Here is a 57,671-nt window from a genome sequence, read left to right on the forward strand (position 1 = left end):
ATTTATTTTAGTGAGTTCACCGTATTTAGATTCTTTTCCGTTGATAAAAATTAAGGGCTTCGGTTCGTTGTCATTAGATGATCCAATTTGGATATCCTTTTTGTCTATTCTAATGTCAAAACCAGTTTCTTTTTTTGTTTTCTTTTTTGTTGTAATATGAATGACACCATCTTCTCCTTTTTTTCCATATTTCATTACATTTTCTTTTCCTTTGGATACATTTATACTCTGTATCTCATCAGATTTTAGCTTTTTTACTTCTTTTTTACTGGCTTCTTTTCCATCGATAATGTATAAAGGGTCTTTATCAGAATCACTATCAAAATCAAAAAGCGTTTTGCTGCCGTCGGAGTGAAAAGATAAATGACTTTGATTATCATCAGTTTCTATAAAAATTGTATTTTTTCCATCTTTTTTTCGTGATACTTTTCTTTTTTTCTTTTTATCACCTTCTACAATAAAAATACTTTCTTTATCATCATCAGAATTAATTTCTATAATTTGTGTATCACTATGTTTACTTCCTTTACTCTTGCTAATCCAAATGTTATTGTTAGATTGTCCGATGTTTATTTTGTCTTCTTTACTATCATAGGATAAAACGAATGGTGTAATTGGAGAATCATTTGATAATGAAAAATTGGTATTACTTTTTTTAGAGGATACATCAACGCTGATGCTATTGATGTCATTGTTGTTGTCACGTTTGACTTCACTAAAAATTACTGTTACATCATATTCATTTTTTAAAATCCGCTTTATTTTTTCTAGGTCTTTTTTTGTGGATTTCTTATTGATTACAAACTCAATCGTATTTTTCTTACTTTTTACAAGGACTTCTTTTTTTACATCTGTTTCGTTTTCTTCAGTTTTTTCTTGTTTAGGAAACTTAGTTGATAGGATTGCTTTTTCTTTATTAGGTGTATTGTTGTTCGGGTATTCTTTTTTAGAATCCTCTTTCTTTTCTATAGGGAATTTCTCCTTTTTAATAATATTATCAGTCTCATTAGGTACTATATCTTCTATAGTAGTTGTAGCTTGATCAGAAGTGTTGTTTTGGATATATTGTATTTCTGTTTTAGTATTAAAGCTCCATAAAAATAAACTTAGAAGTGGTAAGATGATTGTTGCTTTCCATAGATTTTGATTTTTTGATTCTTTTTTGTTTAACATAACGATTCGTTTTTTGATTAATGATTGATAAAAATTATTAGTGATTGATGAATAATTATTTGATGATACTTTGACCAGTGTTAACTGATATTCTTTTTTTGAAGGGATATCTCGAACAGCCTCTTGATCTGCGATAAATTCTAAATTTTGTTGTAAACTTTTTTTGTATATCCAGGAAAAAGGATTGATCCACTGAAATATCACAAAAATATTAGCGATCAGTATATCCAGTGTGTGATATTGTTTAGCATGAATTTTTTCATGTTTTATGATCATTTCTAATTCTTTAGACTCGTGTAAAGTGGGATTAAATATGATGTATTTAAAGAAAGAAAATGGAGCAATATCTTCTTCGGTTTTTAAGAAAGAAAACCCATTATTTCGTTTATTAGGACTTTTTTTAAATATCCTTTGTAAGGATACAAGTTGAAAAATAAATCGTATCAATAAAATGGAGGTAATAGTGATATATATGCTAAAGACTATAACCCACCAGTCTATCGGCGTTGTCTGATTTTCGGGAGTAGAAGTAGTTGAAGAGTTAACTTCTATTATTTGAAAATTAGGTTGTTCTATAAATTCTATTGCTGTGAATTCTAAGAGTGGCAGTAATAGAGCGCTTACAATTCCTGTAAGTAAGAAGTGTCTATTAACTGTAAAGAAAGTGTCCTTTCTTAAAAGAAAAAAATAAACAAGGTAAAATAAGGATAATACAATACTGGACTTAACTAAATAGATTAAAAAAGCTTCCATAAGTTTATTTTTTTTGTTCGATTACATCTAAAATCTCTCTTAACTCTTCTGCGGTGATTTTTTCTTCTTTAGCGAAAAAAGAAACCATGTTCTTGTAAGAGTCATTAAAGTATTGGCTCATCGCTTTACTAACAAAGTTGTTTCTGTACATTTCTTTTGTGATAATAGGGAAGTATTGGTGTGTTTTCCCATATGCTTTATGATCAATGTATCCTTTTTCCTCTAGATTTCTTATGATAGTTGATACCGTATTATAATGAACAGTGTTGTTTAATTCAGCTTGAACCTCTTTAGCAAAAGCTTTTTCTAATTTCCATAGCGCTTGCATAATCTCCTCTTCCTTATTAGTAAGTTTTTCCATTTTATTTTTTTAGATGAGTTCAAATATATAACTACATAATTAGTTTCACAACTATTTTTATAGTTATTTAACTATTTTAATAGTTTTCGTTTGCTTTTTAAGCAGAATTGCTACTAAAAAATGATTGTTATATTCATTAGATATGGTATACTTATTTTATATTCGCAAACAAATTAACAGCATATGATTCAGAGTATACTTTTTGTAATTATAGGATTTGTACTTCTTGTAGTTGGAGGAGAGTATTTAGTGCGTTCTTCGGTAGCATTGTCGTTTAGATTAAAGCTTTCAAAAATGGTGATAGGCCTTACAGTAGTATCTTTTGCTACTTCTGCGCCAGAGTTGTTAGTTAGTTTACAGGCTGCTTTAGGAGGCTCTGCTGATCTTTCTTTGAGTAATGTGATTGGATCAAATGTTGCTAATATAGGGTTGGTTTTAGGTATAACTGCATTGATTGGTCCATTGGCTATAGATAAAGATTTTTATAAGTTTAATTGGCCAGTGATGATGCTTTTGTCTTTAGTGCTTTATTTTTTCTTAGATAATGATGGTGTTCTTACCAGAGTTGAAGGAGGAGTGTTACTAGGATCACTTTTTGTGTATATGTTTTTGTTGATAAGAAGAGCAAGAAAGCACGCCGATAAAACGGCAGAAGATGTTGATGATTCGTTAGAAAAGATATCTAATTTTAAAATGATTCTCTGGTTGCTCATTGGTGGTGTAGCTTTGTATTTTGGTTCGGAGTTGTTAGTAGAAGGAGCCAAGGATATAGCAACTAGAATGGGAGTTAGTGAAGCTGTGATTGGTCTTACGATGGTTGCAATTGGGACTAGTGTTCCTGAATTGGCGGCTTCAGTAATTGCAGCGTTGAAACAAGAAAAAGCAATTTCTCTAGGCAATCTTATAGGCTCTAATATTTTTAATATAGCTTCAGTTTTAGGTGTTACTTCTTTAATTCAACCTATCGCTGTAACAGATACTCGTTTAATGAATATAGATATATTTTGGATGTTAGGATTTGCAATGATTCTATTGCCTTTGGCATTTATTCCTAAAAAAATGGTTTTAGGTAGACCAAAAGGTTTTTTGATCTTTTCTTGTTATTGCGTTTTTATTGCCTTAGTTTTTTTGAAGTAGGTAATTCTTTTATGTTAGCTTAATGGTGTCTGTCAGTTTGTTTTAGGATAATTTATTTGCTGTCGATTGATTTTTGCTTGTAATAGAAATTTACATACATATATAGATGAGGGATGTGTTTTATTGTTTCTTATATAATCTTTTGTTTTAATGATTAATTAGGATAACAGTATTGTAAATCTGTATTTTGTTCAGAAATAAGAGAATAAAAAAGCCTTCAAAGTACTTTGAAGGCTTTTTTGCGTTTAACAAATTTAGTTAGTTACTTGCTTAAAATCATTAGGCAGTGATTGCTGAAACATCAGCGGTTTTTACAGTCTTAACAATTCTAGCAGCGATTTTATAAGGATCACCATTAGATGCAGGACGACGATCTTCTAACCATCCTTTCCATCCATTCTCTACAGTGATAATAGGAATTCTTATTGAAGCTCCTCTATCTGATACTCCGTAAGAGAATTCATTAATAGATTGAGTTTCGTGTTCTCCTGTTAATCTTTGGTCATTAAATTCACCATAAACAGCAATGTGCTCTTTAGTTACTGGTCTAAATGCTTCACATATAGTTTCATAAACTTCTTTAGAACCACAAGTTCTTAATACTTCGTTAGAGAAGTTAGCGTGCATACCAGAACCATTCCAGTCACCTTTTACTGGTTTTGGGTGATATTCAATATAGTATCCATATTTTTCTGTAAGTCTATCTAGTAAGTATCTAGCTACCCATATTTCATCTCCAGCTTTCTTTGCTCCTTTAGAAAATAATTGAAATTCCCATTGTCCACTTGCAACTTCTTGGTTGATACCTTCGAAGTTAAGACCAGCATCAATACATAAATCAGCGTGTTCTTCTACAAAATCTCTACCATGAGTATTTCTACCTCCAACAGAACAATAATACATACCTTGTGGTCCAGGATATCCTCCAACAGGGAAACCTAAAGGTAATTGAGTGTTTTTGTCCATAATAAAGTATTCCTGTTCGAAACCAAACCAGAAATCACCATCATCATCAATTGTAGCTCTTGCGTTAGATTCGTGTGGAGTTCCATCAGCATTAAGAACCTCAGTCATTACTAGGTATCCATTTCTTCTTGTTGGATCTGGATAAATAGCAACTGGTTTTAATAAACAGTCAGAAGATCCTCCTTCTGCTTGTTTTGTAGAACTACCATCAAAAGACCATACAGGACAATCTTCAAGCTTTCCACTAAAATCATCTTCAACTTTTGTTTTACTTCTTAGATTAGCAGTTGGCTTATAACCATCTAACCAAATGTATTCTAATTTAGCTTTACTCATAATTAACACTTTATAAATTGAACTCTTAAAGGTTTCAAAATTAGTTTTATTTTGTGATAACGGAAAAAAAATAGGGGGTCAATTGTAGTTTTTTTATTAATTTTTATCAACACCCTACTTTTTTGTAGGGTATTTTGGTTTTATTTTAATTTTTAAAGAACATTTTTTTAATATTAACAATAAAAACTTCTTTTATATTTGTAAAAAAACTTATTCAATTATGTCAACACTTAGATTCCAAGCATTAAAAGAAGCATTAAATCGTAGTTCTGTGGTAATTACAGAAACAGAACGTAGATCTGTCTTGTTTGGTGAGAATGTATTTAATCAATCAACGATGCTCCAATATTTGACCAAGGACGCTTATAGCAGCGTTATGGATGCGATTGATCATGGAACTAAGATTGATAGAAGAATTGCCGATCAGATTGCATCTGCAATGAAGGATTGGTCGTTGTCAAAAGGAGTAACTCATTATACACATTGGTTTCAACCTCTTACAGGAGCGACTGCAGAAAAACATGATGCGTTTTTCGAAACTATAGGTAATGGCTTAGGTATAGAAAAATTTGGTGGAGGTCAGTTGGTACAACAGGAGCCCGATGCTTCTTCTTTTCCTCATGGAGGTATTCGTAATACATTCGAGGCTAGGGGTTATACTGCTTGGGATCCTACATCTCCAGCATTTATTTATGGAACTACTTTGTGTATACCAACTGTATTTGTCGCTTATACAGGAGAAGCTCTAGATTATAAAACACCATTGTTAAGAGCTTTACAAGCAGTTGATACAGCAGCTACAGCAATTGCAAAGTATTTTGATAAAAATGTAAAAAAAGTAAATGCTTCCTTAGGATGGGAGCAGGAATATTTTTTAATAGATCGAGCTTTAGTAGAATCCCGTCCAGATCTTTTAATGACTGGTAGAACTCTTTTAGGACATTCCTCTGCCAAAGGGCAGCAGTTGGACGATCATTATTTTGGAAGTATTCCTAATAGAGCTTTGGCTTTTATGAGAGATTTAGAAGTGGAATGTATGTTATTGGGGATTCCAGTAAAAACTAGACATAATGAAGTGGCTCCTAATCAATTTGAACTTGCTCCTATTTATGAGGAAACGAATCTAGCAGTTGATCATAATTCTTTATTAATGGATATTATGGAAAAAGTTGCTTCTAGACATAATCTAAAGGTTCTGCTACACGAAAAACCTTTTGCAGGAGTAAATGGGTCTGGTAAACATAATAATTGGTCATTAAGTACAAATACAGGTGTAAATTTATTAGGGCCTGGTAAAACACCAATGAGTAATCTTCAGTTTTTAACATTTTTTATAAATACAATTAAGGCTATTAATGAGCACGAAGAGTTGATGAGAGCAGGAATAGCTTCGGCTAGTAATGATCATCGATTAGGAGCTAATGAAGCCCCACCTGCTATTATGTCTGTTTTTATAGGGGAGCAGCTTACTTCTGTACTAAAAGAATTAGAAGGTGTTACTGACGGTAAGTTATCTCCAAAAGAAAAAACGGATTTAAAGCTTAATGTAGTTGGTAAAATTCCTGAAATCTTGCTAGATAATACGGATCGCAATAGAACATCTCCTTTTGCGTTTACTGGAAACAAGTTTGAATTCAGGGCGGTTGGGTCAAAAGCGAATTGTGCTAATCCGATGACTATATTAAATACTATTGTGGCAAAACAACTTGTGGAATTCAAGAAGGAGGTTGATGTACTAATCGATAAGAAAAGTCTAAAAAAGGATGAGGCGATCTTTAATGTATTAAGAGAGTATATTAAGCAATCTAAAAGTATTCTTTTTGAAGGAAATGGATATGGTGAGGCTTGGGAAAAAGAAGCTAAAAAGCGAGGTCTTAGTAATAATAAAACAACTCCAGAAGCATTAAAAGCTAAGGTTTCTAAAAAAACAATAGACCTTTTCGAAGAAATGGGTGTAATGAATAAAATAGAAGCAGAGGCACGTTATGAAATCGAAATTGAAGAATATGTAATGCGTATTCAGATTGAAGGTCGGGTATTGGGTGATGTAGCAAGGAATCATATTATTCCTACGGCGATTAAATATCAAAACATGTTAATTAGTAATGTTTCTGGATTAAAAAATCTCTATGATAAAGATTTTAAGAAATATGCAAAAGAACAGATGGAGATTATAGAAGAAATTTCTAAACATATTGGTGAGATAAATACTAAAGTTAATGAAATGACCGAAGAACGAAGAAAAGCTAACAAATTATCTAATATAGAAAAGAAGGCCTTAGATTATTGTAAGAAAGTAAAACCTCTCTTTGATCAGATTCGATATAGTTGTGATGAATTAGAGTTGTTGGTAGATGATGAGTTGTGGCCTTTAACTAAGTACAGAGAGCTTCTTTTTACTAGATAGGTAAGAATTTACTGACCATTTATTTTTTTTGTTTTATTCTTAACAAAAAATTAATATCTGTTAAACCCTTGACAAAATCATATAAAACTCTGGTTTTTATGGCTTTTCCGTAATGCATTTTGTCGAATTCTTACAGAATATGTAAAAATACCCTTAAGGTTTTCATAAATTTGCTTTGTTCGGCAATAGCGCATAAATATTATTTGCAGAACGACTCCCCCAGATTTTTTATAAGGAAAGAGCGTTAGGTATTGATAAATATCTATCACTTAATCGTACACCCCAAAATGTTTATTAAGAATTGAATTATTAATCAAATTTAATATTTTACGTATGAAAAAAGTAATTTTTAGTCTAGCAACTTTATTAAGTGTGTCAGTGATGGTTGCACAATCAAACACAAGTAATGTTACCCAAACTGGAGAGGATAACAGTACAGATGTTACTCAGATCGGAAATTCTAATGCTTCGGTTACAATTCAAGAAGGTTCTGCTAATACTGCGACTGCCATTCAAGGAAGTGATTTTTTTAACTCTAGAAATGGAATTGTTGAGCAAACTCAGATTGGTGGTAAGAATACTGCTTTCGCACAGCATGAAGAAGATAATAATGAAGTCTATCAAGATCAGATAGGTGACGGGAATTCTGCTAGCGCAACTCAGAACCTGTTATTTTTTGGAGGTTTTAATTTCACAAGCCAATCTCAAGAAGGTAATGGGAATGAAGGGACAGTTTCTCAAGAAGGAGATGCGAATACAGCTTTCCAAATTCAAACAGGAGATGCCAATTCGGCGACTACTTCTCAAGAAGGAGGTTTTAATTTTAGTGGTATTCTACAAGAAGGAGCTTTTAATAGTGCTGCGATGGCTCAGGTTGGTGATTTTAATACGGCAGAACAGTTTCAGATAGGAGAAGCAAATACAGCTGCAGGTGAACAATGGGGTGAAGGAAACTCTGTGATTCAAAATCAGCAAGGTGGAGGTAATTCAGCAACTTCTTTACAAGGTAGTAGCCTTTTTAATTCAAGAGGAGGTGATGTGCAACAAATCCAGATAGGTGATGAGAATACGGCGTTTGCTAACCACGAAGAAGATAATAATGTTATCCTTCAAGGACAAGTAGGAGATGGTAACATCGTTTCTGCTGATCAAAATTTAGGATCATTTGGAGGAGAAAACTTCGTTATTCAAACTCAGTTTGGAAATGGTAATATTGCTGCGGCTTCTCAGAATGGGAGTAATAATGTTGGTGATCAGGATCAGGTTGGTGATGAAAACCTAGCAACTATTTCTCAGGATGGAACTGATAATGAAACTATCCAATCTCAGAATGGTAATGGTAACTCTGCTGAGTCTATCCAAGGAAGTTTCATTTTTGCATCTAGAGGAGGAATTGTTGAGCAAACTCAATCTGGAGATGGAAATGTTGCTTTTGCACAGCATGAAGAAGATAATAATGTGGTATCACAAACTCAAATCGGGAATGGGAATGATGCTTCTGTAACACAGAATTTACTAGCTTTTGGAGGGAGTAACTTAACTTTGCAATTCCAATTTGGAGAGGAAAATATTGCTGTTTCTTCTCAGGAAGGAGTTGAAAATATTAGTGATATCTTCCAATTTGGTGACTCAAACTTTGCACAAGATACTCAGTTTGGAACTGGTAACACTACTTTTGTAACTCAAATAGGAGAATCTCATAGTAGCATTATTTCGCAAAGTGGGACAGGAAATGCTGCAGTGGTTACACAGAGTGGTTCTGGAGGAGAGCTTTAAGAAATATTTTTAATATATTTGAAAGAGTTACGCTGACCTTTAGTTAGTGTAACTCTTTTACTACTTTTAAAACCCTTTTACTAATGAAAAAATACTTCACATTTTATATCATAGCGTTAGGCTTATTTCTTTGTGGAAATTCCTACGCTCAGAATAGCGAAAGTCAGGATGAATCGTTGGTAGAAAGTCAAGAGCGATTCATTAGACTAGATCAATTGCAAAACAATACTACTTTGCTAGTTGCTCGAGAAAATATGGCGAATAATAGCGCCGTGTTTATCCAACAAATAGGTAATGGTAATCAGGTGTTTACAAATGTTACAGCGCAAGCATTAGATGTTCGTTTAAGTCAGAACGGAGAACAAAACCTGATCGAAATAGATGAAGCCTCTAGGGAGATTGAAAAACTTATTACTCAAAATGGTAATAATAATAGGGTGATTGATTTTTCTTTTAATTCCAATATATCAACTAGTCTAGAACTTATTCAAGAAGGAGATAATCTTTCTTTTGAACGATTTGGAAGTAATGAGTTATCTAATAACTTAAAGTTTAGGATGACTGGAAACGCCCGTACAATTATTGTTAGAAGTTTTTAAGCGATATTTTATTGCTTCTTATGAACTTTAAACTGGTCATATTGTTTTTTTTGGTATTTCAATTTTCGAATGGTCAGCATACCAATATAGAAGTAGTTGCTAAGATTAAAACAGAAAGAATAGATGATATTATTTCTGTTAGTGCAGAAGCGACAAATGCTACAGAGGTTTATAAAAGTTTAAAATATACATTTTCGATTTTTAGAACAGATAGCAAAAATAATGTTACTAAAAACAATCAAGAAGAAAGATTTACATTAGAGGCTAATGAACAAAAGAGTCTTGCTAATACATCAATAGGTGTTGATGAGCAGGATAAAATTGTGATACTTTTGTTAATTTATGAAGAAGAAGCAATAGTTGGTAAAGACCGAATCGCCTTTAATGAAGAAACGAAAAAAAAAGAAAAAGAAGAAGAGTATGCAGAAGATGACGGTATCGAATTGAAAGGTATCGTTATTGAAGAAACAAAAACAAAACCTGGTAAGGATTTTTATGATTTTTTCTACACTTCTTACACATTAAATAGAATAAATGGTTCTAAAATAGTTGGAGTTTATGAAAAACTTAGTTTTGGTAGAAGTACAATTATCCAGGTAAAAATAGAAGATAGAGTCATTCATGAATTCCTTGGAAAACCTGATATAGAATATTTAGAGCAAATGTCTAAAATTTCAATACGTCGGGTTTACAAATATTTTAAAGATCTTAAAAAACAAAAAAGAGATATTTTTCAGTATTAATTACTTATTAAAACACATGAAGTCAATCATAGTAACTACTTTGCTTGTTTTCTCAGCTTTTCAACTTAGCTATGGACAAGACTTGGTATATCGGCCAAAAAATCCTGCTTTTGGAGGTGATACTTTTAATTATCAATGGCTATTAAGTTCGGCGGAAGCTCAGAATACATTTACAGATGAAAATGATCCAAACGCTGATAATAGATCAGATTTGGAAAGATTTACAGAAAGTCTAAATAGCCAATTATTAGGTCAGATATCTAGAACTTTATTTACCGAGCAATTTGGAGACGAAGGACTAACTGAAGGTACTTTTAGTTTTGGAACATTGTTTATCGAGATTTTTCCCTCTGGAGAAGGATTGGTGATAAACATTTTAGATACTGGCACCGGAGATCAATCTCAAGTAATAATTCCTAATTAATTTTTAATGCGTCATAAGTTTTATCAAGTAATTCTAGTAATTTCTTGTACAATATTGCTGTCTGGATGTGGAACCTATTTTAATCAACCTATTACAATAGAACAAGCAAGAATTGGAGAGGATACACAGTTTACTCAGACTTTAAGAGATTTCCCCAGGCCTACGGAACCTGTAGTGGTAGGAGTGTATAAGTTTAGAGATCAAACGGGTCAATATAAACCTACTGAAGCAGGAAGTACATTTAGTACTGCTGTTACTCAAGGGGCAACTACCATTTTGGTAAAAGCCTTAGAAGATTCTAAGTGGTTCGTGCCTATCGAAAGAGAAAATCTTAGTAATTTATTGAATGAACGAAATATTATTCGTTCCACTAGAAAAGAATATAGAAAAAATAAAAATTCTAAAGAACCTCAATTACCACCATTATTATATGCAGGAATTATTTTAGAAGGTGGTATCGTGTCCTATGACTCTAATATCATTACGGGAGGATTGGGAGCAAGATATTTTGGAATAGGTGGTTCTACTCAATATAGACAAGATAGAATTACAGTATATCTAAGAGCTGTTTCTACATCTAGTGGTAAAATTTTAAAAACTGTTTATGTTTCTAAAACAATATTATCACAAGCATTGGATGCTAGTTTTTTTAGATATGTTAAGTTCAGTCGATTGTTAGAAGCTGAAACTGGTTTTACCAAAAATGAGCCTGGACAAATAGCAGTTTCTGAGGCAATAGAAAAGGCTGTCGAAGCGCTAATAATAGAAGGGATAGAAGATAAGCTTTGGAGTTCTAAAGCAGAACCAGAAAAAGTAAATGCATTAGTGGCTGACTATAATGAAGAGAAGAATGAAGCACATAATAAAGGGCTCTACGAACGATATTTTAAAGAAAGAAGAGGAGAAAAATCATTATTCGCTAATGGAGGAATGGCTCTTATTAGCGGAGATTATAATAACGCCGATTTATCATATTCTATAGGAGTAGGAGGTAAGTGGTATTTTAATCCGTACTTAAATGCTAATGCAAGTATTAATAAATTTGAATTGCGAAATGAAGGAGCATTCTCTGAAGGGTTTAATGCAATTGATATAAATGCAGAGCTGACCTTATTGCCTTTTGAAAAACTCACTCCTTATTTCTTCGGAGGAATGGGAACTGTAAATAGTGATGATTTTGATAGAACCTTTTTTAAGTTTCAATATGGAGGAGGTATCGAATATTTAGTTTCTGACCATATAGGAGTGTCATTAGGTGCGACCCATAATCTGGTATTAGGCGATAAACTAGATAATGTTACACAAGGTAAAAGAGATGATCAATATTTTAATTTTTCTTTAGGTTTAAATTGGTATTTCAAAACTCCTTTGAAAATGGATAAAGAACTTCGTAAACAAAAACGAACAGAAGATAAAGAGCTTAGAAAACTAAAAAAAAGAAATCGACAAGTAATTGAAAATGGTGAAGTTCCTAAAGGATAAAACCCTGATGAAAATGAAAAAACATATAATAAGAATAATAACCGTATTTATGGTTTTTGCTATCACTTCATGTAGCGAAGATACAATAGATTTAGAAGGTTTGGGTGCTGTTAGAGGAAGAGTGGTGGCTGTGGGAACCAATGAGCCTCTAGAGAATGTGAAAATATCTACAAACCCTTCTTCAAGTACAGTTTTTACAGATGCTGATGGAGAATATGTTATTGAGAATATTCCTTCTGGAGATTACTCTCTTTCTGCTCAAAGAGATGGGTTATTAGCTCAGTTTGAAGCAATATCGATTCTTGCTGATCGAGAGTTAGAGATCGTTTTTGAGATGGATGTAGAGACTGCGGGAAATAGAGCACCTGATGCTGCAATCTTAGATTCGCCAGAAGATAATTCAGTAGATCAACCATTGGAAGTTACATTAGTTTGGACAGGTTCTGATCCTGATGATGATACTCTTACTTATACCATTACTTTGCGTAATGATGAAAACTCCGAAGTAGAAGTATTTGAAAATATTACTGATACAACCTATACGCTTACAAATCTTTCTTATAAGGTTAAATATTTTTGGCAAGTAAGCAGTAACGATGGGATAAATGATGCTGTAAATAGTAGTAGTTTTGCTTTTGAAACTATGAGTCCTCCAAATAATCGAATTGTGTATACAAGATCAATCGGTGATAACGGAGTGATTTATTCTGCAGATGAACAAGGAAGTACAGAAATCCAACTGACTTCAGAGACTAAAAATAGTTTTAGACCTAGACGTCATGTGGGTACAGGTAAGATTGCTTTTCTGCAGTCTGTTGGTTCGCAGACGCACTTGTTTACAATGAATGAGGATGGTTCTCAGGTTATGCAAGTTACTTCTCAGGTTTCTGTTGCTGGATTTAATTTAGGAGAAATTGATTTTTCTTGGACTGAAAATGGGGCTAAATTATTATTTCCTAATCAAGATAAATTATATAGTATTAATGCCGATGGAAGTGGTCTAGTTTTAGTTTATCAAACGACTAACGGAGATCTTATTTCAGAAGTAGATACGAATGATAATAATAATGTAATTGTACTTAAGACTAATAATTTAGATGGTTACGAGGTAGAGATTTTTACAATCAATACATCAGGAACTGTTCTTGATACTATATTGTCAGGAGTTTCCGGAGCAGCAGGAAGTATAAATCTTTCTGTTGATGGGACTAAACTTTTATATAGTCGTGATATTTCTGGTTTTGAAAGCAGTGAATATAGACAATTAGATTCTCACATATTCATATATGACTTTGGTGATAGTTCTAATTTAGATATCTCTATTGAAAAACCAGCCGGTACTAATGATTTAGATGGAAGGTTTTCTCCAAATGAAGCTTCAGTTATTTTTGTGAACACTTCTAATGACGGGATATCACAAAAAAATATACAAACAATGTCAATTTTAGAAATAGCTAATAGAGCTGATTTAATTACGAATGCTTCTATGGCGGATTGGGAATAATATCTTTCTAGAGATACGTAGTTTGTGTCCCAAATTCAAGAATATTAATACTTGAATTTGGGATTTTTTATATTCAATTTAGTGATTGAGGTAAATTCAATTATCTTTGCGGTTTACTATCCGTATAATACTGTAATAATGAGTCAAGAAGTAAGTAAACGCTACGCTCAGCGTGGAGTTTCGGCATCTAAAGAAGATGTTCATAGTGCTATTAAGAACATAGATAAGGGTCTTTTTCCAAAAGCATTTTGTAAAATAGTTCCGGATTACCTTACTGGTGACGAGGATTATTGTTTGATAATGCATGCGGATGGAGCAGGTACCAAATCTTCTTTGGCTTATATGTATTGGAAGGAAACAGGAGATGTTTCTGTATGGAAAGGTATAGCTCAAGATGCATTAATAATGAATATAGATGATTTATTATGTGTTGGAGCAACTGATAATATTATGCTTTCATCCACTATAGGAAGAAATAAAAATCTGATTCCTGGAGAAGTAATTTCTGCAATTATTAATGGGACTGAGGAGTTATTAGAGGAATTAAAAAGTTTTGGAGTTACCATTCATTCTACTGGTGGAGAAACGGCTGATGTAGGGGACTTAGTACGAACAATTATAGTAGACTCTACGGTAACAGCTCGTGTAAAGCGTAAAGATGTTATTGATAATGCTAATATAAAAGAAGGAGATGTAATAGTTGGTTTGGCTTCTTTTGGTCAAGCTACTTACGAAAAAGAATATAATGGCGGAATGGGGAGTAATGGCCTGACATCTGCTCGTCATGATGTTTTTCATAAGGTTTTGGCAGAGAAATATCCTGAAAGTTTTGATGCTGCGGTACCTTCTGAATTGGTGTATTCAGGAAAAACAAACCTTACGGATGAGGTAAAAAATGCACCAATTGATGCTGGTAAATTAGTATTGTCTCCCACAAGAACTTATGCACCTATAATAAAAAGTATTTTATCTAAGTTTGATAGTTCAGACGTTCATGGAATGGTTCACTGCAGTGGAGGAGCTCAAACTAAAATTTTACATTTTATAGATAATTTACATATTGTTAAAGATAATTTATTCGATGTACCTCCTTTATTTCAATTAATCCAGGAAAATTCTGGTACGGATTGGAAAGAAATGTATCAAGTTTTTAATATGGGGCATCGAATGGAGTTATATGTTTCTCCAGAAATTGCAGATGAAATTATTTCAATTTCAAAAAGCTTTAATGTAGATGCTAAAATTGTTGGACGTGTTGAGGGGTCTGAAGAAAAGAAGCTAACGATAAACAGCGAATTCGGTACATATACCTATAACTAAATTGTGCTATAGGATTGTCAAACATGCATTAAACAAGTGTACATGTAACTTGTGAATACTAATTTTTCAAAACCTTTATTGATTATCTACTTAAAGATTCATTTTATCCAAATACTTATTTCTAAGAAACTCTAGTTTGGGTTCTATATATCGTGTGCAAAACGGTTTTTTTGGGTTGTTTTTGTAGTAGTTGATTAATTCTATTCTCGAAGGTTTAAAGGAATTGAATTTTAAAACCTTTGTTATTAATCGATTTTGAAAATTTTCATTTAGTTGAGTAATGATTGTTTCAATAATTGACTTTTGTTCAATTTCGAAATAATAAATTGCACTTCGGTATTTTTCCATAAAGCTATGATTAGAGGTGCTTTTATGTGTAAGTAAATGAATCTCAATTAAGTCCTTTAGACTTATTACTTCGGTTGAGAATACTACGATCACAGCTTCCGAAAAAGAGTTGTTTTTTCCAGTACTTTTTATATAGCCTTGTTCAACAGAGGTTACACCTTTTAAGGATTGAAAAACGGCTTCTGTACACCAGTGACATCCTCCACCTAGTCCTATTTTTAAATTACTCATTGGATTCAAAATTCGTAATTTAATTTCTAATTATTATATTGAATTTTATAAAGTTATATTATGAGTAATCCAGTTATTAAAGTTGAAAAGGAGTTGATTGATATTTTGTTAGAAATGATAATGTTTATTGGTTTGATTGCTTTAATTTTAATTCCTGTGTTTTATTATAAGGACCTTCCAGAAATGATTCCAACTCATTTTAATGCAAAAGGAGCCCCAGATGATTATAATTCTAAATCCATGATTTGGTTCCTTCCTATTATTGGTTTGTTTCTAGCCGCAGGTCTTTTTGTTTTAAATAAATCACCTCATGTTTTTAATTATCCTAAAGCACTTACTATCGATAATGCATCTAAATATTATAAGAATAGTACTAGACTTATTAGAGTACTAAACCTTATTATTACGTGGGCTTTCGTTTTTGTTTTATATAAATCTGTTCAAGTGGCGTTAGGTGATTCTGAAAATTTAGGGATATGGTTTTTACCAGTTTTTCTAATTATTATTTTTAGTGCAATTATTTACTTCGCTATAAAGACAAGAAAAATATCATAGGTTTTCAAGAGTCTAGAAGTTTGTGTCTAGACTCTTGAATATAGAATTTAGCTGTTTTTCCAAGCTTATTATGATCCCAGTTCGTCATTGAATCGAACTGTTTTAGTTTCTGTTTCCTCTTCTTTTGTCTCTACAAGTTCAATTGTATTTTCATCGTTAAACTTTCCCTCTTTTTTTTGAAAAAAGATAGGTACAGGAATCATAGCTACCATTATAATGAATAGTAGTAAGACGATACGCCTTAGTATTTTTTTAAATCTTTTCATTTTAAGAATAATGTAATGTACTACACCACCAGTTGTTGGTAATGGTACGTTAATAGTTGTTGTTTTTTTGGCTAAAAGCCTTTAAAGAAAGGGGTTACCCTATATGAAAAGAATTTTCTTCAGAAATGTAATTAGTGTTCTTAGGAAAGAATATTTTATGTTTTAAAGTCAAAGAAATAGTATTGTCAAATTCTTTTCCCTTAACAATGTGGATGGTATTATGTAATCTTACTAGAAATAGTAAATCAGAATCATAATATCTGAATTTTTGATCACTCTTTTTGACGTTGTTGTAAGAAGTAGTTTTAAGATCATTTTCCTTAGGAGAAATTACTAATTCGATAGTATTTTCGTAAGAAATAGGTTGGGTGTAATTCGTATAGCCACCAATACCTAAGAAAAGTAAAAGAGTAATAAACCAACTAAAAAGCAGTTTGTGATTATATGTGTACGAGCGATTTAGCATTTGGAGGATAAAAATACAACTTTTTTATATTAATAATTCTACTTCAGAATATTAAAAGTCAATATGACCTTTGGACAAAAAAACGTACTTTTGTGAATTCCACTGACAAGGATAGATAGAACTATGATTGATAAATTAAATATTGTAAAGCAACGATTTGATGAGGTAACTGATCTTATTATCCAACCAGATATTATTTCTGATCGTAAGAGATATGTTCAACTTAATAAAGAATATAAGGATCTAAAAGCATTGATGGATCAGAGAGATCATTATATAGAGTTGACTAATAATAGAAAGGAAGCGGAAGAGATCATTGCAGATGGTAGCGATGCAGAAATGGTTGAGATGGCAAAAATGCAATTAGAAGAAGCTAAAGAAGAGTTGCCAGCTTTAGAGGAGAAAATAAGATATATGTTAGTGCCTAAGGATCCAGAAGATGCTAAAAACTGCGTAGTGGAGATTCGTGCTGGAACAGGTGGTGATGAAGCAAGTATTTTTGCTGGAGACTTATTCAGAATGTATACTAAATATTGTGAAGGTAAGGGATGGAGTACTAGTGTGGTAGATCTAAGTGAAGGAACTAGTGGAGGATATAAAGAGATTATTTTTGAAGTAAATGGAGAGGATGCATACGGAACAATGAAGTTCGAGGCAGGAGTACATCGTGTACAACGTGTTCCTCAGACAGAGACTCAAGGACGTGTGCATACTAGTGCTGCAACTGTGATGGTTTTGCCAGAGGCAGAAGAGTTTGATGTAGAGCTTGATATGACAGAGGTGAGGATAGAGCGAACTACTTCTACAGGTCCTGGTGGGCAATCTGTAAATACTACTTATTCTGCGATTAAGTTACATCATGAGCCGACGGGTATGATTGTTAGTTGTCAGGATCAGAAATCATCGCATAAAAACTTAGAGAAGGCATTAAAAGTACTGCGTTCTCGTTTATATGATATTGAATTAGAAAAGAAACAAGCTGCTGATTCAGAAAAGCGTAAGAGTATGGTTTCTTCTGGTGATAGATCTGCAAAAATTAGAACATATAATTATCCACAGGGTAGGGTGACTGATCATCGTATAGGATTAACCTTATATGATCTTGGTAATATTATTAATGGAGATATCCAGAAAATAATAGATGAGTTACAACTGGTAGAAAATACAGAGAAACTAAAAGAGTCTAACGAGGTATTCTAATCGAATAGAGTTAGGTGATATTTATGGGATTAAAAAAAAGGTTGTGTAAAAATGTTTGCACAACCTTTTTTCTGAGTAATTTTAGTTAAAAAATTAGATCAATTAACCGATACGAATTTAATTATTATGTTCTGTTGGTTGCAAATGAAATTGTTTCCACTCTTTGCCGCGTATTATTCGAACCTCCATCAGGCATATAAGCTCCATGTTTCCAATAAAAATTACCATCTAATCTACTCCAGTCAGAATCAAAACTAAAAGTGTTTCTGGCTCTTTCTCCAGTGTCTAGGTTGTCAATTCTTACATCTAGATTTCGTGAACCATTAGGAGTTTCCATTCTAATCCTGTACCGATCATTTTGTCTGAATGGGATAGTTTCTGCAGCGGTTGTAGTACTAGACCCCGTAGGAGCATTAGTTCTTTTTAAGCGAACTATTCCATTTTCTGCCACTACAGTTGCATATGGTCTACGAGCGTCTCTATGATCATTATGTAGTTGTGCTAAAATAAGTTCGTGTCTGTTGTCATAACCTCTAACATCAAAGGTGAGATCTAATCGATTCCTACGATCCATATCAATATTGGTTTGATCTCTATATTCGGCTCTTCTTCTTTCATTACCATTAGGACACTGTAAGATTAATCGACTACCGTCAACATAAATGTAATCAGTGATATCAAAACCATTGTCGTTAGGATCATCCTGATATTCGCGTTCATTCCAATTATGAGCTCCTCCACCATCATTGTCAACTTGAAAATCATCATTACTGGAGTAGGAACTATCAAAATCCCAAGGAGTATCAGAAGATGCTTTAGAGAGGTCATTAAGATCGTTGTCTTCTACAATATTGGTTATATCTGTATCCGAGATAGCTTCTTCTTCACATGAGATAACAGTCAATATAAGAACAATGAGTACTGTTGGTTTAAATAATAAATTGATAATATTTATTATTTTGTAAATTAAAATTGTCATAATCGTAAAGTTAATAGTTAAAATTTGCGTTAAATGAATTTGGTTGACCAAAATAAATATTGGTCAACCAAAAACCATATAAAAAATGTTAATTTCACGTTTTCAATGCATTTATTAACAATAATTAACTAATAAAATAACAAAACACATGGTTTGTGTAGGTTTTTTTTGAGAATATAAAATATTTGAGTGTTCGTTTGTGAAAAAAGTAACTCTTTTGAATATGTTTTTGTGTGTATATAATTTTATACAAGGTTTCTTCAGAAGGTCGATCTACAAAAATTAGAACATATAATTATCCGTAAGGCAGGATGATTGATCATTATGTAGGATTAACTTTATATGATCTTGGTAACATTATTAATGGTGATATTCAAAAAAAATATTGACGAATGAATTACAATTGATAGAAAATGCGAAGAAGTTAAAAGAATTAAACGAGATTTTTTGAATACAATCTATATATAGAAAAAAGTGATCAGTAGCACACTAACTACCGATCACTTTTTATTATTATTTAATAAATTTTATAGAATGGAAAGTTTTTTCGTTTTTATAAATATTTAAAAAATATATTCCTTTTGATAACTGTTGAGTGTTAATTTCAACGATGTTATCAATTATTACATAGTCATCTAAAGGAAGTAATTTTCCATTGATATCAGTAATTTTGATTTTCTCGAACTCTAATATTGATGTTAAACCCTCAATTCTAAGATAATTTTCTGTAGGAATTGGATATGCAATAAAATCGTTTTTAGATGATGATGGAATAGACAATGTGTTGTCTGTAGAACAAGTGTTTATAAATGCTGAGCTTAATTCGTCGCTACTATCTAAAAAAGCGTCGTTAGCTTTACAGATGCATCTCCCATCACTTTCTTTGAATGTTATATAGGAAGCATCAGTCTCATAAGCTTTTATGGAGCATTGTTCAAAACTTAAAGGTCCCGTAACTGTTTGGGTATTATGATTCCAGTTAGAGAATAATGTTGTTCCTCCATTCCAGAAATTAAATCCTGGTTCTTCAGATAGTTTGCAGGGTTTTAAAAACATAATGTATAAGGCTCCAGTTCCTCCGGCACCACCTCCAATATTTACAGCAAGACTTCCATCTCCTTTAAGATCTCCAATAAAGGAAATTGATCTAGAAAAACGTTCTTCAGGTTCTAAAGAAAGATCAAAACCTCCTTCAGTGTTATTTATTTTCGTATACGTTTTTACAGTTTTATCCTCATTAAGATATAAGATATAGGCATGACCTTCATCTTGCTGATTAGCACCTGTTATTAACTCAGGAATACCATCTGCGTTAAGATCTCCGGGGCTTGTCATAGCATGTCCAAATTGTGCTCCAATTGTTCCATTAGGATTCGTTTCTGTATCCAAGTTGTCTGTAAAACCTCCTATTCCTTCCGTGATTTTTTGTTTGGAGATAACATTGTAGTTATCATTGCTTAAAGATAGAATCCAGATAGCTCCTTTACCACCTTCGGATTGAAATGCTCCAACGGCAAGTTCTTTGTTACCATCGTTGTCGATATCTCCTAACATAGAGACCTCACGACCTCCGAAAGAATCCCCGTTTTCTAATCCAGATCCAAATCCCCCGTTTGTAGAACTTATCGTTACTGTTTCTGAAATCTCAACTTCTGATTGTTCGTTTAAAAATAAAATATCAATAGCTCCTCTATCTGTTCCTCCATCATCAGAACCTGGATTGCAGGCTACGAGATCAATCCTTCCGTCATCATTTAGATCTCCAATTGCAGAAAGTCCCTGAGCGATAATGTTAGCGTTTTTTACAAAACTCTTGACAGTACCATCACGATTTAAGTGAATGATGTATAAAGCTCTGTTGGATTGAGTCGGAGCAGAAACAGCGATGTCGGGAATAGAATCGTTGTTGTAATCTCCAATCCCTGCGACCCCATATCCAAAGAAATTTCCTTCGGTTAATGTCTCGCTAAAATTTCCTTCTAACATAGATATTTTTTGATGGGTAGATACGGTTCCGTCAGGATTCATAAATAAAATGTAAACTGCACCTGCATCTGTGGCACCATCATCATCAGATCTTGCACCAATGACTAGGTCAAGTACTCCATCATTATTGATATCACCGGCTACATCGTGATCTCTACTAAAACGATCTCCTCCTTCAAGATTGCCATCAAAACCTCCTTCTCCTTCGGAAATGCGTGTAAAATTTTCAGGTGCATACGAGTTGGTGTTTTGACAGAATAGTTTGGGATTATTTAGGAAAAAAGATATTCCTAAAAGTAAAATTACTGTTACTCTCATGATTTGTGTTTTTTAAGTTGTAGTACTTTGACTTTTGAAAAGTAAAAAGGTTTAAGTTCTAAAATGGAAATTCTTTTTTTGTAGAGAGTAATTAGTTATTTGGTAAATAGTGATTTAGGGTTCTTCTGTGTTTTGTTTTGTTGGGTGATTAAATAGGAGTTATTGAGTTTTTTTTTTTTTGATAATAGTAACCTAAGCGAAAAATAAAAAGAGGATAATTTCTAAAAATTATCCTCTTTTTATAAATGGTGTGTTTTTTTTATTTTAAGGTATATGATTTTGGGTCTTCTTTTATTTTCTTTGCTGTTACTACAAAATAGAGTCCAACTAATATAAAAGGAATGCTTAGCCACTGACCAGTAGAAAGTATTCCGTTAGGTCCATCTCCAAATCCATCCTGACTTGTTTTTACATATTCTACAATGAAACGAACAATGAATATAAGCATCATATACATTCCAAATAAAAATCCTCTATTATTTCGTTTGTTCGTTTTCCAATAAAATAACCAAAGTATTAAGGATACAAATATATATCCAAATGCTTCGTATAGTTGAGCAGGGTGGCGATATGGAATTGCTTCTAATAGATTAGCAAATTTAGGGTTGTTTACAATAGCGGAGTACGCTTCATTAATATTTTTAATTCCTGTTTCTCTTACAACTTCTCCTTTGCTTAATCCATCTCTTATAAATTTTACTCCAAAGGCAGAATCTCCGGAAGGTTCTCCGATAATTTCTGAATTAAAAAAGTTTCCTAATCGAACAAAAATCCCTCCGAAAGCAGCTGGGATAGTTACTCTGTCCATTATCCATAAAGGATGTTTTTTTAAAACATTTTTAGAGTAATAATACATAGCTGTAATAAATGCTATAGCAGCTCCGTGACTTGCAAGTCCTCTAAATCCTATAAATTCAAATGTTGGATTGAATTTAAAAGGTAAAATAATTTCTAGTAAATTATTTCTGTAATAATCCCAATCATAAAAGAACACATGGCCTAATCGCGCTCCTAGTAAAGTACCTATTACTGCGTAGATAAATACAGAGTCTAATTTTTCCATTGAGATTTTTTCACGGATATATATTTTCTTCATTAGATACCATCCTAATGAAAAAGCAACTACGAACATCAGGCTGTAAAAACGAATAACAAAAAAACCAAGATCAAATCCTTCTATAGGATTCCATACTATTTTAGAGAATATCATGTGGGAAACTATTTTTCTAGGGTAAATATAGGTATTTAATTGAACTCAAAATTATAAATAAAACATTAATGAGGTAAACAAGTATGGGGTTTAGTTTAACTTTTCTTTTTTTTTGTTGGTATTGACATCTGGAACTGGATCATATCCACTACCTCCCCAAGGATGACAGCTAAAAATACGTTTTACAGCAAGTTTTCCGCCTTTGAACAATCCATGCTTTTCTAATGCCTCTACAGTGTAATGAGAGCACGTTGGTTGATAACGACAGGTAGCAGGAGTTAAAGGTGAAATTACATGTTGGTATAATTTCACAAGTCCAACAAATGGTAGTATTAAAACCTTTTTTAAGGTTAAATTTGAACCCAAAATAAAATATTAAATTAATTTAGAGTAAAAGTAGTCCCTTCACGACCATCCTTTAGCTGAATTCCCATAGCTAATAATTCGTCTCTGATTTTATCACTAGTAGCAAAATCTTTATTAGCTCTTGCCTCAGCTCTTAAATGAATTAATAATTCAACAGTGCTAGAAAGTTTATCGCTAATATCAGAAGAAGCTTCGTTAACATTAACCAATCCTAAAACGTCAAAGACTAATTCGCTTATTTTAGTTTTTAGAGTTTCATGATCTTCTTTTGATATGGAAGCTTTTTCTTCTTTTATAGAATTAATGAATTTTACCGCTTCAAAAAGTTTAGCAATTAGAATAGGACTATTAAAGTCATCGTTCATAGCAGCATAACATTCTGTTACCCAATTCTGAACATGAAATCCTTCTGTAGTGTCACCGATTTTTACATTTCCTAAAGTTTCAATAGCCTCCATGAGTCGATAAAAACCTTTTTCTGAAGCTTCCAAAGCGTCGTTAGAAAAATCTAAGATACTTCGATAGTGAGCTTGTAGCATAAAAAATCTAGCAACCGTTGGGGCAAAGGCTTTATTTAATTTGTCACTTTCTCCATTAAAAATTTCTGCGGGTGATAATATATTACCTGTGGATTTAGACATTTTTTTTCCGTCTAGGGTAAGCATATTGGCGTGCATCCAATAATTTACAGGGCTAACACCACAAGCTGCTTCTCCTTGGGCGATTTCACATTCATGATGTGGAAACTTTAGATCCATTCCACCTCCATGAATATCAAATTTTTCACCTAGATATTTCGTGCTCATTACTGTACATTCTAAATGCCACCCAGGAAAACCATCACTCCAAGGAGATGGCCATCGCATAATATGCTCTGGTTCTGCTTTTTTCCATAAAGCAAAATCCTGAGGGTTTTTTTTATCACTTTGTGCAGCTAATTCTCTGGTATTAGCAATCATATCTTCAAGATTACGACCACTTAACTTACCGTAATCATTAGTTTCATTGAATTTCTTAACGTCAAAGTATACAGAACCATTCGTTACATATGCAAAACCATTATCGATTATGGATTTAATCATTTCAATTTGTTCAACAATATGACCTGTAGCAGTTGGTTCTATGCTAGGAGGGATATTATTGAATTTTGCTAAAATATTATGGAAATCTAAAGTATATCGCTGCACTATTTCCATAGGCTCTAATTGTTCTAATCTTGCTTTTTTAGAAACTTTGTCTTCTCCTTCGTCTGCATCATTCTCTAAATGCCCTGCGTCTGTTATGTTTCGAACATAACGCACCTTAAAGCCTAAGTGTTTAAGGTATCTATAAACTAAATCAAAAGAAATAAAAGTTCGACAATTTCCTAAATGTACATTACTATAAACGGTTGGACCACAAACATACATACCAATATTACCTTCTGTAATTGGAATGAATTCTTCTTTTTGACCCGAAATTGAGTTGTAAATTTTTAGTTTTTGGGTTTTGTACAATGGAGCTATTGCCATGATTTTAATGAGTTCTTGTGATTATTGATTGAATAAATATAAAATTAAAAGGTGGTGTCTAATTTAATGTAGTCTAGAAATTCTCTGCGTACAGCTTGATCTTTAAATTTCCCTCCAAATTCGCTAGTTACTGTGCTGCTTTCGATATCTCTTATTCCTCTGGAATTTACGCATAGATGTTTTGCGTCTATTACACATGCAACATCTTTGGTGTTTAGAACTATCTGAAGATCCTGAACAATTTGCATAGTTAAACGCTCTTGTACTTGAGGGCGTTTTGCATAATAATCGACTATTCGATTCATTTTAGATAATCCTACAACTGTACCGTTAGAAATATATGCTACATGAGCTCTTCCTATAATTGGAAGTAAATGATGTTCGCAAGTAGAATATACTGTAATATTCTTTTCTACTAACATCTCTCCATATTTGTAGTTGTTGTCAAAGGTAGAAGCCTCTGGTTTTCTTTGTGGATGCAAACCAGAAAAAATTTCATTCACAAACATTTTTGCAACTCGTTGGGGGGTTCCTTTAAGACTATCGTCATCAAGGTCTAATCCCAAAGTTTCCATAATATGCTTTACATCTTCTCTGATTAAAGCGATTTTTTCTTTATCACTTAATTTAAATGCATCTTCTCTAAGAGGAGTTGTTGCGCTAGTAGCTACATGATTATCACCTAGCGCTTCAATAGCTTCAAGGGCCTTGTCTATCTTCACAAGTTCAAAATTTTATTATTATCAAATAAAAAGAATTATGAGTAGAAACATCAATAAATTAAATTACTACTTTTTAATCAGTATTATCTATTCAAAATTGAAAGTAAAATTATTTACAATCCCAACGTATTCTTTTTCTAAATTTCTTACAGTTTTCATATTGATTTTCATCAATATATTTAAGTGATTTTTCGAAATCAAATAAAATCAACTATAAACAGGCTGCAAAGATACGATTTTGTCTTTTTACTTAGTGAAAGCTATGTTAACAATTATAAATAATATGATACTTTTATGTGCACTATATATTAAAATTAGTAAATTTAATTCCTACACAAGAAAATAGACGAACCTACGTTATATAAAACATGACAAAATTACTACCTCAAATCTTATTATTGTCTGTACTGTTTTTTTTTAATAGTGCACTAGTAAACGCACAGGACTTTGATGTTGCCTGTAGAAATGCTCAACCATTCTGTTCAGATGCTTCTTTAGAACTAACATTCCCCAATACAATTGGTGATATTGATGGTTTAGGAGAAGTTGGATGTTTAAACACCACCCCAAATCCTTCATGGTACTTTTTGCTTATTGATGAATCCGGAGAACTGGTTTTTGATATAAGACAATGGATGGATACTGATGGAGATAATCGTTTGGATCGTGATGAAAGACAGCTTGATGTTGATTTTATAGCATGGGGGCCTTTTCAAACTTCTTTCATTATTAATTGCGATGATGAGTTGTCAAGAGGGTGTGATCTTAATGGAGATGGAGATAATATTCGGCCAGCGGAATGTGTAAATAATGCTGATGAACCTGATTTTTATATCGATGATGAAGATAATACAAACATTGTAGATTGTAGTTATGCGAGAACATCAGATGATAATTTTATAGAAACATTTACAATACCAAATGCTCAGACAGGAGAGTTTTATATAGTACTAATTACTAATTTTTCTGATGAAGCTGGAGTTATACAGTTAGAGCAGACAAATCTTGGAGAAGATGGAGCAGGAACTACAGATTGTAGTGTTTTAGAACCAGGTATACCTCAGGATAGGATTGCTACATGTGGAGAATTTCCTTTAACAATAGAAGGTAGGTTTCCTGCCAGTACAGGTCCTCCAGCTGTTCCAGCAGCCGAAACTTTTCAATGGTCTAGAGCAGATTTGGGAGATACAAATTTTGTAGATATTCCTGGTGCTACTTTTCCTTTTTATGATAATGTTACTTCTAACGGAATTTATAGATTAAGAGGTTTTGATGCTAGCGGTATAGAAGTGCCAGATTCTCCAGATCAAGTTTCTGTATTAGATGTTTCTCAAATTACATTTCAGGTTGGGTATACTATTACAGAAGAATCGTTTGCTGGTAGTTATATTATTACTGCAGAAATATCTACGGACCCAATCGTTGAGGCTGAAGGATTTACTGATTTTGAATATCGATTAGATAGAGATGTAAATATGGATGGTAATTTTGTAGAATCCAGGCCTTACCAATCTTCGCCAATATTTGAAGGAGTTCCTCCTGGGGATTATCGTATCGTCGCTAGATATGTTAATTGTCCGGATAATGAAAGAACATCGGTAGATATCATGATCTTAGGGTACCCTAAATATTTTACGCCTAATGGAGACGGTTTTCATGAAACTTGGAATTTAATCAATCCAGAAGATCAACCTACTCCCGCATTGGTTTATATATTTGATAGACATGGAAAATTGTTGAAACAATTAAATCCAACTGGAGCTGGATGGGATGGTACTTATAATGGAAATTTAATGCCTTCTTCACAGTATTGGTTTAGGGTAGAGTTTAATGAACAGTCCGATCGTGATCCGAATAGAGGAAGAAGGGTGTTTGCAGGTAGTTTTTCTTTAATTAGATAATTTATGAATAGACTTATTTTTGTAAACTTTTGGATTAAAAAAAGGTTTTTTAAATGTAGTTTATTGAGGTAATAATTTTGATTACTACACTATTCCGGTTTTGTTATATTATTTGTTAGGGTTTCTTGCGGTATGATTGTTTTTATATAAGAAAGCTTTGGATTTAAGAAATAAAGCTATTTTATCATTTATTTTAAAGACTGGTAATGAGTAAAAGAATACCTGTATCGATATTATTTTTATCATTTTTCATTTATACGAATTTTAGTATAGCACAAGGTTCTGTTTGTGCTGATTCCTTAGGAGATGATGGTGCCGATCCCTTTTGTAGTACTACTGGTATTGTTTTTCCGAATTGTAATAGCTCTAATAGTAGCTGTGTAAATAGCTCAGAAATTGGCCCTAATTATGGGTGTTTAACTACGCAACCTTTCCCTGCTTGGTATTATTTACAGATAGATGATACAGGAGCATTGACTTTTCGCATTTCGCAATCTACTAATGAAGATGGGACTGGTACCCAATTGGATGTGGATTTTATATGTTATGGACCTTTTGCCGACCCTGTTTCTCCTTGTACTGCTGAGTTAACAGCGGGTAATACGGTTGATTGTAGTTATTCGCCAGATGCAGTAGAAGCGATGAATATTCCAGCTGCAACTGCTGGAGAGTTTTATCTTGTATTGATTACTAATTTTTCAGAGCAACCAGGTTTTATAAATTTTCAGCAAACTGGTGGTACAGGTTCTACAGACTGTTCTATACTAGAAGCTGCACTAGGGCCTAATCAAGATATTTGTGGTTCAGATCCTGTTGTGTTGGATGGTACATCGGATGGAGCTATCAGATACGAATGGTCTGTTTATAATGAGACTACCATGGTATTTGATATTATTTCGGATGAAATTAGTCCGACATATACAGTTACGACATCAGGAAGATATCAGTTGCTTATTGAAGATGTTGATGGTAATACAGAGGTTGATGAGGTTGTGATTACATTTTATACTCCTCCTATTATTGCAAATACCGCGCAGGATTTATCGGCTTGTGATGATGATGGAAATGGAATTGAAACTTTTGATCTTACTCAGAATACATCTATTATTTTAGGTGCTCAAGATCCAACTGAATTTACGGTGACGTATCACTTTACCCAGGAAGATGCAGAAAATTATACGGGAGCAGCTGGTGATAACATCATTACCGATCCGGATAATTTTGTGAATACTGTAGCAGACCAAGTGATATGGGCTAGGATAGGTGGAACGAATCAAATATGTTTCGAAATAACTTCTTTTATATTGAGGGTGTATGAGAATCCTGTAGCGAATGTTCCTATAGATATAGAATTATGTGATAATGCGCTGGATGGTAATGATACCAACGGTATTGTAGAATTTGATCTTTCTAATATTGCATCGGAAGTTTTGGGAACTCAGAATTCTGCGGATTTCATAGTTTCTTTATATGAATCTCAAGTAGATGCGGATGCTGGTGTTTCCGGGACAGAATTACCTAATAATTATACTAATATAGCTAATCCTCAAACTATATATGTGCGAATTGAAAATGTTTCTGAACAAAGTTGTTATGAGACTACAAGCTTTCAGTTGATAGTTAATCCTCTTCCAGTTGTAGTGCCAGTAGTGTCTTTGCTACAATGCGATGATGACACAGATGGGATTTCGTTATTTAATCTTTCAGAAGCTAATACGCTAATTTCTTCAAATGCTGCTAATGAGTTCTTTTCATACTACCTTACCGAGACTGCAGCAATAAATGCTGATCCTGCAGATCAAATTACTAACTTTACTGCATATCCTAATCCTATTCCGATAAGTAGTACAGTATTTTCAAGGATAGAAACTGATAATGGGTGTTTTAGAACAGCTCAGGTAGATTTAGTAGTATCTGCAACACAGATTCCTGTAGGTTTTGGATTGTCTTATAGAACTTGTGATAATACTGATATAGATAATGATGACGCTAATGGGATTGCTACTTTTGATTTTAGTGATGCTACAAGTCAAGTTACTGCCCTATATCCTCCAGGACAAAATTTAATCATTACGTATTATGAGAATTTAGCGGATGCTTTAGCAGAGGAGAATGCAATAGTAGATCCGGCGAATCATAGAAATGATGCATCGCCTTTTATTCAAAATTTATATGTACGAGTTGATGATGGGACCAATAACGGGTGTCTAGGTTTAGGGCAACATATTCAGTTAGAGGTAGCAGGGTTGCCAGAAAATAATTCAGTAACTGATTTTGTTTTATGTAGTGATGATCCTAATCAAGCAACTTTTGATTTGACAGAAAAAGATGTCGAAGTGATAGGTTTTCAAGCTGGAGCATTGTTAATTAGTTATCATAGGACGCAGAATGAAGCTATAAATAATACAGGACAAATTACAGGTGCGTTTATCAATGAGTCTAACCCGCAAACAATATGGGTGAGAGTGCAATCAGATGATAATAATAATGGAACTGCGGATATTGATGAGTGTTTTAGATCTACAATTTCATTCGATTTAGAAGTACTGCATAATCCAGAATTAATTAATCCTGACCCTATTAATTTATGTAGTGATCAGGTTGATACTTTTTATAACCTAACGCTTAGAGAAGACCAGATTACAGGAGGTGCTACAAATATTGTTTTATCATATTATGAGTCTCAAAACGATGTAGATAACGACAATGTTATTCCTAATCCAGCTTCTTATCTGAACACTACATTAACTAGAGATTTAATAGTTGTGGGTAGAGATACAGATAATAGTTGTTTTTCTAGTATAACATTGCAATTACGGACTATATTGTATGATGATTTTAATTTGTCTCCAACTGCATTGGAAACTTGTGAATCAGATCAAGAAGGTGTGGGGATTTTTGATCTTACTTTGGCGGTACAAGACATTCTTAATTTAAATGATGCAGACATATCTAATGATTTGAGTATTTCTGATTATAATATTGATTATTATGAGTCGATGCAGGATGCTGAATTAGGTAATACTAATATAATTTCGTCTCCTTCAGCATATCAGAACGTGCAAATATTTAATCAAGTGGTTTATGTGCGTGTTGATCCATTAGCGATGGATAATAATTGTTTTAGGGTGATTCCAGTTCAGTTGATTGTAAATGCACTTCCAGACTTTACGTTAGAAGAGGAGTATGTACTTTGTTTAGAAAATGATGGTGTGATTATCAACTTGATTCCAACAGATGTGATCGATACAAGCTTAGATGATACTGTTTATGATTTTCAGTGGTATGTTGGAGCTACAGCAACAACAGGAAATGAGATTCCAGGAGAGATTGGAGCTATTTATAGTCCCACGACTGCGGGTCAGTATGCTGTGTTAGTCACAAATAATAGTACAATGTGTGTTTCGGTAGTAGTAACAACGGTTGTAGAGTCATATCCGCCTCAAATAGAAGATTTTACTGTAGAGTTGCTTTCCGGTGCTTTTTCTGATAATGCTACTATTGAGGTAATGGTGGATTCTGATGCAATAGGGGATTATGAATATAGATTAGATACTGGAGATTGGCAATCTTCTCCGGTGTTTACTAGAGTGACTAGAGGAGAACATTTTGTGTATGTAAGAGATGTTTTTATGTGTGGCGAAATTGAACTTCCAGTAGAATTTGTGGTTGATTACCCAAGGTACTTTACGCCTAACGGAGATGGTTTTCACGAGAGTTGGGGGATTGTAGGGAATGATAATGTTCAGATTAATGGAATTCTAATTTTTAATAGATCAGGAAAACTTTTAAAGGATCTGGGTTCTTTAGGCACATGGGATGGAACTTATAACGGAAATCTGTTACCATCAAGTGAGTATTGGTTTAAAGTGAGATATACAGAAAATGGCATTATGAAAGAATTTAACGCTAGTTTTTCTTTAATAAGATAGAGTATAATATACAGGAAAAACAAAAAAGGAGTTGATGAACATCAACTCCTTTTTTGTTTTTAAAGCGACTTATAATTTTTTTTATAAATTTAAACTTAAGGTGAAAGTTAGGTTGTCTCTGTAGCTTTCTACTGTTGCAAAATTTGTGAAAGATGTATTTGGATAAAATTGTTCAATACGCTCCTGTTCTGAATAGTCATATGCTACATCAAATTTTACTTTCCCGAAGTTATAACCAATACCCATAGAGAGTCCAGTTCTATCTCCCAAAATGAATTCATTTTCATATGGACTTTCTTCATAGCTATAACCACCTCTAAAGCTCCAGTTACCATTTCTTAATTCTCCTCCTATTCTAAGAGTAGAAGCTCCTTGTAAACTATTTTCAATCTGTCTATTTATATCAGAAAAATTCACACCTTCATCAGAGTCAAATTCGGTAGATGAATAATCTTTATATGAATAATCTAAGCTAATTAATCCACGTTTTCCAAAAAGAACCGCAATACTTCCAGTTGCTTTTGCTGGAGTACGTAATTGATATTCTGGAAATATGTTTATTACGTTAGGATCTAAATTAATTCTTCCATTTACTCCATCAGTAATTACTCTTTGTGTTGTTTCTTCTTCGATATAATACCAAGTCGGAGATTCTAATGAAGCGCCTAGTCGAAGCATGTGTGAAACCTTTAGTATTCCTCCTACTTGCGCAGAGAAACCTGCTCCAATAGTTGATAGTCTATTTGTAAAAACAATTTCGTTAACCACACTTCCTGCATTATTATTAAGTTCATCAAACCTTGTAACTTTATCATAATTGATAAAATGAGAGTTAAGATTAACACCAATATAAAATCTATCGTTTATTTGAGCACCTCCATTAATGGTGAATTTTCCATTTAGACCTGTACTTTCGTAATAGTAATCCTGGTCAAAAACTCCTGGAGAAACATTTGAGAAATATGTTGTATTATTAGGGTCTGTAAGGTCATTTGCTTCAATAATAAATGATTCGTGACCTAGAAATGCCTGTTGCGCTCCATAGCCTTCTGTTTCACCCAAAAAGCCATAAAGGTCGTCTGGACTTTCTCCTGCTCTAGGAGTTAATAAATCTAGAGGAATGCCTTGTGCTTCTGCTAGAAAAAAATTATCGATTGAATTATTGCTTCTTCCAAATGCAAACAATTCTTCAGCAAAATCCGTAGTTTGATCATATGCAATACCTAAAGAAACTTTGTTAAGGATTGTTGATTCACTTTGGTTGTTGTATACGAAAACAGCACCAATTTGATTAAAATTAAAGTTAGAAGATGATGTTTCGCTAAAACCATCAAAATAATTAGTATCATTCTGGATATTCGATGATGATAATGTTATAGACCCAGAAGAGCTTAAAAAGACTGCGGATCCTGCAGGATTTATTTGTAGGGCAGATAAATCTCCACCCAAAGCACCAAATGCTCCACTCATCCCTCTGAAACGAGCAGTTCCCAAAATCTCTTGTTGAGAATATCTTACTGCATCTGTAATATCTTGAGCGTTTATGAAGGACAAAGAGAATAGACTAATGAATAAAAATATCTTTTTCATATACGTTGCAATATTTGATTTACTAGCTGTTGTTGGGTAACAGATAGGGATTTAGATAGACATACAATGTTTAGTCAATTGTATGTCTATCTAAATTCAATAAATCTTGTTTTTTGAAAATTTTTAAAGAATTTTTAAAATGAGATTTTAACCTCTTCCTCCACGACTTCTTCCTCCTCCGCGGCTACCACTAGATCTAGATCCGCTACTTCGGCTAGATCCGCTGCTTCTGTATGATCCAGAACTTCTGCTGCTGCTGCTTCTAGATCCAGAATAACTCCTTGTGCCTGAGCTTCTGGAACTTCCTCTGTATGATCTAGTGCTGCTTCTATTAGCGTTGTTTGATCTTGATCGCGAGTACGCGCCATTATTTGATGATCTAGTTCCTCCAGAATATGTAGAGGTTCTTGTTCTTCTATTATTGTTAGCGGAGATTCTTCTTCTATTGTTGTAGCTACTACGGTTATTGTACGAGCGACTTCTTGATCTATTATTGTTATAGTTTCTAGATCTACTATTGTAGGCACTTCTACTTCTGAAGTTACCTGCATATGCATTTCTAAATCCTCGATTTCTAAAACCTCTATTGTATGCGATTCGATTTCTTCCAAATGCACCATATCCATAGTTATAATATGGAGGACACCAAAATCCACCGCCATACCAATATGGATTTCCCCATCCAAATCCAGCATTCCATCCCCAGCCGGCGTTCCATCCAAAACCAGGTCCCCATCCAGCATTCCATCCCCAGGAGTTATATCCCCAGTTATTCCATCCCCAGCCTATTCCAGGGCCCCAGGCATTCCATCCCCAGTTATTCCATCCAGTATTTATTATGTTTACAGAAACTTCATCATAATCACTTCCCCATGCAGGTTGTCCACCTTCATAAGCTAAAGCTACATTTGTCGTATCAGAAGCGTTGTAGTTTTCACTAGAATAAGAATCTATATCAGTGAAAATGGCATCTTGCTCCATAACATTGTCAATCTGAGCAGATTTTTCTGAAAAGTAATTAGAATAATAATTTGAACTAGTTTCGGTTTTGGTAGCGGTTGGTCGTGGTTCATAACTTCTTTGGCTTCTTGCTTCGCCATAAATACCATCATCATAAGATACATACTCATAAGAACCGCAAGATGTCAACATAAGTAGAGAGGCTGCAAGGAAGGTCCCAACAGCTCCATTTTTTTGAAAATAATTTTTAAGTCGCATATCTCCTTATTTTATTGTTGAACAATACAAATTTAGTTAGTTTTGCCCTAACTATTTTTTATTTAACAAAGTCACAACATTTGTGCCAAATAGCAGGTTATGAGCAAAAATCTAACAAAACGTAGTGAAGATTATTCTAAATGGTATAACGAATTAGTCGTAAAGGCTGATTTAGCGGAGAATTCGGCGGTAAGAGGGTGTATGGTAATTAAACCCTATGGGTATGCAATTTGGGAGAAAATGCAAGCGGAATTAGATAGAAAATTTAAGGAAACTGGACATCAAAATGCATATTTTCCTCTTTTTGTTCCTAAAAGTCTGTTTGAAGCAGAAGAAAAAAACGCTGAAGGGTTTGCAAAAGAATGTGCAGTGGTAACTCATTATAGATTAAAAACTGATCCAGAAGATACCTCGAAATTAATAGTTGATCCAAAAGCTAAATTAGAAGAAGAGTTGATTGTTCGACCTACTTCTGAGGCAATTATATGGAATACCTATAAAGGATGGGTCCAATCGTATAGAGATTTACCAATTTTAATAAATCAATGGGCAAATGTTGTTCGATGGGAGATGAGGACTCGTTTGTTTTTAAGAACAGCGGAGTTTTTGTGGCAAGAAGGGCATACGGCTCACGAGACAAGACAAGAAGCAATTGCTGAAACTGATCAAATGAATAATGTATATGCCGATTTCGTTGAGGACTTTATGGCGATTCCGGTAATTAAGGGAAGAAAAACTGAAAGTGAACGTTTTGCAGGAGCTGAAGATACTTATTGTATTGAGGCATTAATGCAGGATGGGAAGGCCTTACAGGCAGGAACTTCACATTTCTTAGGCCAAAATTTTGCCAAGGCTTTTGACGTTAAGTTTACTTCAAAAGAAGGAAAACTTGATTATGTATGGGCTACTTCTTGGGGTGTATCTACTAGATTGATGGGGGCTTTAATTATGACGCATAGTGATGATAATGGATTGGTTTTACCGCCTAATCTTGCTCCAATACAGGTGGTTATCGTTCCAATATATAAAGGAGAGGAACAATTGAATCGAATTTCTGAGGTAGCAAATGAATTAGTTAATGATTTAAGATCTAAAGGTATTTCTGTGAAATTTGATAATAGAGATACGCATAGGCCAGGAGCTAAATTTGCACAATACGAACTTCAAGGAGTTCCGTTAAGAATAGCTATTGGACCTAAAGACCTAGAAAAAGGTACGGTAGAGCTAGCAAGACGAGATACTCTTTCTAAACAATTTGTAGATAAGGATCAGGTTGTAGACACGATTGAGTCTTTATTAAAAGAAATTCAGGAAAGTTTACATCAAAAAGCTACTCAATTTAGGGATGAACATATTACCGAGGTTGCTTCATTTGATGAGTTTAAAGAAGTTTTAGAAAATAAAGGTGGTTTTATATCAGCTCATTGGGATGGAACGGCAGAAACGGAGCAAAAGATTAAAGAACTGACCAAAGCCACTATACGATGTATTCCGTTTGATGCAAAAGAAGAAAATGGTAGTTGTGTATATAGCGGGAACCCCTCTAAAGTAAGGGTGTTATTTGCAAAAGCATATTAATTTTAGAAAAAAATAAAATAACACTTGCGCCATTAAAAAATAGTTGTATTTTTGCATCCGCAATTAGACAAACAACTATGGCCCGTTCGTCTATCGGCTAGGACGCCAGGTTTTCATCCTGGTAAGAGGGGTTCGATTCCCCTACGGGCTACGAATTAAAAAATTAATTGCAAGTTTACAGTGAAAGCTATAAATTTGCAATCCTTGAAAAAGGAAATGGCCCGTTCGTCTATCGGCTAGGACGCCAGGTTTTCATCCTGGTAAGAGGGGTTCGATTCCCCTACGGGCTACGAATTTTATAGTAAAGAAATTTAACAAAGAAAAGATGGCAAATCATAAGTCAGCATTAAAGAGAATTAGAAATAGTGAGACTAAGCGTCTTAGAAATAAATATCAGCACAAAACAACACGTAATGCTATCAAAAAATTACGTGAAGCTGATAAGAAAGAAGCTGAGACTTTGTTTCCTTCTGTAGTTTCTATGATTGATAGATTAGCAAAGCGTAATATCATACATGATAATAAGGCAGCTAATTTAAAGTCAAAACTAGCTAAGCACGTAGCTGCTCTTTAATAAAAAGAGAATTCTTAAAAGATATTAAGCTTCTTCACATCAGTGGAGAGGCTTTTTTTGTTTTCAATAATCTATTTTTTTATTATTAATTGTTTGTAACCTGAATTTGTTTGATATCGTCTTATGAGAAAGTTATCAGATGAATTCGAAATTTTCTTATTATATAGAGCTTGCTGCTAGAGGATATGTTTTTACGCTAATTACTGTATATGGATCTGGTAAGTTGTTAGGAGGGCAGTTTTACAGAAGAGGTGTTTTGCCAGAGGAAATAGCTACAATTCCTTTATCTGAAGTAGGAGGGTTTGATCTAGCCTGGACTTTTATGGGGTATTCCTATTCTTATATATTGTTTATTGGTATTTCACAATTGATTGGGGCTTGTTTGTTGTTGTTTCAGAAAACAAAGCTACTTGGGGTTTTTGTTCTCATGCCAATTCTTATTAATATAATTGTTTTTGATGCTATATTTTTTGATACATATGGAGCATTGGCGAGTGCAATGCTTTATCTTTTCTTATTGTTTTTAGTACTCTTTCTTAATAGGATTAGGGTTTTAGAAATGATTAGAGTTCTGTTAGGTTATGGGACAAAGTTTGAGGATGAGTTAAAGTTTAGTGCTCTGAAAACAGTTGGTTTTGTGTTTTTATTAATGCTTTTACTTTTTGGGATCGATCAGTTTTTTGTAAACCTATTAGGTCATTAGTTGTTCTTGTTTTTTTCTTCAATCCACCGAGACATAAATTCAGTGCTTTTCATGGTGTGATGTTGCAGCATTGAGCCAATGAAATTTTGATGACGATGCTCTTCTAAATTATCTTTTAATTTAAAGATTCGCTCAATTAGTCTATTGCTAAGTTCTTCTTTTTTGAAACGAGTGTTGATGATTTCTATTCCATTTTGTTGTGCTTGATTCCATATGTTTTCATTCTTGTATAATTTGATGGCTGCTTTTGCAAATTCTTCTGGTTTATCTTTGATAAAGCCATTCCAGTCTGAGTCTTCTCCGAGCATTCCTTCAGCGCCTATAGTTGTTGTTATGCTAGGTGTTCCGTTTAGCATTGCTTCTGATAGTTTTCCTTTGATTCCTGCGCCAAAACGTATGGGGGCGATACATATACGTGCTTGCTGCATAACTTCTGCGGCGTTTTTTGTCCACCCTTTTATATGAAATCCTTCTTTTGGATTGTGTAGTTGAGTGGCTTTTGGTGGTGGGTACGCTCCATAGATGTGAAGTTCAGTTTCCGGAAGTTCTTTTTTTATCAGCGGCCAGATAGTTTCTTTTAAATATAAAACACTATTCCAGTTAGGTTCGTGTCTAAAGTTTCCGATAGTTATGAAGTGGCTTCTTTGGTTGTAGGGCTTCCAGTTATTTTTTGTTTGAGTGTTAATTGGGTCTAGTAGAAAAGGAAGGTATTGTAATAGTTCTTTTCTTATGTTGAATTGATTTCGTAAGATGTCTATTTCTTTACTTGATATAATTAAAGAGATATCAGAACGATAAATGCTAGCAATTTCCCTTTTTGCCATATCGCTTGATTTTAAATAAGAATATGTAAAGTCAATCTTTTTTTTAAAAGCTTCTTCTCTTGTCTTTCTTAGGCAGTGAAGATCTTCTGTATTTAAAATCCTTAAAGCTTTAGGGCAATGTTTAGCGACTCTCCATCCAAATTGTTCTTCGGACATGAATCTGTCAAACATAACGAATTGAGGTTTTAGGTTGTTTATAAAATCATCAAAACTATTATCGTTAATTGCTATGGTGGTTTTGGTGACACCAAGTGTATTAATGTCGTACATGTGTTCACTTTCGGCAGCGGTACTTGCAAAAGTTATTTTAAAACCTTTCGATGTGAATAGTTGAATTAGCTGAAGCATTCTGCTTCCGGCAGCGGAGGAATTAGGTTCTGGCCATACATTGCCTATAATTAAGATGCTATTCATTTTTGATATTGTATTTTTTAGAAATAAAAAAAGCCTCAGATATCTCTGAGGCTATAATATTATATAAAAAATTGGTTTATGACAATTTAGAAAACATTGTCTCCATTTTTTCTTTTTCTTCTTGTGCTAATTCTTGGTCTACTAAGATACGTCCACTATGTTCATCTGTGATGATTTTTTTTCGTGAAGCAATTTCCATTTGAACCTGTGGTGGAATAGTAAAGAAAGAACCTCCAGAAGCTCCACGCTCAATAGGTACCACAGCTAGACCATTCTTTACGTTATTTCTTATTCTTTTGTAAGCTGCAACTAGTCTTTCTTCAATATTGTTTTGGAAATCTTCAGATTTAGCAATTAAAGCTAATTCTTCTTTTTCTGTTTCAGCAAGTATCGCATCAAGCTCTCCTTTTTTGTGAGTAAGGTGCTTGTTTCTCTCTGTTAAACGATCTTTGGTTTGATCTATGATCTCGTTTTTTTGAATGATTTGAGCTTTAAACTCTTTAATATGCTTTTCAGATAACTGAATTTCTAATTCCTGAAACTCCATTTCTTTGCTTAGAGAGTTGTACTCACGATTGTTTCGTACATTTTTTTGCTGCTCTCCGTACTTTTTGATTAAAGATTTAGCTTCTTCGATTAGGTTCTTTTTGGTCTTAATACCTTCGTCGATAGTTTCAAGATCAGCATTGAGTTTGTCTAATCTTTTGTTTAATCCGGCTACTTCATCTTCAAGATCTTCTACCTCTAATGGAAGCTCTCCACGTACATTTCTGATCTCATCAACTCTAGAGTCAATTAATTGCAAATCATACAATGCTCTTAATTTTTGCTCAACAGTAACTTCTTTCTTTGCCATATTTTATATGTATTGAATGGGATTGGTGTTTTTATCCGATAAAATGATTGCAAAATTACTGATTTTTTTTCTAAGATAGCTAACAATTAAGTTTTTTGTGTACTGTTCGCTTTCATAATGACCAATATCTGCAAGAATTAGTTTGTTCTCTGCTTCATAAAACTGATGGTATTTTAAATCCGCAGTTATAAATATATCAGCTCCAGCTGCTTGCGCATTTTTTATGGCAAAACTACCGCTTCCTCCTAGTACAGCAACTTTTTTTATTGGCTTACCTAATAAAGAGGAATGTCTTACACAACCTGTTTTAAATATCTTTTTAATGTGTCTTAAGAATGTTGTTTCTTCTATTTCATTGGGTAATTCACCAATCATTCCCATTCCAATATGTTGATTCTTGTTTTCTAAAGTTGTAATCTCATATGCAATCTCTTCATACGAGTGATTATTGTGTAATGACTTTATGATATCACTTTCTAAGTGTTTTGGAAATGTGATTTGTATTTTGGTTTCTTTTTCATGATGTGTTTGTCCAATTTCGCCGATAGATGGGTTGGTATTTGTAGTAGCTTTAAATGTTCCTATTCCATTGGAGGAAAAACTGCAATTCTCGTAGTTTCCAATGGTTCCTGCTCCTGCCTCGAATAATTTTGTTAGTAATGAGTCTGCTTCTTTTTCGGGTACAAAAGTTACTAGCTTCTTAATACTACCACTTTGGGGAATTAAGATTTTTCGGTTTAGTAATCCGAGTTGTTCGCATATCATATCATTTACTCCATGGTATGTGTTATCTAGCGCAGTATGGATGGCAAAAATGGCTATATCATGTTTAATAGCTTTCATGACTACTCGTTCTACATAATTATTGCCATTAAATTTTTTGATCCCTTTAAAAACAATAGGATGAAAGCTTACTATAAGGTTGCAGTTTTTTTCTATTGCTTCATCTACGATCGTTTCTAAAGTATCTAATGTTACAAGAATGCCCGTAACTGTAGTGTTTTTATTTCCAACTAATAATCCTACGTTATCAAAATCTTCGGCATAACTCATAGGAGCTAAAACTTCAAGGTGTTGTATAACCTCTTTAATTTGCATTGGTGTCTGTTTTTGAAATATAAATTGAATGTAAAAAAACTTTTGTCAATAATCAAAGTTTCGTTTTATACATTTGCTATTATCATATTGTAAAAAGTAAGTTTATACATTTGAATTTATTAAGAAAAATACTTTTACCGATTGTTCCCGTGTATTATTTCGTAACCTGGTTGCGCAATAAGTTGTATGATTTAGGAATTAAGAAATCTGTTTCTTATGATTTTCCTGTGATAGCAGTAGGGAACTTAAGTGTGGGAGGTACCGGTAAATCTCCAATGGTTGAATATCTCATTGAGTTATTAAAGGATGAGGTGATTCTGGCGACATTGAGTAGAGGGTATAAAAGAGAGACAAAAGGATTTCAGTTAGTTCAAATAAATTCTACAGCTAAAGAGGTAGGAGATGAGCCATTACAATTTAAAACTAAATTTGAGAATGTTATTGTTGCTGTCGATGCAGATCGACGTAATGGAATATCAAACTTAAGAAATCAAGAAATAAGTCCAGAAGTAATTTTGTTGGATGATGCTTATCAGCATCGCAAAGTAAAAGCGGGTTTTTATATTTTGCTTACTCCTTATTATGATTTGTATAGTGATGACATTGTTTTGCCAACAGGGAATTTAAGAGAGCCTAGGAGTGGAGCTGATCGAGCGGATATAATTATAGTAACTAAATGTCCGACTACAATAAGTAGTGAGTTAAAGGAAAGTATTACAAAAAAGATGAACATCAAATCTACTCAGATTTTATTATTCGCTACGATCGACTATGGTTCTGATATTATTAATAGCTCTAGAGAACGATCGGTGTCTTCGTTAAAAGACACTCCTTTTACGTTAGTTACAGGAATTGCAAACCCAAAACCTTTATTAGAGTATTATTCTTCTTTAGGTTTAAATTTTACGCATATTAATTATCCAGATCATCACAATTTTACGGAAATTGAGCTTGATCAATTAAAAAATCATAGTTGTATAGTTACTACCGAGAAAGATTATATGCGATTGGCTCCTAGTTTTTCAGAAGAAAAGCTATGGTATCAGCCAATAGAAATGAAATTTATTGATAATCAGAATGTCTTTGATAACCAACTATTAAAGTATATAAAAAAATGAGGTCTTAAAATAAGACCTCATTTTGTGTATTTTGGCTAACTCAAACAAATAAAAAATGCTCCTCATTGTTTTGAGTTAGATAATTATCAATAGGTGTGCCAAACTATGAACTTATTGTTTTTTTTGATAATGCTTTGTGTAATTTCGTAAAAAACTCTTCTGTCTTATAAGGTTTGGGGATAATATCATTGAAGCCATTATTATAAAACTCATCTAGATTATCATCTAGTGTTACTGCTGTTAATGCTACAATAGGTATTTCTGTATTAAACTCTCTAATTTGCTTTGTTGCTTCAATTCCACTTATTCCTGGCATGTGTATGTCCATAAGAATTAAGTCAAATTCATTATTTTTTGTTTTATTGATTGCGATATCTCCATTATCAGCAACATCACATATCATTTTGTTTTTCTCTAGTATTTTTCTTGTTATAAGTTGGTTGATTTTATTGTCTTCTACCACTAAGACCTTTTTATCGATCATTACGCTATAATCAATTTTCTTAGCTTCTTCTTGGTAATTAGAAACAACATCTTCAAACACATCAAATTTCAGATCAAAATGGAATCTAGATCCTTGTCCAAGTTCACTTTCTAATTTAATTTCGCTATCCATTAATGACAGCAAGTTCTTTACGATAGATAGTCCTAAACCTGTACCTCCAAACTTTCTGTTGATTTGCACAGATCCTTGTGTAAAGTTTTCGAAAATACTTTGTTGTTTTTTGTCAGAGATACCAACGCCGTTATCTCTAATTTCGAAATTTAGAAAAACTTTGTTTTCTATGTGGTTGATCATTTTAACCTTGATCCAAATATCTCCGTTTTGTGTAAATTTAATAGAGTTACCAATAAGATTAATTAGTATTTGAGATATTTTTAGAGGATCTCCCTTAAGTTTAGATGGGATCGATTTATCAAACTCATAGTGAAGTTTGTTATTTCTATCTTTAGCAGATTTTCCTAATGCTATTAAAACATCATTAATTCTTTTCTGCAAATTAAAAGAAGTGTTTTCGATCTCTACTTTATTTGCTTCTAGTTTATTTAGATCTAAAATGTTATTTATTAAGGATAGTAGGTATTCACCAGAAAACTTAAGCGAATTAAGATGTTCTTTTTGATTGGGAGTTGGGCTTTCTTCTAGTAATAAATGTGTTAATCCAGTTACAGCATATAGTGGTGTTCTAAGTTCGTGTGTTATTGTGGATAAGAATTGTACTTTGGCTTCACTTGCTCTTTCCGCATTTTCTTTTGCTAAAATAAGTTCAGTGTTTTTGTTTTGTAGAAGCTCATTTGCTCTTGCTCGGAGGTTGTTGTTTTTGTATAGAGAAAGTGTAAGTAACGATAGTATTGTTATTAGTGCGATACTTAATATAGTGGTAAGTCTTCCTAGCTTTAATGATTTCTGCTGTTGCTTATTCTCTTCCGTAAGTTCTTCAATCTTTACTTTGTCATCACCTATATTTAGTTTAGCTCTTGCTTCTTGCGCAATTATTTCTTTATTGATGTTAAATAAAGAGTCTTTAAATTGTTGATGAAATCTTAGATTTATTAGAGAAGTTTTGAAATCTTCTTTCTTTTCATAGATTTTGCTATATAACTCAAAACTTTCCGACTGTATTTCGGAATATCCCATTTCAGTTCCAATTTGCATAGCTAAATCATTCGTAGCAATTGCTTCATCAAGGGAACCTAAGACCATTTGAGCTTTGGCTTTGTTTGTGTATAATTTAGCTTTATAGTAAGATTGTCCTAGAGATTCTATTTTAGGTAACCCTTTATTAAAATGTATAATTGCTTCTTCTGGATCATTCATCTCAAGGGCCAGAAGTCCAATATTAATTTTGACAGGACCTTCTAAAGTTTCTAAATTATTTTTTTCAACGAGTGAAGACGCAATTTGTAAGTGTTTTTCTGCGTTTTTAAAATCTTTAAGCTTTGTGTGAATTGATCCGCAAACATTATATGAGTTAGCGAGGGCAATTTCATTTTGTTCCTCGTTTTGGATTTTTATGGCTTTTGTTATTTGTTCTTTGGCGCTATTAAGATCACCAAGTTCTAAATATAGTTCTGCTAAAATTCTACTAACTTTTGCTCTATAAGTCTTGTCCTGATTTGCTACTGCTAGTTCTTTTGCTTGTGTAATATTGTGTAAGGCGTTAGATAGTCTAGCTGTGTTGATAGCTTCGGAAGCCTTAATAAGGTAGTTTTCGATGGCATCTTTTACCTTAGTACTATCCTTTGTATCTTCAATTTGCGAATACGCCATGAAGTTACATCCGATTATGAATATGATTATAAAATTTTTGATTTGGGTTGGCATTTTCCTCGAAATAACTCAACTAATATAGTTATTTCTTACAAATGTTGACAATTAAATCGATTATTCTGTTGCTATATCCTATTTCATTATCATACCAGCCTATGATTTTTACCATTTTTCCAATAACAGAAGTCATAAGAGAATCAAAAACGCAAGAATGTGGGTTTCCTATTATGTCCACAGATACAATAGGATCTTCGGTGTATGATAAAATTCCTCTTAAATGCGATTCTGAAGCTTTTTTAAAAGCTTGATTGATTTCTTTGATTGAAGTTTCTTTTTTTACATTAAATGTAATGTCAGTAAGTGATCCGTCTGGAACGGGAACTCTAATTCCACATCCACCGATAACACTACTTAATTCAGGAAAAATTTTTGTTAATGCTTTAGCAGCTCCTGTGGTGGTCGGAACTATGGATTGACTGGCAGCTCTAGCACGCCTTAAATCTCTGTGGGGTTGATCGTGTAAGCTTTGATCGGTGGTGTAACTATGAATTGTTGTGATGTACGCTTGTTCTATTCCGCAAAGCTCGTCGATGACTTTGATCATAGGAGCGGCATTGTTAGTTGTACAAGAGGCATTGGAAATTATTGTTTCATTTCCATCAAGGATATGATCATTTACTCCTAGAACAATAGTTTTTATAGAATCTTCAAGTGGAGGGGCGGAGAGTATTACTTTTTTAGCTCCAGCTTTTATATGATCTAGAGTAGCTTTTCTTGTTTTAAATTTTCCTGTGGCTTCAACTACGATGTCCACATCATAATTTTTCCAATTACATTCTATAAGATTTTTTCTGTTTAATAACGGGATCGATTTATCTCCAATTATTATATGATCTTCAGTATATGAAATATTCTGTGCTAATACTCCGTGGATGCTATCATATTTAAGTAAGTGACTTAATGTTCTAGTATCTGCAAGATCATTAATAGCAACAACTTCGATATCCGAATTGTCAATCAATAATCTAAAAAGATTTCGTCCAATTCTTCCAAAACCATTGATGGCTACTCTAATAGGTGTATTCATTAAATAATTTCTTCAAAAAATATTAGGTCAGATGCTTTTGCGCCTTGTAAGAAGATCTAACTAATGCTCCGCTTTCTACATGTCTAAATCCCATTTTTAGTCCAATCTCTTCATATTTTTTAAATTGATCTGGAGTAATGAATTGCTTTACAGGTAAATGTTTTTTGCTAGGTTGCAAATATTGTCCAATAGTAACAATGTCTAAGTCCACTGATCTCAGATCTTTTAAAACTTGTATGACTTCTTCTTCTGTTTCTCCAAGTCCAAGCATGATACCACTTTTAGTGCGTTTAATACCATTGTCTTTAAGATATTTTAGAACCTGAAGACTTTGTTCATATTTAGCTTGTATGCGAACCTCTCTAGTAAGTCTTTTTACAGTTTCCATATTATGAGAAACTACTTCTGGTTTAACAGCAACAATACGATCTATGTTTTTTGTTTTTCCTTGAAAATCTGGGATTAAAGTTTCTAAGGTAGTTTCGGGATTCATTCTACGAATGGCTTGGATTGTTTCTGCCCATATAATTGATCCTCCGTCTGCTAAATCATCTCTATCTACAGAAGTTATTACAGCATGCTTTATATTCATGATCTTAATAGAACGAGCCACTTTCTCGGGTTCTTCCCAATCTACTGTTTCTGGTCTTCCTGTTTTTACACCACAAAAACCACAAGAACGAGTACAAGTGTTACCAAGTATCATAAATGTAGCAGTCCCTTCACTCCAACATTCACCCATGTTTGGGCAGCTACCAGAAGTACATATGGTATGTAAGTTGTATTTGTCAACTAAACCTCTAAGTTCTGTGTATTTTTTTCCAGTAGGTAATTTTACTCGTAGCCATTTTGGTTTTCCCTTAGGAGGAGCTACTGAAGCAACATCATTATTCATACTTAGCAATGTTTTATGCAAAAATACGAAGAAAGCTTATATTAAAATATAGTTTTCAATATTCTTAAGAGTTTCTGATTAAGTATTCTATTTGGAAATGTTCTGAAGTAGATATTACTGTAAATAATTAGTATAGAATTTGTGTATAAATAAATTTTATCCTTAACATAAAATTTACTCATACACAATATAAAATCTATGTATTTGTTTTGTGTTAATAATATGATAATGATAGTATCATTATGGAAAATTACTCAAAAGGGAAATTTTGGGTAAAAAAACAGAGAAATTTTTTATTAAATAGATGTTGAAAAAAATACTTACGAAAATTATTTTTAAATACTGATAATCAGATTGTTGATTTGACTAAAACGTTCTATTTGATATGTCTTTAGGGATTTTTTCTTATTAAAATTATGGTAAAACCGTAATTTTAATAAGGTTTTTATGGATTAATAAAATTTCTTTTCCTATTTTTGAAACACATAATTTATAGTATTATACTTTAAATCATGGTTAAAATTAGCTTAACCCCATTTTTTATTCATTAAAAAAAAGTTAAAAAACCAATTAAAAATGTCAAAAGAAGAATTAGAACAACAGAAACAATTACAGAAAAACAGAAAGAGAGTTGAAAAGTGGTTAATTAATAATCAAAATTTTATTAATATAACCGGAATTGAAAAAGAAATATCTGCGCCGAAAGGACTGGTCCAAAAGTTTATCAAGTATGATAAGAAAATAAATGATAAGTGGATTAATCCTTTACACGAAGTGTTAAAAAGAATAGCGACTTTTAGTCTCAGATAATACAAGTGATTTATTTGTAGCAAATGAAAGAGGAATGATTGGTTTTATAAACTTAATTATTTCTCTTTTTTATTTGTTATTATTTCAGAGAGAAGTTTTCTTGCCCTTAGCAGTTTTACCTTAACATTATTCATTGGCTCATCCAGAACTTCTGAAATTTCTTTATAACTTAATTCTTGAAAGTACCTTAAATTGATCACTTCTTGATAGTGTGGTTTTAGTTGTTTAATATATCTAAGTAATTGTGCAAGGTTTTGTTCTGTGATTAATTTGTCTTCTGGAGTAGGAGTGTCATCAATGATCTTATACACCACATCATCTACTTCTCTAGTGGTTTTAGAACGTATGGAGGCATTTTTTTTTCGTAAAAGATCTATATGGATATTTTTGGAAATTTGAATTATCCAAGTTTTAAAATTGTATTCCTCTTTAAAAGTGTCTATTTTATCAAATGCTTTAGAGAAACTTTGGATAGTAATATCTTCTGATTCATATTCGTTTTGAGTCCGTTTTAATTGAAAATTAAAAACATCGTTCCAAAAAGTATCTAATAAATAATTAAAAGATGCCTGTTTGCCTTCTTTAGCTTTTGTAATGTGATCTGAAAGAGTTAAAGATTCTTTTTCCAATGAAGTGCTTTTGAACGAAAGTATTTTTAAAAATTACTTAGAATGTCCTGTTTCATTACAGTTAGCGTATTGATCAGGAGTTTTTCCACACATAGAACAAGACTCACCTTCTTTGTTTAAAAAAGGACTTTGACTTGCACAAGTTCCGGCAAATTTTCCGTCTTTTTTAGCCCATAGTTTTATTGCAATTCCTGCAAAAGCAGCTAAAAGAAGAGCTACTGTAAGTAGTACCAATTTCATAATATTATTCTCTCAAAATTCTTATGCAAAGATACGAAGAAAAACTACCTGAAAATATGATTTCAAAAAAATTACATACGTCATAAGGTTAAAAATAACCATTACTTAAATTATGTTTACTTCTGTTTCTAATGAAATACCAAATTTTTCTCTAATAGTGTTCTTTATTTTTATAGAAAGTTCTAAGATTTCTTGTCCATTCGCATTATTGTGGTTTACCAATACTAAGGCTTGTTTGTCGTGTACTCCAGCATCTCCCCATCGTTTCCCTTTAAATCCTGATTGTTCTATTAGCCATCCTGCTGGGACTTTTATATTTTGTTCGTCTATTTGGTAGTGTGGGATGTCTGCGTATGATTTTTGTAAACTCCTAAAAGCACTTATCGAAATTACTGGGTTTTTAAAAAAACTTCCACTATTTCCTATAATAGCGGGGTCAGGCAATTTGCTTTTTCGAATAGTGATTACTGCTTCGGAAACATCTTTAATAGTAGGGGTATTAATGTTTTTTTCTTTTAGAGCATTTTCTATTGCACCATAACTGGTGTTTAGGCTGTGTTCTTTTGTAGATAATTTAAAGGTAACTTTGGTAATTACATACTTTCCTTTTAATTCGCTTTTGAAAATAGAATTTCGATATCCGAAACTACATTGCTCTTTATTAAAAATTCTTTTTTTTCCAGTAGTTAAATTTATCGTTTCGCAACTAACAAAACTATCTTTTAGTTCTACTCCATATGCCCCAATATTCTGTATGGGAGCACTACCTGCATATCCCGGGATTAATGAAAGGTTTTCTAAACCTCCATAATCGTTATTAATACAATATTGAACAAAATCATGCCAATTCTCTCCTGCAGAAGCAGAAACTAATACATGATTATCTGATTGTGCAGCAGTACTTATGCCTTTTATCGCAATATGTAATACTAAGGATTTCAAGTCTTTAGTTAGGAGCATATTGCTTCCTCCGCTGAGAATAAAAATGTCCTTATTCTTATGAATAGAAAGCGTCTCTACAAGTTCTTTTTCAGAATTGATTTTTATAAATTCTGTAGCTTTTACATCAATACCGAATGTATTATATTTTTTAAGAGATTTGTTTTGTTCTATTTTCAAAAAGGATATGGTTTTGGTTGCACAGGATTTTCTACTTATTTTGAAAGTGGAATATATGATTTTTTATCATTTTATAGGCTAACTTTCTCTTTGATGATGCTAAAAGATTTTTGATCAGTATATTTTGCTAAAGCCAGTTTCAATATATTAATCGCCTTTTTTAAATCTCTTCTATTTAGAACATATGCAATTCTAACTTGGTTTAATCCTTCATTTGGACTAGAGTAAAAACCAGCAGCTGGAGCAAGCATAACGGTTTCGTTATTTACATGAAATTCATCTAAAAGCCATTTAGTAAAATGATCTGCATCTTCTATTGGTAATTCTGCAATACAATAAAATGCACCGTTTGGTGTTGCTACTTTAACACCTGGGATCTGTCTAAGTCCGTCAACAAGAGTGTCTCTTCTGATTTTATATTTAGCTACAGTTTCAGTGTAATATGATTCTGGAGCTTCTAGCGCAGCTTCACTGGCGATTTGAGCAAAAGTGGGAGGGCTTAATCTTGCTTGTGCAAATTTCATCGCGGTTTCCATAACACTTTTGTTTTTGCTGACCATACAACCTATTCGCGCTCCACACATACTGTAACGCTTAGAAACGGAATCAACTACTATAGCGTGATCATCAAGAATTTTTTCTTGTAAAATCGAGTAATGTTCTGAGTCATCATATACAAACTCTCTATACACCTCGTCAGAAATTAAAAATAAATCATATTTTATTGCTAGATCTGCAAGTTGTTTTATTTCCTCCTTACTATAAAGGTATCCTGTTGGATTCCCTGGGTTACATATAAGTATAGCTTTTGTTTTTGGTGTAATAAGTTTTTCAAAATCTTTTATTGGAGGTAGTGCAAAACCAGTATCAATCTGAGAAATTACAGGAACAACAGTTACCGTTGATTGTGTAGAAAAACTATAGTAATTAGCATAGAATGGTTCAGGGACGATAATTTCGTCTCCCGGATCTGTAATGCTACCCATTGTAAAGATTAACGCTTCGCTTCCTCCAGTAGTAACCAAAATATCATCTGATGAAATGGTAATATCATGTTTAGCGTAATAACCAGCTAATTTATTTCTAAAGCTTTCAAAACCGGCGGAATGACTATATGCTAATACATCTAGTTTATGATTTCTTACCGCATTTAAAGCCTCTATAGGAGTCTTTATGTCCGGTTGTCCGATATTAAGATGAAAAATATGCTTTCCTTCTTTTACCGCTTTTTCTGCAAAAGGAGCTAATTTACGAATTGGAGATTCGGGCATCGCTTTTCCTTTACTTGATATTACAGGCATTCCATTTAATTTAAAAAGTAAAATAGCGGTAAATTTCTTAAATTATTTAGGATTTAAGTTAATTATTATCAGGAATTTTCAAGTATTTTTCTATATTTATTGGAATGGAGATTTTGTACTGGGATTTTTATCATTTTCTTAAAGAGAAAGCCCTAATTCTATTTTTGCTTGTTTCTTTCACACTAAATGCTCAAGAAGGTTTTAAATTACCGCAGGGTCAAACTAGTGATAAGATTAAATTTGAACTAGCTAATAACCTTATTATCATCCCTGTTGAGCTCAACGGAGTTAAGCTGTCTTTTATTTTAGATACAGGAGTAGGGTCAACTATTTTATTTAGTATTGATAAAAGGGAATCTTTAGAATTAAAAAATGCTTCTAAAATTTATCTTAGAGGTTTAGGAAATGAAGCCCCTGCAGAAGCCATTAAATCTACCAATAATTTATTAAAAATAGGAGAAACGTATAGTGATGATCATACAGTTTATATGATTTTTGACGAGTCTATGAACTTTTCTCCTCTAATGGGTTTTCCGATTCATGGTATAATCGGATATGATTTTTTTAAAAAATTTATTCTTAATATTAATTACACAAAAGAGTATATAAAAATCTATGATCCAGAATCATATACCTATAAGAAATGTAGAAAATGTTATCAAACTGATTTAGATCTAAGTAATGGTAGGAAAAGACCATTGATTAAGGCTAAGTATAAAACAAGTACTGGGTATTTAGATGTTAATCTTTTGCTGGATTCAGGATCTAGTTCTGCATTATGGCTTTTCGAAAACTCAGAAATTAACCTTAATGCTCCAAGTGATTCTTTTGATGATTTTCTGGGTACAGGATTTAATGGAGAGATATATGGAAAGAAAACAAAAGTAAAAGGTTTGGCTATTGGAGATTTCGAGATAAAAGAAATAACAGCTTCCTTTCCGGATTCTCTTTATATACAGGGAATTTCGTTAAAATCACGTCAAGGTTCTATTGGTGGTAGTGTTTTAAAAAGATTCAATATGATTATTGATTATCCTAATAAGAAGATAACTTACAAGAAAAATAGTTTTTTCGATAAGCCATTTCATTATAATATGAGTGGGCTTACAATTCAACATAGTGGTGTAAGGGTTTTAAAGGATTATAATATCCGTAGAAGTCCTTCTCGTCCTTCTTTAGATTTTGTGACAAAAGATGATGGTAAGATTTCAATAAATGTATTTAAAGCGGATGCAAGTTCTTTTGTATACTCATTACAGCCTGAATATAAGATTACCGAAGTTAGACCTGATTCTCCTGCTGCGATAGCTGGATTGTTAAAAGGCGATAAGGTCTTAGAAGTTAATGGTAGAGCATCACATTTGTACAAGCTCTCTGATATGAATGATTTGTTTTATTCAGAAGAGGGAAAAAAAATTACAATTAAGGTAGAGAGATTGGGAGTGGTCATTAAATTTACCTTTTATCTTAAAAAAGTGATATAAAAAAAGGTTTTACGAATAAGTCGTAAAACCTTTTTTTAATATGTTAATTCTTTTTAATTCTTTTTTTCAAGAACACTCTTTGTGTCGTCTAATACCGTACCTTTTATTTTTATTGCTTTAGTAGATTCTTCTGCGTTAGAATAAACTGTTATTGTTTTACGAATTGGACCAACACGTTTTGTGTCATATTTTACTTCAATTACTCCAGTTGCTCCAGGAGCAATAGGGTCTTCAGGTTTTTTAGGTATGGTGCAACCACAACTAGAGTATACTCTGGAAATAATTAACGGAGCATTTCCTGTGTTTGTGAACTCAAATTGACGAATTCCATCACTACCCTTGGAAATTTCCCCATAATCAATCACTTCTGTTTTAAAATCGATTTTCGCTTTGGCATCCTGAGCGTTTAGGGTAATTCCCAGAAAACCAATAAATAAAATCATCATTACATTTTTCATAACGTAGGTTTTTATAATGTGTAAAAGTAGTTACTTTTTATTCAACTTCAAAATTGCAAAAGACTTTCAAGTTGTCGTATATAATAATTACTTTTGCACTCTAAAATCCAAAAATCGGACCAAACTATGGCTTTAGCAGGAAAATATGATGCAAAATCAGTAGAAGACAAGTGGTATAACTATTGGATGGAAAATAATTATTTCCATTCTGAAGTTGATGAAAGAGAGGCATATACTATAGTCATTCCTCCGCCAAATGTTACAGGAGTATTGCACATGGGACATATGCTTAACAATACAATACAAGATGTATTGATCAGGAGAGCTCGTCTGAAAGGATATAATGCGTGCTGGGTTCCAGGTACCGATCACGCTTCTATTGCTACAGAGGCTAAAGTAGTTGCAAAATTAAAAGCAGATGGGATTGATAAAAATGATTTAACAAGATCAGAGTTTTTGGAACATGCTTGGGAATGGACTCATAAGCATGGTGGAATAATTCTAGAACAACTTAAAAAACTGGGAGCATCTTGTGATTGGGAACGAACGTCTTTCACAATGGATGACAATTTGTCTGCATCCGTGATCAAAGTTTTTGTTGATTTATATAATAAAGGTCTTATTTATAGAGGGTACCGAATGGTTAATTGGGATCCTGAAGCTAAGACTACTTTGTCTGATGAAGAAGTAATTTATGAAGAAAAACAAGGAAATCTTTATTATTTAAAATATAAAATCGAAGGAAGTGATGATACATTAACGATCGCTACTACACGTCCAGAAACAATAATGGGTGATACGGCTATTTGTATTAACCCAAATGATGAACGTTTTTCTCATCTAAAAGGTAAAAAAGCAATAGTGCCAATTGCTGATAGAGCTATTCCTATTATTGAAGATGAATATGTGGATATGGAATTTGGTACTGGATGTTTAAAAGTAACACCTGCACATGATCAAAATGATAAGGTTTTAGGTGATAAGCATAAATTAGAAGTTATAGATATCTTTAATGATGATGCTACTTTAAATTCTTTTGGGTTGCATTATGAAGGTAAAGATAGATTCGTGGTAAGAAAAGAGATTCTTAAAGAGCTTGAATCTATAGGTGTGCTAGAAAAAACAGAAACGCATCTTAATAAGGTAGGAACCAGTGAGCGCACTAAAGCGGTAATAGAGCCAAAATTGAGTGATCAATGGTTTTTAAAAATGGAAGGTTTGGCAAAACCTGCGCTAGATGCTGTTTTGGATAAGGATGTTAATTTAGTTCCGGAAAAGTTTATAAATACCTATCGTCATTGGATGGAGAACGTACGAGACTGGAATATATCTCGTCAATTGTGGTGGGGACATCAAATTCCAGCTTATTTTTATGCTGATGGTAAAGAAGATTTTGTTGTTGCTGAAACTAGAGAAGAGGCACTTGCTTTAGCAAAAGAAAAAACAGGAAACGTTGCTTTAACCGATGCTGATTTAACTCAGGATCCTGATGCACTTGATACCTGGTTTTCATCTTGGTTATGGCCAATGAGTGTGTTTAATGGGGTTTTAGAGCCGGACAATGAAGAGATTAATTATTATTACCCAACAAATGATTTAGTAACTGCACCAGAAATTTTATTCTTTTGGGTGGCAAGGATGATTATTGCTGGTTATGAATATAGAAAAGAAAAACCTTTTACGAATGTATATCTTACAGGTATTGTACGAGATAAGCAAAGACGTAAAATGTCAAAATCTTTAGGAAATTCTCCTGATCCATTAGATTTAATTGATAAATATGGAGCAGATGCTATCAGAGTAGGGATGCTATTAAGTTCACCAGCCGGAAATGATCTAATGTTTGATGAAGATTTATGTGATCAGGGAAGAAAGTCTTTTGTAAATAAAATTTATAACTCTTATAATCTTATTAGTGGTTGGGAAGTAGATTCGACGATTGAGCAACCAGAAGCTTCTAAGGTGGCTATAGAGTGGTATCGATCTAAGTTTCAGAAAGCATTAGTTGAGTTAGAGGATGCTTATGCTAAATATAGGATTAGTGACGCTTTAATGATTACATACAAGCTTGTTAGAGATGATTTTAGTAGTTGGTTGCTAGAAATGATTAAACCGGCTTATCAAGCTCCAATTGATGCTAAAACGTATAAAGAAGTGATTGAGATCTTAGAGGATAATTTAAAAATATCTCATCCTTTTGTTCCTTTTATTTCAGAAGAGATCTGGCAAGATATTACCAAGAGAACTCCAGAAGAAGCTTTGATAGTATCTAGTTGGCCACAGATTACTGCTGTAGATGAAAATTTAATTAAAGAATTTGAAGTTGCTAGTGATGTAATTTCTGGAATTAGAACGATTCGTAAAGAAAAGAATATTTCGTTTAAAGAAACAATTGAGTTGTCAATAGTAAATAGCGAAAATACTCCTACAACTTTTGATTCAGTGGTGTCTAAGTTGGGGAACATTTCTTCTTTAATTTATGTAGAAGAAAAGGTAGATGGTGCACTTTCTTTTAGAGTTAAATCTAATGAGTATTTTGTTCCTGTATCTGGAGCTGTTAATGTAGAAGATGAGATTAAAAAACTTACTGAAGAATTAACATATACGGAGGGGTTTTTAAAATCTGTTCAGAAGAAACTTCAGAATGAACGATTTGTAAACAATGCTCCTGAGCAAGTAATTGCTAATGAAAGAAAGAAAGAAGCAGATGCGGAAGCTAAAATAGCTACTCTAAAATCAAGTCTTTCTGGGTTGCAGTAGTAGGTAAATAGCATATAGAATAAAAAAAGCACTTTTTTATAAAGTGCTTTTTTTTATATATCCGTAATGTATTTATTTACAATCTCAATGTATTTTAGTTTAGCTTCTTTTGGGGTAAGATTTTTAACTTGAAAAAGAGCATTTAGTTTAAATGCATTTCTCAATTCGCTATTCCCAGACGGAGTATAAAAACCTTCTGTATGCATTGCTTGTTTATAGTACGCATAGAAATGTAACATAACATCAGGAGGTAATTCTATAGTAGTACTACTGGCTTTATCAAAAGCCTTTTGGAAAGCGATATTTAATTCCTCATCGGTCATATTTATACATTAGCGATAATACTTTCTCCACCTCTAACTTTTTGGTTTAAAGTTACATTAACTTCTGTCCCAACGGGTAGATAAACATCAACTCTAGAGCCAAATTTTATGAATCCACTATCAGAACCTTGTGCTACTTTTTCACCTTCTTCTGCATAATTTACAATTCTTTTTGCTAAAGCTCCAGCGATTTGTCGATAAAGTACTTCAATAAAATTGTTTTTTACAACTACGGTAGTTCTTTCGTTTTCTTCTGACGCTTTAGGGTGCCAGGCAACTAAGTATTTACCAGGATGGTATTTGCTGAACTTAACCTCTCCATTTATTGGGTGTCGGGTTACGTGTACATTAATAGGAGACATGAAGATAGAAACCTGTAATCTATTTTCTTTAAAATACTCTTTTTCGAATACTTCTTCTATTACGACTACCTTCCCATCTACTGGTGCTACCACAGTATGGTCATTGATATCAGTACGTCTTTTTGGGTTTCTGAAAAATTGTAATATCAATATCAGAAAAACTAGCGTAACAGAAAAAATTGCAATAATCCATTCATCTATCTGAATTGATACATACGACGCTGCATTTATACCAAGAAAAAGCACTATTGCTACTGATATAATTTTATAACCTTCTTTATGAAACATATCTTAATATTTGTAAAAATGCGTATAAAAATGGACTCGCAAAAATAATACTGTCTAAACGATCAAAAATGCCACCATGCCCAGGCATTATTGATCCACTATCCTTTACTCCAGCTTGTCTTTTGAACTTGGATTGTATAAGATCTCCAAGAGTACCAAAAATACTCATAATTATACTTATAATCAACCAAAGAGGTATTGATAAAGTGTCTGAAAATATTGCTAGTAAATATCCAGCTAATAAAGTAAAAAGAAAACCTCCTATAAAACCTTCGATGGTTTTTTTTGGTGATATACGTTCTAATAATTTGTGCTTTCCAAAATTTTTACCAACTAAATAAGCAAAGGTGTCATTTGTCCATATCATAAGAAGAGGTCCTGCTATCATAATAGGATCATATGCATCGTTATAACATGGAATAAGTGTTAGAAAAACAATGGATGTGATAAGGAAAAATATACTAGTAAAATATTTTCTTTTTTCGAACATTGGAATGATCCTGATAGTTATAAGATCACGTACTAAGAATAATTGAGTAATAATGGTAAGTCCAAGAGTTACTAAAATAACCGATAAAGGTATTTTTAGATTTGGAGTATGGAATAAAAGTAAAAATCCAATAAATATAATATAAAGCCAAGTATTTTTTAGGTGAATTAATTTTTGAAACTCATAAATACAGATAATTCCAAAGATTAAGAATACTCCAATAAAGGTATATTTAGAAATAAATATAGAAATTAATAGTATCGAGATGTATAAAAATCCCGATAAAGACCTTGTGAGCAGTTCCTTCATATTATAAATCTTCCAGCAGCAGCAAATATAGATTTTTTGAGCTACTTCCGTAACTTAAGAAGTCTTTTTCTTTTTGTGGTTCGAAGTTTTTTATAGTAGTAATATTCGAAGGAATTGAGTTTTTGTTTTTTTCTTTGATTCCTTTTAAACCCTCACCAATACTATTAACTAGTTGGCTAGTAGATGCTAGTATGATAAAATCATCTGGTAGCTCAGTTAATTTTTTTTCTCTAAGTTGATTAGAAGATATAAGAATGGCTCCGCTGTCCGCAATTAGGTATTCGCAAGTCGCAAAAAAGAAAGAAGCTGGAGACTTTTTTATGTAATTAAGATTGAAACCAGAAAATTTATGTTCTAGTCCCATATCGAAACAGCAAACATCTTTTTCATACCAATCATTTTCTAAAAGGATCTTATCAAAAGAATCTAGAACTTCTTTGTCACTATCACAATATAAAAATTTGCCTCCGTTTCTTTTGAAATTAATCATAAAACTTTCATCAACCGGAAGATTGATTTCTGGCATATATTTACTGCGATCATCAGTGTGTCGTTCCTTACTCTTTTGGTCTGATTTAGATTTTGAGGAAAATATTCTTCTAAATAGACTCATTTTTAGATTTGATCGGGGATTTACGGGTTAACAATACTTTCAAAGATAAAAAAATCTTAATCTAAAAAGAGTGTTAGATTAAGATTTTTTTAATTTACTAGTAAAAATCGAAATATTCGTTTACGATGGTTCGATTATTGTTTCTTCTTTCTTACCAAACGGACGTTCTCCAAATATCTTCTCAAGATTATCTTTGAAAATAACTTCTTTTTCTAATAGAACCTCTGCAAGTTCAGTAAGTTTGTCTTTATTGTTTTCTAATAGTTTTATAGCACGTTGGTACTGCTGTTCTATAATATTAGAAATTTCTTTATCAATAAGTTCACTGGTTTGTTCACTATATGGTTTTGTAAATCCATATTCGTTTTGTCCAGAAGAATCATAATAGGTTAAATTTCCAATTTTATCATTAAGACCGTATATAGTAACCATAGCACGAGCTTGCTTCGTAACTTTCTCTAGGTCACTTAATGCTCCGGTGGAAATTTCATTAAAAATTACTTTCTCTGCAGCACGACCCCCAAGAGTAGCACACATTTCATCTAGCATTTGATTAGGTCGTACAATAAGTCTTTCCTCAGGAAGATACCAAGCGGCACCAAGTGATTGACCTCTAGGTACAATAGTAACCTTTACTAACGGTGCAGCGTGTTCTAACATCCAGCTTACAGTAGCGTGACCGGCTTCGTGAAAAGCAATTGCGCGTTTTTCTCCAGGTGTAACAATTTTGTTTTTCTTTTCTAACCCACCAACAATTCTATCTACTGCATCAAGGAAGTCTTGTTTTCCAACAGCTTTATTTCCTTTACGTGCCGCAATAAGAGCAGCTTCATTACAAACATTAGCAATATCTGCACCAGAAAAACCAGGTGTTTGTTTTGATAGAAAATCAGTGTCTAATCCTTCTTCTTTTTTAAGAGGTTTTAAATGTACTTCGAAAATTTCTTTACGCTCTCTAACATCAGGAAGATCAACATAGATTTGTCTGTCAAAACGTCCAGCTCTCATTAATGCTTTATCTAATACATCAGCACGGTTTGTTGCAGCAATAACAATAACGTTAGTGTTTGTTCCAAAACCATCCATTTCTGTTAATAACTGGTTTAGTGTATTTTCTCTTTCATCGTTTGATCCAGAAAAATTACTTTTACCTCTTGCTCGACCAATAGCATCTATCTCATCAATAAAAATAATAGCAGGAGATTTTTCTTTGGCTTGTTTAAATAAGTCACGAACCCTAGAAGCTCCTACACCAACAAACATTTCTACAAAATCAGATCCTGATA

50 protein-coding genes, 2 tRNA genes and 1 pseudogene (2 of these 53 cut by a window edge) are annotated in these 57,671 nt (G+C 32.9%); 23 read left to right on the plus strand and 30 right to left on the minus strand.

From position 1 onward, the window contains the following. Positions 1 to 1,926, minus strand: partial view of a M56 family metallopeptidase gene (locus NMK29_RS02565; protein WP_108803335.1) — the 5' portion only. It extends 105 nt beyond the left edge of the window; only the first 1,926 of its 2,031 coding nucleotides appear in the window; its start codon is at positions 1,924 to 1,926; its stop codon lies beyond the left edge, outside the window. Positions 1,927 to 1,930: 4 nt separating this feature from the next. Further along, entirely contained in the window at positions 1,931 to 2,287 is a 357-nt protein-coding gene (locus NMK29_RS02570; RefSeq protein WP_108803336.1) for a BlaI/MecI/CopY family transcriptional regulator, read from the minus strand. Between the two features lie 183 nt (positions 2,288 to 2,470). Between NMK29_RS02570 and NMK29_RS02575 the strand changes: the two genes are divergently transcribed. Next, complete coding sequence (locus tag NMK29_RS02575; RefSeq protein WP_108803338.1) at positions 2,471 to 3,424, plus strand: calcium/sodium antiporter; 954 nt, start codon at positions 2,471 to 2,473, stop codon at positions 3,422 to 3,424. A gap of 279 nt (positions 3,425 to 3,703) precedes the next feature. On the opposite strand, the gene NMK29_RS02580 is transcribed toward NMK29_RS02575, so the two are convergent. Then, positions 3,704 to 4,726 (minus strand): glutamine synthetase beta-grasp domain-containing protein, encoded by a 1,023-nt coding sequence (locus NMK29_RS02580; protein WP_108803340.1) that lies wholly within the window; start codon positions 4,724 to 4,726, stop codon positions 3,704 to 3,706. A gap of 220 nt (positions 4,727 to 4,946) precedes the next feature. On the opposite strand from NMK29_RS02580, the gene NMK29_RS02585 reads away from it, so the two are divergent. From NMK29_RS02585 to NMK29_RS02620, 8 genes are all read left to right on the plus strand, one after another. Then, the gene (locus tag NMK29_RS02585; protein WP_108803342.1) at positions 4,947 to 7,133 is read left to right on the plus strand and encodes a glutamine synthetase III; all 2,187 of its coding nucleotides are present in this window, start codon (positions 4,947 to 4,949) and stop codon (positions 7,131 to 7,133) included. A gap of 333 nt (positions 7,134 to 7,466) precedes the next feature. Beyond that, positions 7,467 to 8,909 carry a hypothetical protein gene (locus tag NMK29_RS02590; RefSeq protein WP_108803344.1) on the plus strand — a complete coding sequence of 481 codons (1,443 nt, stop codon included), beginning with the start codon at positions 7,467 to 7,469 and terminating at the stop codon, positions 8,907 to 8,909. Positions 8,910 to 8,992: 83 nt separating this feature from the next. Next, positions 8,993 to 9,508 (plus strand): hypothetical protein, encoded by a 516-nt coding sequence (locus NMK29_RS02595; RefSeq protein ID WP_108803345.1) that lies wholly within the window; start codon positions 8,993 to 8,995, stop codon positions 9,506 to 9,508. A gap of 20 nt (positions 9,509 to 9,528) precedes the next feature. Then, positions 9,529 to 10,251 (plus strand): CsgE family curli-type amyloid fiber assembly protein, encoded by a 723-nt coding sequence (locus NMK29_RS02600; RefSeq protein WP_108803347.1) that lies wholly within the window; start codon positions 9,529 to 9,531, stop codon positions 10,249 to 10,251. 16 nt (positions 10,252 to 10,267) lie between these two features. Then, positions 10,268 to 10,675 (plus strand): curli production assembly/transport component CsgF, encoded by a 408-nt coding sequence (locus NMK29_RS02605; RefSeq protein ID WP_108803348.1) that lies wholly within the window; start codon positions 10,268 to 10,270, stop codon positions 10,673 to 10,675. A gap of 6 nt (positions 10,676 to 10,681) precedes the next feature. Then, positions 10,682 to 12,157 carry a CsgG/HfaB family protein gene (locus NMK29_RS02610; RefSeq protein ID WP_108803350.1) on the plus strand — a complete coding sequence of 492 codons (1,476 nt, stop codon included), beginning with the start codon at positions 10,682 to 10,684 and terminating at the stop codon, positions 12,155 to 12,157. Between the two features lie 13 nt (positions 12,158 to 12,170). Further along, entirely contained in the window at positions 12,171 to 13,661 is a 1,491-nt protein-coding gene (locus NMK29_RS02615) for a carboxypeptidase regulatory-like domain-containing protein (RefSeq protein WP_234424262.1), read from the plus strand. Positions 13,662 to 13,799: 138 nt separating this feature from the next. Beyond that, positions 13,800 to 14,981 carry an AIR synthase related protein gene (locus tag NMK29_RS02620; protein ID WP_108803352.1) on the plus strand — a complete coding sequence of 394 codons (1,182 nt, stop codon included), beginning with the start codon at positions 13,800 to 13,802 and terminating at the stop codon, positions 14,979 to 14,981. A 90-nt stretch (positions 14,982 to 15,071) separates the two neighbouring features. On the opposite strand, the gene NMK29_RS02625 is transcribed toward NMK29_RS02620, so the two are convergent. Continuing rightward, entirely contained in the window at positions 15,072 to 15,560 is a 489-nt protein-coding gene (locus NMK29_RS02625) for a peptide-methionine (S)-S-oxide reductase (protein ID WP_108803354.1), read from the minus strand. A 60-nt stretch (positions 15,561 to 15,620) separates the two neighbouring features. On the opposite strand from NMK29_RS02625, the gene NMK29_RS02630 reads away from it, so the two are divergent. Continuing rightward, positions 15,621 to 16,115, plus strand: a complete 495-nt coding sequence (locus NMK29_RS02630) for a DUF1648 domain-containing protein (protein ID WP_108803355.1) — start codon at positions 15,621 to 15,623, stop codon at positions 16,113 to 16,115. A 68-nt stretch (positions 16,116 to 16,183) separates the two neighbouring features. Here the strand turns inward: NMK29_RS02630 and NMK29_RS23765 are convergent, their stop codons facing one another. Together NMK29_RS23765 and NMK29_RS02635 are read right to left on the minus strand one after the other, a co-directional pair. After that, positions 16,184 to 16,318, minus strand: a complete 135-nt coding sequence (locus NMK29_RS23765; protein WP_255411773.1) for a hypothetical protein — start codon at positions 16,316 to 16,318, stop codon at positions 16,184 to 16,186. Between the two features lie 157 nt (positions 16,319 to 16,475). After that, positions 16,476 to 16,847 (minus strand): hypothetical protein, encoded by a 372-nt coding sequence (locus NMK29_RS02635; RefSeq protein ID WP_108803357.1) that lies wholly within the window; start codon positions 16,845 to 16,847, stop codon positions 16,476 to 16,478. 123 nt (positions 16,848 to 16,970) lie between these two features. Between NMK29_RS02635 and prfA the strand changes: the two genes are divergently transcribed. Next, positions 16,971 to 18,047: a peptide chain release factor 1 gene (gene prfA / locus NMK29_RS02640; RefSeq protein WP_108803359.1), complete on the plus strand. Its 1,077-nt coding sequence runs from the start codon at positions 16,971 to 16,973 to the stop codon at positions 18,045 to 18,047. Positions 18,048 to 18,171: 124 nt separating this feature from the next. On the opposite strand, the gene NMK29_RS02645 is transcribed toward prfA, so the two are convergent. After that, positions 18,172 to 19,026, minus strand: a complete 855-nt coding sequence (locus NMK29_RS02645) for a hypothetical protein (protein WP_108803360.1) — start codon at positions 19,024 to 19,026, stop codon at positions 18,172 to 18,174. A gap of 251 nt (positions 19,027 to 19,277) precedes the next feature. On the opposite strand from NMK29_RS02645, the pseudogene NMK29_RS02650 reads away from it, so the two are divergent. Then, positions 19,278 to 19,477: pseudogene (locus tag NMK29_RS02650) on the plus strand (peptide chain release factor 1); the annotation flags it as partial. Between the two features lie 62 nt (positions 19,478 to 19,539). Here NMK29_RS02650 and NMK29_RS02655 read toward each other — a convergent pair. The 5 genes from NMK29_RS02655 to folE form a co-directional block, all read right to left on the minus strand. Beyond that, positions 19,540 to 21,330 (minus strand): T9SS type A sorting domain-containing protein, encoded by a 1,791-nt coding sequence (locus NMK29_RS02655; protein ID WP_108803362.1) that lies wholly within the window; start codon positions 21,328 to 21,330, stop codon positions 19,540 to 19,542. Positions 21,331 to 21,589: 259 nt separating this feature from the next. Then, a complete protein-coding gene (gene lgt / locus NMK29_RS02660) occupies positions 21,590 to 22,540 on the minus strand; it encodes a prolipoprotein diacylglyceryl transferase (RefSeq protein ID WP_108803363.1) in 951 nt (316 codons plus the stop codon). Between the two features lie 90 nt (positions 22,541 to 22,630). Beyond that, positions 22,631 to 22,906 carry a membrane protein insertion efficiency factor YidD gene (yidD, locus tag NMK29_RS02665; protein ID WP_108803365.1) on the minus strand — a complete coding sequence of 92 codons (276 nt, stop codon included), beginning with the start codon at positions 22,904 to 22,906 and terminating at the stop codon, positions 22,631 to 22,633. A 14-nt stretch (positions 22,907 to 22,920) separates the two neighbouring features. Then, positions 22,921 to 24,417 carry a cysteine--tRNA ligase gene (gene cysS / locus NMK29_RS02670; RefSeq protein WP_108803367.1) on the minus strand — a complete coding sequence of 499 codons (1,497 nt, stop codon included), beginning with the start codon at positions 24,415 to 24,417 and terminating at the stop codon, positions 22,921 to 22,923. A gap of 44 nt (positions 24,418 to 24,461) precedes the next feature. Then, on the minus strand, positions 24,462 to 25,139 hold the full coding sequence (gene folE, locus NMK29_RS02675) for a GTP cyclohydrolase I FolE (protein ID WP_108803368.1): 678 nt from the start codon (positions 25,137 to 25,139) through the stop codon (positions 24,462 to 24,464). A 368-nt stretch (positions 25,140 to 25,507) separates the two neighbouring features. Between folE and NMK29_RS02680 the strand changes: the two genes are divergently transcribed. Then, positions 25,508 to 27,040, plus strand: a complete 1,533-nt coding sequence (locus NMK29_RS02680) for a T9SS type B sorting domain-containing protein (RefSeq protein ID WP_234424263.1) — start codon at positions 25,508 to 25,510, stop codon at positions 27,038 to 27,040. A 206-nt stretch (positions 27,041 to 27,246) separates the two neighbouring features. After that, positions 27,247 to 30,972, plus strand: a complete 3,726-nt coding sequence (locus tag NMK29_RS02685; protein WP_108803370.1) for a T9SS type B sorting domain-containing protein — start codon at positions 27,247 to 27,249, stop codon at positions 30,970 to 30,972. Between the two features lie 81 nt (positions 30,973 to 31,053). On the opposite strand, the gene NMK29_RS02690 is transcribed toward NMK29_RS02685, so the two are convergent. After that, a complete protein-coding gene (locus NMK29_RS02690; protein ID WP_108803375.1) occupies positions 31,054 to 32,562 on the minus strand; it encodes an OmpP1/FadL family transporter in 1,509 nt (502 codons plus the stop codon). Positions 32,563 to 32,709: 147 nt separating this feature from the next. Further along, on the minus strand, positions 32,710 to 33,780 hold the full coding sequence (locus NMK29_RS02695) for a hypothetical protein (protein ID WP_108803377.1): 1,071 nt from the start codon (positions 33,778 to 33,780) through the stop codon (positions 32,710 to 32,712). 99 nt (positions 33,781 to 33,879) lie between these two features. Here NMK29_RS02695 and proS point away from each other — a divergent pair, with 99 nt between their 5' ends. From proS to NMK29_RS02720, 5 genes are all read left to right on the plus strand, one after another. Further along, complete coding sequence (gene proS / locus NMK29_RS02700) at positions 33,880 to 35,358, plus strand: proline--tRNA ligase (protein ID WP_108803379.1); 1,479 nt, start codon at positions 33,880 to 33,882, stop codon at positions 35,356 to 35,358. A 79-nt stretch (positions 35,359 to 35,437) separates the two neighbouring features. Continuing rightward, positions 35,438 to 35,509: transfer RNA gene (locus NMK29_RS02705), tRNA-Glu, on the plus strand. Between the two features lie 67 nt (positions 35,510 to 35,576). Further along, positions 35,577 to 35,648, plus strand: a tRNA-Glu gene (locus NMK29_RS02710). A 35-nt stretch (positions 35,649 to 35,683) separates the two neighbouring features. Then, a complete protein-coding gene (gene rpsT, locus NMK29_RS02715) occupies positions 35,684 to 35,932 on the plus strand; it encodes a 30S ribosomal protein S20 (protein ID WP_027392409.1) in 249 nt (82 codons plus the stop codon). A 139-nt stretch (positions 35,933 to 36,071) separates the two neighbouring features. Then, on the plus strand, positions 36,072 to 36,635 hold the full coding sequence (locus NMK29_RS02720) for a hypothetical protein (RefSeq protein WP_108803381.1): 564 nt from the start codon (positions 36,072 to 36,074) through the stop codon (positions 36,633 to 36,635). Here the strand turns inward: NMK29_RS02720 and NMK29_RS02725 are convergent. The 3 genes from NMK29_RS02725 to NMK29_RS02735 form a co-directional block, all read right to left on the minus strand. Continuing rightward, positions 36,632 to 37,873, minus strand: coding sequence for a glycosyltransferase (locus tag NMK29_RS02725; RefSeq protein ID WP_108803383.1), 1,242 nt, complete (start codon positions 37,871 to 37,873; stop codon positions 36,632 to 36,634). The genes NMK29_RS02720 and NMK29_RS02725 overlap by 4 nt on opposite strands. Before the next feature lie 76 nt (positions 37,874 to 37,949). Then, positions 37,950 to 38,729 (minus strand): zinc ribbon domain-containing protein, encoded by a 780-nt coding sequence (locus tag NMK29_RS02730; RefSeq protein ID WP_027392406.1) that lies wholly within the window; start codon positions 38,727 to 38,729, stop codon positions 37,950 to 37,952. A gap of 3 nt (positions 38,730 to 38,732) precedes the next feature. After that, positions 38,733 to 39,827 carry a Nif3-like dinuclear metal center hexameric protein gene (locus NMK29_RS02735; protein WP_108803385.1) on the minus strand — a complete coding sequence of 365 codons (1,095 nt, stop codon included), beginning with the start codon at positions 39,825 to 39,827 and terminating at the stop codon, positions 38,733 to 38,735. 110 nt (positions 39,828 to 39,937) lie between these two features. Between NMK29_RS02735 and lpxK the strand changes: the two genes are divergently transcribed. Further along, entirely contained in the window at positions 39,938 to 40,945 is a 1,008-nt protein-coding gene (gene lpxK / locus NMK29_RS02740) for a tetraacyldisaccharide 4'-kinase (protein ID WP_108803387.1), read from the plus strand. Positions 40,946 to 41,048: 103 nt separating this feature from the next. On the opposite strand, the gene NMK29_RS02745 is transcribed toward lpxK, so the two are convergent. From NMK29_RS02745 to lipA, 3 genes are all read right to left on the minus strand, one after another. Continuing rightward, the gene (locus tag NMK29_RS02745) at positions 41,049 to 43,217 is read right to left on the minus strand and encodes a response regulator (RefSeq protein ID WP_108803389.1); all 2,169 of its coding nucleotides are present in this window, start codon (positions 43,215 to 43,217) and stop codon (positions 41,049 to 41,051) included. Between the two features lie 82 nt (positions 43,218 to 43,299). Next, positions 43,300 to 44,304: a type I glyceraldehyde-3-phosphate dehydrogenase gene (gene gap / locus NMK29_RS02750; protein WP_108803390.1), complete on the minus strand. Its 1,005-nt coding sequence runs from the start codon at positions 44,302 to 44,304 to the stop codon at positions 43,300 to 43,302. A 22-nt stretch (positions 44,305 to 44,326) separates the two neighbouring features. Continuing rightward, complete coding sequence (gene lipA / locus NMK29_RS02755; RefSeq protein ID WP_108803391.1) at positions 44,327 to 45,199, minus strand: lipoyl synthase; 873 nt, start codon at positions 45,197 to 45,199, stop codon at positions 44,327 to 44,329. Positions 45,200 to 45,775: 576 nt separating this feature from the next. Between lipA and NMK29_RS02760 the strand changes: the two genes are divergently transcribed. Next, positions 45,776 to 46,009, plus strand: a complete 234-nt coding sequence (locus tag NMK29_RS02760; protein ID WP_027392400.1) for a hypothetical protein — start codon at positions 45,776 to 45,778, stop codon at positions 46,007 to 46,009. 56 nt (positions 46,010 to 46,065) lie between these two features. Here the strand turns inward: NMK29_RS02760 and NMK29_RS02765 are convergent, their stop codons facing one another. The 4 genes from NMK29_RS02765 to NMK29_RS02780 all read right to left on the minus strand — a co-directional run bounded on the left by NMK29_RS02765 (position 46,066) and on the right by NMK29_RS02780 (position 49,298). Further along, complete coding sequence (locus tag NMK29_RS02765; protein WP_199915043.1) at positions 46,066 to 46,638, minus strand: RNA polymerase sigma factor; 573 nt, start codon at positions 46,636 to 46,638, stop codon at positions 46,066 to 46,068. Between the two features lie 33 nt (positions 46,639 to 46,671). Next, complete coding sequence (locus NMK29_RS02770) at positions 46,672 to 46,878, minus strand: hypothetical protein (RefSeq protein WP_027392398.1); 207 nt, start codon at positions 46,876 to 46,878, stop codon at positions 46,672 to 46,674. A 105-nt stretch (positions 46,879 to 46,983) separates the two neighbouring features. Further along, positions 46,984 to 48,057 carry a UDP-N-acetylmuramate dehydrogenase gene (gene murB, locus NMK29_RS02775; protein ID WP_369862947.1) on the minus strand — a complete coding sequence of 358 codons (1,074 nt, stop codon included), beginning with the start codon at positions 48,055 to 48,057 and terminating at the stop codon, positions 46,984 to 46,986. A gap of 11 nt (positions 48,058 to 48,068) precedes the next feature. After that, positions 48,069 to 49,298: a pyridoxal phosphate-dependent aminotransferase gene (locus tag NMK29_RS02780; protein WP_108803394.1), complete on the minus strand. Its 1,230-nt coding sequence runs from the start codon at positions 49,296 to 49,298 to the stop codon at positions 48,069 to 48,071. 104 nt (positions 49,299 to 49,402) lie between these two features. Here NMK29_RS02780 and NMK29_RS02785 point away from each other — a divergent pair, with 104 nt between their 5' ends. Then, the gene (locus tag NMK29_RS02785) at positions 49,403 to 50,782 is read left to right on the plus strand and encodes an aspartyl protease family protein (RefSeq protein WP_108803395.1); all 1,380 of its coding nucleotides are present in this window, start codon (positions 49,403 to 49,405) and stop codon (positions 50,780 to 50,782) included. A gap of 53 nt (positions 50,783 to 50,835) precedes the next feature. Here NMK29_RS02785 and NMK29_RS02790 read toward each other — a convergent pair whose 3' ends face one another. Then, a complete protein-coding gene (locus NMK29_RS02790) occupies positions 50,836 to 51,240 on the minus strand; it encodes a DUF1573 domain-containing protein (RefSeq protein WP_027392395.1) in 405 nt (134 codons plus the stop codon). Positions 51,241 to 51,366: 126 nt separating this feature from the next. Here NMK29_RS02790 and NMK29_RS02795 point away from each other — a divergent pair, with 126 nt between their 5' ends. Next, the gene (locus NMK29_RS02795) at positions 51,367 to 54,000 is read left to right on the plus strand and encodes a valine--tRNA ligase (protein ID WP_108803396.1); all 2,634 of its coding nucleotides are present in this window, start codon (positions 51,367 to 51,369) and stop codon (positions 53,998 to 54,000) included. A 53-nt stretch (positions 54,001 to 54,053) separates the two neighbouring features. Here NMK29_RS02795 and NMK29_RS02800 read toward each other — a convergent pair whose 3' ends face one another. The 5 genes from NMK29_RS02800 to ftsH form a co-directional block, all read right to left on the minus strand. Next, entirely contained in the window at positions 54,054 to 54,323 is a 270-nt protein-coding gene (locus NMK29_RS02800; protein ID WP_027392393.1) for an acyl-CoA-binding protein, read from the minus strand. Between the two features lie 2 nt (positions 54,324 to 54,325). Next, complete coding sequence (locus NMK29_RS02805) at positions 54,326 to 54,973, minus strand: phosphatidylserine decarboxylase family protein (RefSeq protein ID WP_108803397.1); 648 nt, start codon at positions 54,971 to 54,973, stop codon at positions 54,326 to 54,328. Continuing rightward, a complete protein-coding gene (locus NMK29_RS02810) occupies positions 54,963 to 55,772 on the minus strand; it encodes a phosphatidate cytidylyltransferase (protein WP_108803398.1) in 810 nt (269 codons plus the stop codon). Before NMK29_RS02810 ends, NMK29_RS02805 begins: the two co-directional genes overlap by 11 nt. Before the next feature lies 1 nt (position 55,773). Continuing rightward, positions 55,774 to 56,385: an LUD domain-containing protein gene (locus NMK29_RS02815; protein WP_108803399.1), complete on the minus strand. Its 612-nt coding sequence runs from the start codon at positions 56,383 to 56,385 to the stop codon at positions 55,774 to 55,776. Between the two features lie 120 nt (positions 56,386 to 56,505). Beyond that, a protein-coding gene (gene ftsH, locus NMK29_RS02820; RefSeq protein ID WP_108803400.1) for an ATP-dependent zinc metalloprotease FtsH crosses the window boundary here: on the minus strand, positions 56,506 to 57,671 show its 3' portion. It continues 781 nt past the right edge of the window; the window shows 1,166 of its 1,947 coding nt (coding positions 782-1,947); the start codon falls outside the window, past its right edge; it ends in the stop codon at positions 56,506 to 56,508.

It is taken from the genome of Aquimarina sp. Aq107, from assembly GCF_943733665.1.
Taxonomy (GTDB): domain Bacteria; phylum Bacteroidota; class Bacteroidia; order Flavobacteriales; family Flavobacteriaceae; genus Aquimarina.

What these genes read in the sequence shown, in the direction of transcription:
- NMK29_RS02570 (WP_108803336.1), bottom strand. Translation starts at nt 2,287, where the DNA reads ATGGAAAAACTTACTAATAAGGAAGAGGAGATTATGCAAGCGCTATGG.
- NMK29_RS02575 (WP_108803338.1), top strand. Translation starts at nt 2,471, where the DNA reads ATGATTCAGAGTATACTTTTTGTAATTATAGGATTTGTACTTCTTGTA.
- NMK29_RS02580 (WP_108803340.1), bottom strand. Translation starts at nt 4,726, where the DNA reads ATGAGTAAAGCTAAATTAGAATACATTTGGTTAGATGGTTATAAGCCA.
- NMK29_RS02585 (WP_108803342.1), top strand. Translation starts at nt 4,947, where the DNA reads ATGTCAACACTTAGATTCCAAGCATTAAAAGAAGCATTAAATCGTAGT.
- NMK29_RS02590 (WP_108803344.1), top strand. Translation starts at nt 7,467, where the DNA reads ATGAAAAAAGTAATTTTTAGTCTAGCAACTTTATTAAGTGTGTCAGTG.
- NMK29_RS02595 (WP_108803345.1), top strand. Translation starts at nt 8,993, where the DNA reads ATGAAAAAATACTTCACATTTTATATCATAGCGTTAGGCTTATTTCTT.
- NMK29_RS02600 (WP_108803347.1), top strand. Translation starts at nt 9,529, where the DNA reads ATGAACTTTAAACTGGTCATATTGTTTTTTTTGGTATTTCAATTTTCG.
- NMK29_RS02605 (WP_108803348.1), top strand. Translation starts at nt 10,268, where the DNA reads ATGAAGTCAATCATAGTAACTACTTTGCTTGTTTTCTCAGCTTTTCAA.
- NMK29_RS02610 (WP_108803350.1), top strand. Translation starts at nt 10,682, where the DNA reads ATGCGTCATAAGTTTTATCAAGTAATTCTAGTAATTTCTTGTACAATA.
- NMK29_RS02615 (WP_234424262.1), top strand. Translation starts at nt 12,171, where the DNA reads ATGAAAAAACATATAATAAGAATAATAACCGTATTTATGGTTTTTGCT.
- NMK29_RS02620 (WP_108803352.1), top strand. Translation starts at nt 13,800, where the DNA reads ATGAGTCAAGAAGTAAGTAAACGCTACGCTCAGCGTGGAGTTTCGGCA.
- NMK29_RS02625 (WP_108803354.1), bottom strand. Translation starts at nt 15,560, where the DNA reads ATGAGTAATTTAAAAATAGGACTAGGTGGAGGATGTCACTGGTGTACA.
- NMK29_RS02630 (WP_108803355.1), top strand. Translation starts at nt 15,621, where the DNA reads ATGAGTAATCCAGTTATTAAAGTTGAAAAGGAGTTGATTGATATTTTG.
- NMK29_RS23765 (WP_255411773.1), bottom strand. Translation starts at nt 16,318, where the DNA reads ATGATTCCTGTACCTATCTTTTTTCAAAAAAAAGAGGGAAAGTTTAAC.
- NMK29_RS02635 (WP_108803357.1), bottom strand. Translation starts at nt 16,847, where the DNA reads ATGCTAAATCGCTCGTACACATATAATCACAAACTGCTTTTTAGTTGG.
- prfA (WP_108803359.1), top strand. Translation starts at nt 16,971, where the DNA reads ATGATTGATAAATTAAATATTGTAAAGCAACGATTTGATGAGGTAACT.
- NMK29_RS02645 (WP_108803360.1), bottom strand. Translation starts at nt 19,026, where the DNA reads ATGACAATTTTAATTTACAAAATAATAAATATTATCAATTTATTATTT.
- NMK29_RS02655 (WP_108803362.1), bottom strand. Translation starts at nt 21,330, where the DNA reads ATGAGAGTAACAGTAATTTTACTTTTAGGAATATCTTTTTTCCTAAAT.
- lgt (WP_108803363.1), bottom strand. Translation starts at nt 22,540, where the DNA reads ATGATATTCTCTAAAATAGTATGGAATCCTATAGAAGGATTTGATCTT.
- cysS (WP_108803367.1), bottom strand. Translation starts at nt 24,417, where the DNA reads ATGGCAATAGCTCCATTGTACAAAACCCAAAAACTAAAAATTTACAAC.
- NMK29_RS02680 (WP_234424263.1), top strand. Translation starts at nt 25,508, where the DNA reads ATGACAAAATTACTACCTCAAATCTTATTATTGTCTGTACTGTTTTTT.
- NMK29_RS02685 (WP_108803370.1), top strand. Translation starts at nt 27,247, where the DNA reads ATGAGTAAAAGAATACCTGTATCGATATTATTTTTATCATTTTTCATT.
- NMK29_RS02690 (WP_108803375.1), bottom strand. Translation starts at nt 32,562, where the DNA reads ATGAAAAAGATATTTTTATTCATTAGTCTATTCTCTTTGTCCTTCATA.
- NMK29_RS02695 (WP_108803377.1), bottom strand. Translation starts at nt 33,780, where the DNA reads ATGCGACTTAAAAATTATTTTCAAAAAAATGGAGCTGTTGGGACCTTC.
- proS (WP_108803379.1), top strand. Translation starts at nt 33,880, where the DNA reads ATGAGCAAAAATCTAACAAAACGTAGTGAAGATTATTCTAAATGGTAT.
- rpsT (WP_027392409.1), top strand. Translation starts at nt 35,684, where the DNA reads ATGGCAAATCATAAGTCAGCATTAAAGAGAATTAGAAATAGTGAGACT.
- NMK29_RS02720 (WP_108803381.1), top strand. Translation starts at nt 36,072, where the DNA reads ATGAATTCGAAATTTTCTTATTATATAGAGCTTGCTGCTAGAGGATAT.
- NMK29_RS02725 (WP_108803383.1), bottom strand. Translation starts at nt 37,873, where the DNA reads ATGAATAGCATCTTAATTATAGGCAATGTATGGCCAGAACCTAATTCC.
- NMK29_RS02730 (WP_027392406.1), bottom strand. Translation starts at nt 38,729, where the DNA reads ATGGCAAAGAAAGAAGTTACTGTTGAGCAAAAATTAAGAGCATTGTAT.
- NMK29_RS02735 (WP_108803385.1), bottom strand. Translation starts at nt 39,827, where the DNA reads ATGCAAATTAAAGAGGTTATACAACACCTTGAAGTTTTAGCTCCTATG.
- NMK29_RS02745 (WP_108803389.1), bottom strand. Translation starts at nt 43,217, where the DNA reads ATGGCGTATTCGCAAATTGAAGATACAAAGGATAGTACTAAGGTAAAA.
- gap (WP_108803390.1), bottom strand. Translation starts at nt 44,304, where the DNA reads ATGAATACACCTATTAGAGTAGCCATCAATGGTTTTGGAAGAATTGGA.
- lipA (WP_108803391.1), bottom strand. Translation starts at nt 45,199, where the DNA reads ATGAATAATGATGTTGCTTCAGTAGCTCCTCCTAAGGGAAAACCAAAA.
- NMK29_RS02760 (WP_027392400.1), top strand. Translation starts at nt 45,776, where the DNA reads ATGTCAAAAGAAGAATTAGAACAACAGAAACAATTACAGAAAAACAGA.
- NMK29_RS02770 (WP_027392398.1), bottom strand. Translation starts at nt 46,878, where the DNA reads ATGAAATTGGTACTACTTACAGTAGCTCTTCTTTTAGCTGCTTTTGCA.
- NMK29_RS02780 (WP_108803394.1), bottom strand. Translation starts at nt 49,298, where the DNA reads ATGCCTGTAATATCAAGTAAAGGAAAAGCGATGCCCGAATCTCCAATT.
- NMK29_RS02785 (WP_108803395.1), top strand. Translation starts at nt 49,403, where the DNA reads ATGGAGATTTTGTACTGGGATTTTTATCATTTTCTTAAAGAGAAAGCC.
- NMK29_RS02790 (WP_027392395.1), bottom strand. Translation starts at nt 51,240, where the DNA reads ATGAAAAATGTAATGATGATTTTATTTATTGGTTTTCTGGGAATTACC.
- NMK29_RS02795 (WP_108803396.1), top strand. Translation starts at nt 51,367, where the DNA reads ATGGCTTTAGCAGGAAAATATGATGCAAAATCAGTAGAAGACAAGTGG.
- NMK29_RS02800 (WP_027392393.1), bottom strand. Translation starts at nt 54,323, where the DNA reads ATGACCGATGAGGAATTAAATATCGCTTTCCAAAAGGCTTTTGATAAA.
- NMK29_RS02805 (WP_108803397.1), bottom strand. Translation starts at nt 54,973, where the DNA reads ATGTTTCATAAAGAAGGTTATAAAATTATATCAGTAGCAATAGTGCTT.
- NMK29_RS02810 (WP_108803398.1), bottom strand. Translation starts at nt 55,772, where the DNA reads ATGAAGGAACTGCTCACAAGGTCTTTATCGGGATTTTTATACATCTCG.
- NMK29_RS02815 (WP_108803399.1), bottom strand. Translation starts at nt 56,385, where the DNA reads ATGAGTCTATTTAGAAGAATATTTTCCTCAAAATCTAAATCAGACCAA.